General features: G+C 68.3%; 54 protein-coding genes, 2 pseudogenes and 1 riboswitch (2 of these 57 running past the window's edge). Of the genes and pseudogenes, 19 read left to right on the top strand and 37 right to left on the bottom strand.

The genetic code is table 11. The features are described from left to right. The 5 genes from FGL25_RS13315 to FGL25_RS13295 form a co-directional block, all read right to left on the bottom strand. On the bottom strand, positions 1-162 hold the start of the coding sequence (locus tag FGL25_RS13315) for an isopenicillin N synthase family dioxygenase (protein WP_138141958.1). Its footprint begins 861 nt before the window's first position; the window shows 162 of its 1023 coding nt (coding positions 1-162); it begins with the start codon at positions 160-162; its stop codon lies beyond the left edge, outside the window. A gap of 54 nt (positions 163-216) precedes the next feature. After that, positions 217-1050 carry a DUF4908 domain-containing protein gene (locus FGL25_RS13310; protein ID WP_138141957.1) on the bottom strand — a complete coding sequence of 278 codons (834 nt, stop codon included), beginning with the start codon at positions 1048-1050 and terminating at the stop codon, positions 217-219. A 48-nt stretch (positions 1051-1098) separates the two neighbouring features. Beyond that, on the bottom strand, positions 1099-1824 hold the full coding sequence (gene phbB / locus FGL25_RS13305) for an acetoacetyl-CoA reductase (protein WP_003163916.1): 726 nt from the start codon (positions 1822-1824) through the stop codon (positions 1099-1101). Positions 1825-1924: 100 nt separating this feature from the next. Next, positions 1925-2995 carry an NAD(P)-dependent alcohol dehydrogenase gene (locus tag FGL25_RS13300; protein ID WP_138141956.1) on the bottom strand — a complete coding sequence of 357 codons (1071 nt, stop codon included), beginning with the start codon at positions 2993-2995 and terminating at the stop codon, positions 1925-1927. 5 nt (positions 2996-3000) lie between these two features. Further along, on the bottom strand, positions 3001-3753 hold the full coding sequence (locus tag FGL25_RS13295) for a DUF72 domain-containing protein (protein ID WP_138141955.1): 753 nt from the start codon (positions 3751-3753) through the stop codon (positions 3001-3003). Between the two features lie 135 nt (positions 3754-3888). On the opposite strand from FGL25_RS13295, the gene FGL25_RS13290 reads away from it, so the two are divergent. Further along, the gene (locus FGL25_RS13290) at positions 3889-4269 is read left to right on the top strand and encodes a hypothetical protein (RefSeq protein ID WP_128719483.1); all 381 of its coding nucleotides are present in this window, start codon (positions 3889-3891) and stop codon (positions 4267-4269) included. A gap of 92 nt (positions 4270-4361) precedes the next feature. After that, positions 4362-5153, top strand: coding sequence for a TSUP family transporter (locus tag FGL25_RS13285; protein WP_138141954.1), 792 nt, complete (start codon positions 4362-4364; stop codon positions 5151-5153). A gap of 1 nt (position 5154) precedes the next feature. Here the strand turns inward: FGL25_RS13285 and FGL25_RS13280 are convergent, their stop codons facing one another. The 3 genes from FGL25_RS13280 to FGL25_RS13270 all read right to left on the bottom strand — a co-directional run bounded on the left by FGL25_RS13280 (position 5155) and on the right by FGL25_RS13270 (position 9010). Next, a complete protein-coding gene (locus FGL25_RS13280) occupies positions 5155-6765 on the bottom strand; it encodes an ATP-binding protein (RefSeq protein ID WP_138141953.1) in 1611 nt (536 codons plus the stop codon). Positions 6766-6859: 94 nt separating this feature from the next. Beyond that, the gene (locus tag FGL25_RS13275) at positions 6860-8221 is read right to left on the bottom strand and encodes a glutamate--cysteine ligase (RefSeq protein ID WP_138141952.1); all 1362 of its coding nucleotides are present in this window, start codon (positions 8219-8221) and stop codon (positions 6860-6862) included. 69 nt (positions 8222-8290) lie between these two features. Beyond that, positions 8291-9010, bottom strand: a complete 720-nt coding sequence (locus tag FGL25_RS13270; RefSeq protein WP_138141951.1) for a 16S rRNA (uracil(1498)-N(3))-methyltransferase — start codon at positions 9008-9010, stop codon at positions 8291-8293. 49 nt (positions 9011-9059) lie between these two features. On the opposite strand from FGL25_RS13270, the gene FGL25_RS13265 reads away from it, so the two are divergent. Continuing rightward, positions 9060-9497, top strand: coding sequence for a hypothetical protein (locus FGL25_RS13265; RefSeq protein WP_138141950.1), 438 nt, complete (start codon positions 9060-9062; stop codon positions 9495-9497). 50 nt (positions 9498-9547) lie between these two features. After that, complete coding sequence (locus FGL25_RS13260; RefSeq protein ID WP_138141949.1) at positions 9548-11065, top strand: ABC1 kinase family protein; 1518 nt, start codon at positions 9548-9550, stop codon at positions 11063-11065. A gap of 6 nt (positions 11066-11071) precedes the next feature. On the opposite strand, the gene FGL25_RS13255 is transcribed toward FGL25_RS13260, so the two are convergent. The 6 genes from FGL25_RS13255 to FGL25_RS13230 form a co-directional block, all read right to left on the bottom strand. Further along, positions 11072-11260 carry a hypothetical protein gene (locus FGL25_RS13255; protein ID WP_138141948.1) on the bottom strand — a complete coding sequence of 63 codons (189 nt, stop codon included), beginning with the start codon at positions 11258-11260 and terminating at the stop codon, positions 11072-11074. 36 nt (positions 11261-11296) lie between these two features. Continuing rightward, on the bottom strand, positions 11297-12460 hold the full coding sequence (locus FGL25_RS13250; RefSeq protein ID WP_003163903.1) for an acyl-CoA dehydrogenase family protein: 1164 nt from the start codon (positions 12458-12460) through the stop codon (positions 11297-11299). A 101-nt stretch (positions 12461-12561) separates the two neighbouring features. After that, positions 12562-14343, bottom strand: coding sequence for an acyl-CoA dehydrogenase C-terminal domain-containing protein (locus FGL25_RS13245; RefSeq protein WP_138141947.1), 1782 nt, complete (start codon positions 14341-14343; stop codon positions 12562-12564). Between the two features lie 4 nt (positions 14344-14347). After that, on the bottom strand, positions 14348-14836 hold the full coding sequence (locus FGL25_RS13240) for a MerR family transcriptional regulator (RefSeq protein WP_138141946.1): 489 nt from the start codon (positions 14834-14836) through the stop codon (positions 14348-14350). Between the two features lie 201 nt (positions 14837-15037). After that, positions 15038-15451, bottom strand: a complete 414-nt coding sequence (locus tag FGL25_RS13235; RefSeq protein ID WP_138141945.1) for a DoxX family protein — start codon at positions 15449-15451, stop codon at positions 15038-15040. A gap of 262 nt (positions 15452-15713) precedes the next feature. Continuing rightward, a complete protein-coding gene (locus FGL25_RS13230; protein WP_138141944.1) occupies positions 15714-17222 on the bottom strand; it encodes a protein adenylyltransferase SelO family protein in 1509 nt (502 codons plus the stop codon). A gap of 222 nt (positions 17223-17444) precedes the next feature. Between FGL25_RS13230 and nhaA the strand changes: the two genes are divergently transcribed. Together nhaA and FGL25_RS13220 are read left to right on the top strand one after the other, a co-directional pair. Continuing rightward, positions 17445-18656 carry a Na+/H+ antiporter NhaA gene (gene nhaA / locus FGL25_RS13225; protein WP_128719493.1) on the top strand — a complete coding sequence of 404 codons (1212 nt, stop codon included), beginning with the start codon at positions 17445-17447 and terminating at the stop codon, positions 18654-18656. A gap of 231 nt (positions 18657-18887) precedes the next feature. Further along, entirely contained in the window at positions 18888-21482 is a 2595-nt protein-coding gene (locus FGL25_RS13220) for a TonB-dependent receptor (RefSeq protein WP_138141943.1), read from the top strand. Positions 21483-21768: 286 nt separating this feature from the next. On the opposite strand, the pseudogene FGL25_RS13215 reads toward FGL25_RS13220, so the two are convergent. The 9 genes and pseudogenes from FGL25_RS13215 to FGL25_RS13175 all read right to left on the bottom strand — a co-directional run bounded on the left by FGL25_RS13215 (position 21769) and on the right by FGL25_RS13175 (position 33852). Next, positions 21769-24859, bottom strand: a pseudogene (locus FGL25_RS13215) (efflux RND transporter permease subunit). Between the two features lie 9 nt (positions 24860-24868). Next, complete coding sequence (locus FGL25_RS13210) at positions 24869-26029, bottom strand: efflux RND transporter periplasmic adaptor subunit (protein ID WP_252970183.1); 1161 nt, start codon at positions 26027-26029, stop codon at positions 24869-24871. Positions 26030-26188: 159 nt separating this feature from the next. Further along, on the bottom strand, positions 26189-26596 hold the full coding sequence (locus FGL25_RS13205) for a DUF6491 family protein (protein ID WP_138141942.1): 408 nt from the start codon (positions 26594-26596) through the stop codon (positions 26189-26191). Positions 26597-26642: 46 nt separating this feature from the next. Further along, a complete protein-coding gene (gene mnmC / locus FGL25_RS13200; RefSeq protein ID WP_138141941.1) occupies positions 26643-28493 on the bottom strand; it encodes an FAD-dependent 5-carboxymethylaminomethyl-2-thiouridine(34) oxidoreductase MnmC in 1851 nt (616 codons plus the stop codon). 133 nt (positions 28494-28626) lie between these two features. Beyond that, complete coding sequence (locus FGL25_RS13195) at positions 28627-28914, bottom strand: hypothetical protein (RefSeq protein WP_052747950.1); 288 nt, start codon at positions 28912-28914, stop codon at positions 28627-28629. Positions 28915-29053: 139 nt separating this feature from the next. After that, positions 29054-29371, bottom strand: coding sequence for a hypothetical protein (locus FGL25_RS13190; protein WP_003163894.1), 318 nt, complete (start codon positions 29369-29371; stop codon positions 29054-29056). Positions 29372-29462: 91 nt separating this feature from the next. Further along, positions 29463-30332: a flagellar motor stator protein MotA gene (gene motA / locus FGL25_RS13185; protein ID WP_003163893.1), complete on the bottom strand. Its 870-nt coding sequence runs from the start codon at positions 30330-30332 to the stop codon at positions 29463-29465. Between the two features lie 137 nt (positions 30333-30469). Then, the gene (locus FGL25_RS13180) at positions 30470-32269 is read right to left on the bottom strand and encodes a long-chain-acyl-CoA synthetase (protein ID WP_138141940.1); all 1800 of its coding nucleotides are present in this window, start codon (positions 32267-32269) and stop codon (positions 30470-30472) included. 257 nt (positions 32270-32526) lie between these two features. After that, positions 32527-33852 (bottom strand): PQQ-dependent sugar dehydrogenase, encoded by a 1326-nt coding sequence (locus FGL25_RS13175; protein WP_138141939.1) that lies wholly within the window; start codon positions 33850-33852, stop codon positions 32527-32529. A gap of 150 nt (positions 33853-34002) precedes the next feature. Here FGL25_RS13175 and FGL25_RS13170 point away from each other — a divergent pair, with 150 nt between their 5' ends. The 3 genes from FGL25_RS13170 (at position 34003) to FGL25_RS16895 (ending at position 36842) form a co-directional block, all read left to right on the top strand. Then, positions 34003-34938 carry an ABC transporter ATP-binding protein gene (locus tag FGL25_RS13170; protein ID WP_003163886.1) on the top strand — a complete coding sequence of 312 codons (936 nt, stop codon included), beginning with the start codon at positions 34003-34005 and terminating at the stop codon, positions 34936-34938. Further along, on the top strand, positions 34938-35705 hold the full coding sequence (locus FGL25_RS13165; RefSeq protein WP_003163885.1) for an ABC transporter permease: 768 nt from the start codon (positions 34938-34940) through the stop codon (positions 35703-35705). The genes FGL25_RS13170 and FGL25_RS13165 overlap by 1 nt, the downstream gene beginning before the upstream one ends. Before the next feature lie 93 nt (positions 35706-35798). Further along, positions 35799-36842, top strand: coding sequence for a hypothetical protein (locus tag FGL25_RS16895; RefSeq protein WP_167493354.1), 1044 nt, complete (start codon positions 35799-35801; stop codon positions 36840-36842). A gap of 27 nt (positions 36843-36869) precedes the next feature. Here FGL25_RS16895 and FGL25_RS13155 read toward each other — a convergent pair whose 3' ends face one another. Together FGL25_RS13155 and FGL25_RS13150 are read right to left on the bottom strand one after the other, a co-directional pair. Further along, the gene (locus tag FGL25_RS13155) at positions 36870-37247 is read right to left on the bottom strand and encodes a hypothetical protein (protein ID WP_046651837.1); all 378 of its coding nucleotides are present in this window, start codon (positions 37245-37247) and stop codon (positions 36870-36872) included. 47 nt (positions 37248-37294) lie between these two features. Then, complete coding sequence (locus FGL25_RS13150) at positions 37295-38053, bottom strand: ribonuclease T2 family protein (RefSeq protein ID WP_167493353.1); 759 nt, start codon at positions 38051-38053, stop codon at positions 37295-37297. Between the two features lie 93 nt (positions 38054-38146). Here FGL25_RS13150 and FGL25_RS13145 point away from each other — a divergent pair, with 93 nt between their 5' ends. Continuing rightward, a complete protein-coding gene (locus FGL25_RS13145; RefSeq protein WP_252865777.1) occupies positions 38147-38431 on the top strand; it encodes a hypothetical protein in 285 nt (94 codons plus the stop codon). Between the two features lie 55 nt (positions 38432-38486). Here the strand turns inward: FGL25_RS13145 and FGL25_RS13140 are convergent, their stop codons facing one another. From FGL25_RS13140 to FGL25_RS13130, 3 genes are all read right to left on the bottom strand, one after another. Beyond that, complete coding sequence (locus FGL25_RS13140) at positions 38487-39833, bottom strand: Gfo/Idh/MocA family protein (RefSeq protein WP_138141938.1); 1347 nt, start codon at positions 39831-39833, stop codon at positions 38487-38489. 70 nt (positions 39834-39903) lie between these two features. Continuing rightward, positions 39904-40566 (bottom strand): aspartate/glutamate racemase family protein, encoded by a 663-nt coding sequence (locus tag FGL25_RS13135; RefSeq protein ID WP_138141937.1) that lies wholly within the window; start codon positions 40564-40566, stop codon positions 39904-39906. Positions 40567-40790: 224 nt separating this feature from the next. Further along, positions 40791-41243 carry a GNAT family N-acetyltransferase gene (locus tag FGL25_RS13130; protein ID WP_138141936.1) on the bottom strand — a complete coding sequence of 151 codons (453 nt, stop codon included), beginning with the start codon at positions 41241-41243 and terminating at the stop codon, positions 40791-40793. A gap of 56 nt (positions 41244-41299) precedes the next feature. Then, positions 41300-41409: riboswitch (TPP riboswitch) on the top strand. A 69-nt stretch (positions 41410-41478) separates the two neighbouring features. Between FGL25_RS13130 and thiC the strand changes: the two genes are divergently transcribed. Next, positions 41479-43386, top strand: a complete 1908-nt coding sequence (gene thiC / locus FGL25_RS13125) for a phosphomethylpyrimidine synthase ThiC (RefSeq protein ID WP_252970182.1) — start codon at positions 41479-41481, stop codon at positions 43384-43386. Between the two features lie 10 nt (positions 43387-43396). On the opposite strand, the gene FGL25_RS13120 is transcribed toward thiC, so the two are convergent. Next, entirely contained in the window at positions 43397-44269 is an 873-nt protein-coding gene (locus tag FGL25_RS13120; RefSeq protein WP_197733849.1) for a DUF3800 domain-containing protein, read from the bottom strand. A gap of 254 nt (positions 44270-44523) precedes the next feature. Between FGL25_RS13120 and FGL25_RS13115 the strand changes: the two are divergent. From FGL25_RS13115 to FGL25_RS13105, 3 genes and pseudogenes are all read left to right on the top strand, one after another. Further along, positions 44524-44982 (top strand): annotated as a pseudogene (locus tag FGL25_RS13115) (zeta toxin family protein); the annotation flags it as partial. Next, positions 44979-45161, top strand: coding sequence for a hypothetical protein (locus FGL25_RS13110; protein ID WP_138141934.1), 183 nt, complete (start codon positions 44979-44981; stop codon positions 45159-45161). The pseudogene FGL25_RS13115 and the gene FGL25_RS13110, both read left to right, overlap by 4 nt. Positions 45162-45362: 201 nt before the next feature. After that, positions 45363-46190 (top strand): hypothetical protein, encoded by an 828-nt coding sequence (locus FGL25_RS13105; RefSeq protein ID WP_138141933.1) that lies wholly within the window; start codon positions 45363-45365, stop codon positions 46188-46190. Positions 46191-46300: 110 nt separating this feature from the next. Here FGL25_RS13105 and FGL25_RS13100 read toward each other — a convergent pair whose 3' ends face one another. Continuing rightward, a complete protein-coding gene (locus FGL25_RS13100) occupies positions 46301-46972 on the bottom strand; it encodes a DsbA family oxidoreductase (RefSeq protein ID WP_138141932.1) in 672 nt (223 codons plus the stop codon). Positions 46973-47083: 111 nt separating this feature from the next. Between FGL25_RS13100 and FGL25_RS13095 the strand changes: the two genes are divergently transcribed. Further along, on the top strand, positions 47084-48019 hold the full coding sequence (locus tag FGL25_RS13095; RefSeq protein WP_138141931.1) for a nucleoside hydrolase: 936 nt from the start codon (positions 47084-47086) through the stop codon (positions 48017-48019). After that, on the top strand, positions 48016-48861 hold the full coding sequence (locus FGL25_RS13090) for a ribokinase (protein ID WP_138141930.1): 846 nt from the start codon (positions 48016-48018) through the stop codon (positions 48859-48861). The genes FGL25_RS13095 and FGL25_RS13090 overlap by 4 nt, the downstream gene beginning before the upstream one ends. 10 nt (positions 48862-48871) lie before the next feature. Here the strand turns inward: FGL25_RS13090 and ruvB are convergent, their stop codons facing one another. From ruvB to FGL25_RS13055, 7 genes are all read right to left on the bottom strand, one after another. After that, entirely contained in the window at positions 48872-49903 is a 1032-nt protein-coding gene (ruvB, locus tag FGL25_RS13085; protein WP_138141929.1) for a Holliday junction branch migration DNA helicase RuvB, read from the bottom strand. A 169-nt stretch (positions 49904-50072) separates the two neighbouring features. Then, positions 50073-50693, bottom strand: coding sequence for a Holliday junction branch migration protein RuvA (gene ruvA / locus FGL25_RS13080; protein ID WP_138141928.1), 621 nt, complete (start codon positions 50691-50693; stop codon positions 50073-50075). After that, entirely contained in the window at positions 50690-51202 is a 513-nt protein-coding gene (gene ruvC / locus FGL25_RS13075; RefSeq protein WP_003163870.1) for a crossover junction endodeoxyribonuclease RuvC, read from the bottom strand. The genes ruvA and ruvC overlap by 4 nt, the downstream gene beginning before the upstream one ends. Positions 51203-51270: 68 nt before the next feature. Beyond that, positions 51271-51993, bottom strand: a complete 723-nt coding sequence (locus FGL25_RS13070; RefSeq protein ID WP_128719510.1) for an MgtC/SapB family protein — start codon at positions 51991-51993, stop codon at positions 51271-51273. A 59-nt stretch (positions 51994-52052) separates the two neighbouring features. Next, a complete protein-coding gene (locus FGL25_RS13065; protein WP_003163868.1) occupies positions 52053-52754 on the bottom strand; it encodes an MgtC/SapB family protein in 702 nt (233 codons plus the stop codon). Further along, positions 52747-53265: a hemerythrin domain-containing protein gene (locus tag FGL25_RS13060; protein WP_003163867.1), complete on the bottom strand. Its 519-nt coding sequence runs from the start codon at positions 53263-53265 to the stop codon at positions 52747-52749. Before FGL25_RS13060 ends, FGL25_RS13065 begins: the two co-directional genes overlap by 8 nt. Before the next feature lie 122 nt (positions 53266-53387). Continuing rightward, the gene (locus FGL25_RS13055; protein WP_003163866.1) at positions 53388-54161 is read right to left on the bottom strand and encodes a YebC/PmpR family DNA-binding transcriptional regulator; all 774 of its coding nucleotides are present in this window, start codon (positions 54159-54161) and stop codon (positions 53388-53390) included. A 126-nt stretch (positions 54162-54287) separates the two neighbouring features. Between FGL25_RS13055 and FGL25_RS13050 the strand changes: the two genes are divergently transcribed. The 3 genes from FGL25_RS13050 to ybgC form a co-directional block, all read left to right on the top strand. Then, the gene (locus FGL25_RS13050) at positions 54288-54497 is read left to right on the top strand and encodes a hypothetical protein (RefSeq protein WP_003163865.1); all 210 of its coding nucleotides are present in this window, start codon (positions 54288-54290) and stop codon (positions 54495-54497) included. An 84-nt stretch (positions 54498-54581) separates the two neighbouring features. Continuing rightward, entirely contained in the window at positions 54582-54965 is a 384-nt protein-coding gene (locus FGL25_RS13045; protein ID WP_223850955.1) for a hypothetical protein, read from the top strand. A gap of 4 nt (positions 54966-54969) precedes the next feature. Continuing rightward, on the top strand, positions 54970-54989 hold the beginning of the coding sequence (gene ybgC, locus FGL25_RS13040) for a tol-pal system-associated acyl-CoA thioesterase (RefSeq protein ID WP_436835254.1). It continues 544 nt past the right edge of the window; only the first 20 of its 564 coding nucleotides appear in the window; its start codon is at positions 54970-54972; the stop codon falls past the right edge of the window.

Below are 54989 nucleotides of genomic sequence, written 5' to 3'. Positions count from 1 at the left end.
GGCGCCCAAGGCGTCGGCGAAGGCCTGGAAGTCGGCGTCGTAGCCCTTCATCGACACCGGAACGATGGCGCGGGTCTTGGCCTTGTCCTCGGCGGAAACGGCGGTGAGGGAAGAGGTCACTGTGAAATCAGCCTCTCTGATAGTGAATATGGCGGCCCTCATACGCCCAATGGGCGCGAAAGGGCAGATGGCGCGGGTCGGACCTTTGGTCCACCGTCAGTCCTGCGGGATGACGGCCCGGATGACGCGCGCGGACGAAGGGCGGCCGGCGATGCCGCGCCGGGGATCGACCACGACGCGCAGGTCTCCGCTGGAATAGGTCACGCTCGCGCGCGGGCCTTCGACTACGGTGATGCTGCGCAGCCGGTCCAGGAAGGGGCGGGCGCTGGGCGAACGGGCGATGCGGACCACGGCGTCGGTGGTGACGATCAGGGCCTCGATGCACAGGGCCTCGGATTCCTCGCCGAAGACGTTGATGCGGACCAGGCGGCCCATGGCCTCTGACACCAGGCTGCTGCGCCGGGTCATCAGGTTGAACATCTGCACCGGGCCGAGCGAGGGCGGCTCCAGGCTGACGGGCGGCCCGGCCAGGCTGACCGGCGAGCCGCCGGGCGTGCGCGTCGTATAGACGGTGATGCCGCCGCCGGTGGTGACGCGCAGCACCTGATCGCCCGCATCGTTGCGATAGATGGTGTCGCCGCGCGGCGCCGAGGACGGGCGCAGGGCCCAGGTCTCGGTCGAGCGCTCGAACCGCAGCAGGGTCAGCGACCCCGCCCGGTCCAGGATGAAGGTCTGGCCCGCTTCCGAGACATAGCGCCCCGGCGGCGGAGTGGTGCGGATCACCGACTGGTCGCGGATAACGCGGCTCTGTTCGGACTGGACGTTCGAGCGGGTCTGGGCCTCGGCCTCGACCGCGCCCGCCAGACAGGCGAACGCCAGCGCCAGCCCTGTGGCCTGAAGCAGGCGCACGCCCGCGCCCGTCGCTGCACTGGGCGTCGCGACGGCGAAGAAAGGCGGTTTCTCCGCCACGACTTCGACCGCAGTCCTCATGTTTTCAGAGGTGATACGCGCGAACGGCGGATTTTGGGCGAACGCGGCTTATCCAACCAGGTACTGCCCGCCGTTGAGCGAGAGCGTGCAGCCTGTGACATATCCGGCACGCTCGCCCGACAGCCACGACACCATGTCGGCGATCTCCTCGCCCTTGCCCAGGCGGCCGACGGGGATCTGGGCCACGATGGCGTCCAGCACCTTCTGGTCCATGGCGCCGACCATTTCGGTGTCGATATAGCCCGGCGCGATGCAGTTGACGGTCACGCCCTTGCGCGCGTTCTCCAGCGCCAGCGCCTTGGTGAAGCCGATCATCCCGGCCTTGGCGGCCGAATAGTTGGTCTGGCCGATCTGGCCCTTCTGGCCGTTGATCGAGGAGATGTTGACGATGCGGCCGAAGCCCCGGTCGCGCATGCCGTTGATGACCTGGCGCGTCATGTTGAACACGCTGTCCATGTTGACGCGGATCACGTCGGACCACTGGTCCGCGCTCATCTTGTGGAAGAAGCCGTCGCGCGTGATGCCGGCGTTGTTCACCAGGACGTCGATGGGGCCCAGCTGCGCCTCGACCTCCCTGACCGCCCGCTCGCAATCCTCGAACGAGCCGACGTTGCCCTTCACCACCATGACGCCCAGTTCGCGGGCGGTGGCCTCTGCGGCCTCGGTGTTGCCGGAATAACCGGCTGCGACCTGCAGCCCGTCTTCTTTCAGTCGTTGAACGATCGCCTTGCCGATGCCCCGGGTGCCCCCGGTGACGAATGCGGTACGCGTCATGACGTCTCCCTGTCCTGTGCGGCGGCCGTCGTGGTCGCGACGCCGTCCGCCTCCCTTGCCGACAGCCTTAGCGCGGCTGGCGGCGAACGAGAAGACGGGGTTACGCCGTCGCGGCCATACGGCCCATGTCGATGACGAAGCGGTAGCGCACGTCCGACCGCTCCATCCGTTCATAAGCTTGGTTGATCTGATCGGGGGCGATCACCTCAATCTCACACACGATCCCGTGTTCGCCGCAGAAGTCGAGCATCTCCTGCGTCTCGCGAATGCCGCCGATCAGCGAACCGGCGATGCGCCGCCGCCGCCACAGCAGGGGCATGGCGAAGACCGGCAGCCCCTCCGTCGTCAGGCCCAGCATGACCATGGTCCCGTCGCGCGCCAGCAGATTGACGTGGCTGGCGATCTCATGCGTGGCCGAGACGGTGTTGATGATCAGGTCGAACTGCTCGGCCGCCGCCTTCATGGCCTCGGCGTCCGAGTTGATCAGGAAATGCCGGGCGCCCATCCGCTCGGCGTCGGCCTTCTTGCGGTCCGAGGTCGACAGCACCGTCACCTCGGCGCCCAGGGCGGCGGCCAGCTTAACCGCCATATGGCCCAGCCCGCCCAGGCCGATCACCGCCACCTTCGACCCCGGCCCCACGCCCCAGGTCTTCAGCGGCGACCAGGTGGTCACGCCCGCGCACAGCAGCGGCGCCGCCGCATCCAGCGGCAGGCTGTCGGGAATCTTCAGCACGAAGGCCTGGTCGACGGTGATCCTGTCCGAATAACCACCTTGGGTGATGGTCTGGCCGACCGCCTGGCCTTTCGGATCGCGCGAGCCGTAGGTCTGGGTCATGCCCGGCTCGCAATACTGCTCCAGCCCCTCGCGGCAGGCCGAACAGGTCCGGCAACTGTCGACCATGCAGCCGACGCCGACGCGGTCGCCTTGCTTGAAGCGGGCGACGTTCGCGCCGACCGCCGTCACCACCCCGGCGATCTCATGGCCCGGCACGATGGGATAGTGGGTGCCGCCCAGGTCGTTCTTCACCACATGCAGGTCCGAGTGGCAGACGCCGCAGTATTTGATCTCGATCGCCACGTCGTCCGGCCCGGGATCGCGGCGCTCGAAGCTGTGGGGGCGCAGCGGCTGGTCGGCGGCGGTCGCGGCGAAGGCGCGCGTGGCGATGGGCATGGCGGTCAGTCCTTCAGCTTGGCGATCAGCGCCTGGGCCGCCGCCGGGTTCCGCACCTTGGCTCCGGAGATGAAGTAGGCGAAGACGTCGCCGCGCTCGGCCCAGCCGCGCGCCTGTTTCGCCACGGCGTCCAGCTCTTCCGAGGTCATGCCCGTCGGCTCGTCCTCGCGGCTGGACATCAGCCGGGCGTAGGTAAAGTCTGTCGTCGCCTCGTCGATCTGCGGCCAGGTCGGCTCCTCGTCATCGACCGCATAGACGACGGCCGCGCCGTATTTGCGCGCCAGATCATAGAACTGTTCGGTGGCGAAGGTCGGGTTGCGCACTTCCAGCGCGTGCCGCAACCGCACCCCGTCCTTCTCCTTGGGCAACAGCTTCAGGAAGCCTTCAAAGTCCTCGGGATCGAACTTCTTGGTTCCCATGAACTGCCAGTTGATCGGCCCCAGCTTGTCGCCCAGCACCGTCAGCCCCTGCGACAGAAACCGCTCGAAGCTCTCGGCGCCGTCCGACAGCACCTTTCTATTGGTGCAGTAGCGGCTGGCCTTGACCGAAAAGACGAAGCCGTCGGGCGTCTCGTCGCGCCACTTCGCCCAGCTGTCGGGCTTGAAGGTCGAATAATAGGTGCCGTTGATCTCTATCGAGGTCAGCGCCCGGCTGGCGAACTCCAGCTCCCGCTTCTGCACCAGCCCCTCGGGATAGAAAACCCCGCGCCATGGCTCGAAGGTCCAGCCGCCGACGCCGATGTGGATGGATCCTGTCATGGGAAGGCCTCCTGTACGGTGGTCTTGATCGCAGGATTTCGTCGATGGCGCTATGCAAAGCCGCTATGGCGCTCGCAATGGCTTGGCCTCTACGGCGGTCTATGCATAGTGTTGGTCGACAAACGGAGGTCGATCATGTTGTTGGCGGTCCTATTCTACGGCGTCACGGCGCTGGCCGGTCAGGCGGAGGTTCGGCCCGCATTCCAGCAGGCGCCAGCACAGTCCAACCATCAGTTCATCCATCCCAGTCCGGATAAGGCGGACCCTACCATGTGGCGCTTTCAAGACATGGATGATCGCCGCGCTATCGATGACATGCGTCGCGAGCGCGTCCGGTTGAACTACGAGGCCGCGGTGATCAATCAGCGCTGGCAGCTGGCGGATGAGTTGGACAAGCTGATCGCCGCCAATGAGTGCGAGCGGGCGACAGAAATCGCACAGAGAGCCGGGTATCGCGATATTCGCGATGGCGTGGCCAACGCCTGCCGGGTCAGGGCGGCCGCACCCGCGTCCTAAACCGCTACGCCTTGAGCCTCGTTTGCGCGCAAGAGCGTGGCGATCCGTCCCCCACGGGGCTATAGCGCCAGCCTGACCGGAGTGCTGCGCGCGTGTTCGACCTGACGCCTGAGATCATCGCCCTGTTGGGCGTCGCGTCGGTGATCGCCGGCTTCATCGACGCCATCGCCGGGGGCGGGGGGCTGATCTCCTTGCCGGCCCTGTTGTCGGTCGGGCTGAACCCGGTCGCCGCCATCGCCACCAACAAGGTTCAGGGCAGCGTCGGCACCGCCAGCGCCCTGTGGAATTTCTGGCGCAAGGGACGGGTGGACTTTCGGCTGATCCGCTGGCCGATGCTGTTGACGGCGATCGGGGCGGGGCTGGGCGCTTTCGCCGTGACGCTGGTCGACACGCGGTGGCTGATGATCCTGCTGCCCGTGCTGCTGGTCGGCATCGCGCTTTATTTCCTGCTCGGGCCCAAGGCGGCGGACGAGGACGCCCACGCCCGGCTGACGCCGCTGGCCTACGCCTTCGTGGCGGGCGGGATCGGCTTCTACGACGGCTTCTTCGGGCCGGGGACGGGGTCGTTCTTCGCGCTCAGTCTCGTCATGCTGCTGGGCATGGGGCTGACGCGGGCGACGGCCCACACCAAGGCGCTGAACCTGATGAGCAACATCATCGGCATCGTCGTCCTGGCGGTCGGGGGCCATGTGGTCTGGGTTCTGGCCGGGATCATGGCGGTGGGCCAGTTCGTCGGCGGGCGCATGGGCTCGCACGCGGCCATGCGTTTCGGGCCGCGCCTGATCCGCCCCCTGTTGGTGGTCATCTCCCTGGCCATGACGGCGCGGCTGTTGTCCGATCCGGCCAATCCGCTCAGAGCCATGATCGCCGGCTGGCTGGGCTAGGTCAGCCGGGCTGGACCGCGCGGTCGGCCAGCGTCCTGCGGACCGCATCGGTCAGGGCCTCGGCCGTGACGGGCTTGGCCAGGTGCAGGTCGGCGCCGGCATGGGCGGCCTGTTCCTGATGCTCGATCATGGCGTTGGCGCTCAGCATGATGACCGGCGCGCGCGGACGCGCCGGATCGGCGGCCTCGATCTCGCGCAGGGCGCGGGTGGCGCTCAGCCCGTCCATCACCGGCATCTGCATGTCCATCAGCACCAGGTCGAACCGTTCGGCGGCGAAGGCGGCCGCCGCCTGCTCGCCGTTCTCGACCAGGGTCAGCTCGACGCTGTCGCCGAGGATCAACTGCACCACCCGCTGATTGATCGGATGATCCTCGGCCAGCAGGACGCGCGGGCGCGGGCCGGCAGGCGGCGCGTCTGACGCCGCCTCTTCGACGTAGGCCGCGTCGAACTGGGCCAGGGAGGCGATGCGCGTCAGCGGCAGCTCGACCTGGAAGCGGCTGCCTTCGCCCGGGGCCGACTCGGCCTCGATGCGTCCGCCCATCATCTCGGTCAGGGCGTGGCAGATGGACAGGCCCAGCCCGGCCCCGCCGAAACGCCGGGTGATGGAGGCGTCGGCCTGGCTGAACCGCTGGAACAACTGCGCCGCGTGATCGGCGCCGAAGCCGATGCCGGTGTCGCGCACCTCCAGAGTCAGCAGGACGGCGCCGTCGCCCCTGTCCAGCAGATCGACATGGACCGACACCTGACCCTGGGCGGTGAATTTGACGGCGTTGGACAGCAGATTGCCCAGGATCTGGCGAACCCGCACCACGTCGCCGTTGAAGACGCCGCACGCCGCATCGGCGCGCTCAAGGCGGAAGGTCAGCCCCTTCTCCTCGGCCAGGCCGCGCAGGGGGGCGATGGCGGGGATCAGGGCGTCGTTCAGGTCGAAGGGGCGGGTTTCCAGCGTCATGCGCCCGGATTCGATGCGCGACACGTCCAGGATGTCCGTGACCAGCCGCTCCAGGGTCACGCTCGAACTGCGGACCAGTTCGACCATTTCGGCCTGCTGGGGCGACAGCGGCGTGCGCGCCAGGGCGTCGATGACGCCGATGACCCCGTTCAGCGGCGTGCGGATTTCATGGCTCATATTGGCCAGGAAGTCGGACTTGGCGCGGTTGGCGGCCTCGGCCGCCGCCTTGGCCTCGACCAGGGCGCGCTCGGCGGCCACCTTGGCCGTCACGTCGCGGGCGACGGCGTAGATGCGGTCGCCGAACTTCTGCGCCCGCCATTCCAGGGTAACGTAGCGGCCGTCCTTGTGGCGATAGCGGTTGACGTGGCCCAGCACCGGATCGCCGGGGCGGCGCGTTTCGACCTCGGTCACGCTGCCCAGGGTGCCGGGCATGTCGTCGGGGTGGACCAGGGTCAGTATGGGCAGGCCGACCAGCTCTTCGGGTCGATAGCCCAGGATGGAGGCCCAGGAGGCGCTGACCCGCACGATCCGCCCCTCCAGGTCGCGGATCACCAGCAGGTCCAGGGACACGTCGAAGAAGGTCGCCAGATCGACTCCGGCGTCAGGCGGCGGCTGCGGCTGTCCCGTCGAGGAAGGGGCGGCGGCCGGAGTGAGGGGCATGGGCGGTCCTGAGGCGCGGTCCTGAAGGCGGGCTGGACCTCACCCTAGCGCCTGCCGGTTAAGGGCGCCTTGCGGCTCGCGTCTCAGGAGAGCTTCAGTAGGCCATGTCGCGATAGACGCGGCTGACGTCGCCGCTCCATTCGCCGTTGTAGAGCTCCAGCAGGCGGTCGGCTGAGGTCACGCCGCTGTCGGCGATGTCTTCCAGTTCGGTGATGTAGCCGCGCTCGTCCACCATGCCGCCGCTGAAGCGGGCGCGGTTCTTCAGGCCCTGTTTGGCGATGTTGACCATGTCGACGGCGATGTCGCGCACGCTGCGCCCGTTGACCTCGGCCTTCAGGCCCAGCCGCGTCACGTCGCGGCGCAGGCGCTCATGGTCGGCGATGTCCCAGTCCTTGCACAGATCCCAGGCCGCCGCGAGCGACGGCGCGTCATACAGGATTCCGGCCCACAGGGCGGGCAGGGCGCAGATGCGGCTCCACGGCCCGCCGTCGGCGCCGCGCATCTCCAGATACTGTTTCAGCCGCACCTCGGGGAAGAGGGTGGTCAGGTGGTCGGCCCAGTCCTTGGCCGTGGCGCGGTCGCCCGGCAGGGCGTCCAGCTTGCCGTCCATGAAGGCGCGGAACGACTGACCCGACAGGTCGACATAGGTCTCGCCGCGCTTGGCGAAATACATCGGCGCGTCCAGCGCATAGTCGGCGTAGCGTTCGTAGCCGAAGCCGTTCTCGAACACGAAGTCCAGCATCCCCGTGCGGTCCGGGTCGGTGTCGGTCCAGACGTTGGCGCGCGCCGACAGGAAGCCGTTCGGCTTGCCTTCGGTGAAGGGGCTGTTGGCGAACAGGGCCGTGGCGATGGGCTGCAACGCCAGCGAAGTCCGGAACTTCATCACCATGTCGGCTTCGCTATCGAAGTCGAGGTTCGCTTGGATGGTGCAGGTGCGTAGCATCATGTCCAGGCCCAGCTTGCCCTTCTTGGGCATGTAGGCGCGCATGATGTCATAGCGGCCCTTGGGCATGACGGGGATGTCCTCGCGCCGCCACATCGGGTCGAAGCCCAGGCCCAGGAAACCCAGGTTCAACTGGTCCGCGACCTGCTTGACCTCCATCAGGTGCTGGCCGGTCTCGTTGCAGATGTCGTGGATGTCCTTCAGCGGGGCGCCCGAGAGTTCGAACTGACCGCCCGGCTCCAGACTGATCGAGGCGCTGAAGCCCTCGGCGTTCTTGCGTTCCAGGGCGATGACGCGGCCGGCTTCCTCGACCGGCGACCAGCCGAAGCGCTGCAGGCCCGTCAGCATGGCTAGGATGCCGTTCTCGCCCTCATAGGCGGGGCGACGCAGGGTCGACTTGTCGAAGCCGAACTTCTCGTGCTCGGCGCCGATGCGCCACTGGTCGCGGGGCTTCTCGCCCTTCGACATGGCGTGGATCAGCTGGTCTCTGGAAAGGGGCGCCGTGTCGGACATCTGTAACCTCTGCTGTCGCGGCTAGATGGGCCAGCCGACGGCCATGCTCAAGGGGGGCGGCGGAAACTTCTAGCGATCCCAGTCGCCGACCGCCGCCTGCCACAGGGTCATGGCGGCGATGGCGGCGGTGTCGGCCCGCAGAATGCGCGGCCCCAGCGAGACGGCGGTGGTGAAGGGCAGGGACCGCAGCCGCTCGCCCTCCTCGGGCGAGAAGCCGCCTTCGGGCCCGATCAGAATGGCCCACTTGCCGTCGCCCGCCTGCGTCAACGCCGATACGGCGGGCGCGCCGCCCGTCTCGTCGCAGAACATCAGCCGACGCCCCGCCTCCCAGCCGTCCAGCAGGGCGTCCAGCTTCACCGGATCATCCACGACCGGGACGTCCAGGCGTCCGGTCTGCTCGGCGGCCTCCTCGGCGATGGCGTCCAGCCGGTCCAGCCGCAGGCGGTCGGCGTTGGTGCGATGGGTCAGCGCCAACCGCACCCGCTTGGCGCCCAGTTCGGCGGCCTTCTCCACGATGGTCTCGACGCGCGCCTTCTTCACCACGGCGACGAGCAGCTCCAGATCGGGGCCGTAGATCTGCGGCCGCATCTGTTCTTCGGCGCGCAGGACGACGCCCTTCTTCAGCACCTCGGCGACGCTGACGCGCCACTCGCCGTCGCGGCCGTTGAAGACCAGAAGCTCGTCGCCCGCCTTCAACCGCATCACCTGCGTCAGATAGCGCGACTGGTCGAGCGTGGGCGCCACGGCGGCGCCGGGGGCGAGGTCGCCCTGAACATGAAGACGGATCATGCGACAGACTTAGCGAGGGTGGAGACGATCGTCATCCCGCTCTGACACGATGCAGGTGAAATCCGTCTTGCGGATGGCCGCGCCCTCATTCGCCTGTCATGGTTATGCGTTGGAGGCGTTTGAAATGCTGCGAGAACTGGAGCGCCGGGCGGGGCCTTTTGCAGTGGTCGCTATGATAGGAATTGTCGCAGCCGGGACCTATGCGCAGTTCGCCCTACCTTATTATCGCGGCGGAGCGGAACCGGCGGGATGCTATTTTTACGATGCCCTCTTCATCGGCGTCAGATGTGCTCCGGATATGCCGGGCATGTTTGCTGGCGGGTTGACGATCAGCTGGTATCTGACATGGGGCGTGTATTGGCTGGCGTTGTCTGCGGTGATGCCGCCATTCCTTGGCGTGCCGGTGCTGGGCTTGTGGGGCCTTGTGATCCGAAGCGGGGCGCGCTGGATCTGGAGCAAGCGTTCACAGCCTGCCTTGCATCCCTGAGAACGGATGTATGAGGGGAACGCGGCGAGCCTGCCCTGCGTTGGCCTCTCATGTTCACAACCTTGGCCGTAGCGGCGCGCGATCGAAAACGTCTGGCCGAGATTTCCGGCGTCGTCGCCCGCTTCGGGCTTGAGGCCGTGCTGCTGCGCCTCGGCCTCGGCGGCGGCGAGACCCATGCCGACGGGCCGGAGCCTTTGTCGCGTCGCACCCGTCAGGCGCTGGAGGCGCTGGGCCCCACCTTCGTCAAGCTGGGCCAGATCCTGTCCACCCGCTCGGACCTGCTGCCCGCCGACTGGATCGCCGAGTTCGAACAGCTTCAGAGCGCCGGACCCACCCTCGATTTCGAGACGCTGCGGCCCGAGGTCGAGGCTGCGCTGGGCGGGTCGCCGGAACAGGTCTTCGCCCGTTTCGACACGGCGCCCCTGGCCGCCGCCTCCATCGCCCAGGTGCACCGCGCCGTCCTGCACGACGGGACCGAGGTGGTGGTCAAGATCCGCCGTCCCGGCGTGCGACCGCGCGTCGAGGCCGACCTGCGCCTGATCGCCGAACTGGCCCGCCGCGCCGAACAGTCCAGCGCCGAGATCGCCCGCTATCGCCCGCGCGCCCTGATCGCCCAGCTGACCGAGGCCATGCTGGACGAGCTGGATTTCACCACCGAGGGCCGCAACGTCGACCGCTTCGCCGCCGACTTCGCCAGGAACCGCGATGTGGTCATCCCGGCCGTCTATTGGCGGCACACGACCGACAGCGTGCTGGTGCAGGACTATCTCGACGGCGTCCCTCCCGTGGACGCGGCGCGGCTGAGGGCGGCGGGCGTCGATCCGCACCGGCTGGCCCGCGTCGGCGCCGAGGCGGTGCTGGACATGGTGCTGGTCAACGGCCGCTTCCACGCCGATCCGCACCCCGGCAACCTGCGTGGCCTGCCCGGCGACCGGGTGGGACTGATGGACTTCGGCATGGTCGGGACCGTCAGCCCGCGCCGCCGCGCCGAACTGATCAGCTTCGTCCAGTCGCTGGCCGCCGGCGACGGCGCCCGCATGGCCGAGGTGCTGGCCGACTGGACCGAGGGGACGGACGTCTCGCGCACCAGCCTGACCGCCGGGGCCGAACGGCTGATCGCCCGCCACGGCCAGGGCGCGGTCGACCTGCCCGCCATCGTCGCCGATCTGATGGGGCTGATGCGGCAGGAACGGGTGGCCGCCCCGCCCGATCTGGTGCTGATCCTCAAGGCGCTGGTGACGATCGAGGGGGTGCTGTCGCGCGTCGATCCCGACTTCGACCTGGTCAAGACGATGAAGGGCGCCTGGAGCCGCGCCCTCTTCTCCAGCCGCAGCCCCGAGGCCCTGCGCAACCGCCTGATCGGCACCCTGCTGGACCTGTCGGCGGCCAGCGACGACCTGCCCCGCCTGATCCGCGCCGCCTCGCGCCGCCTGACGGCCGACCTGGTCGTCAACGCAGCGTCGGACAAGGAAACCGCCCGGTCGATCGTCTCGGCCGGGCGGTGGATCGCCGCTTCGATTGTGCTCGCCGGCGCTCTGGTCGCGGGCGCCCTGCTGCTGCTGCGATAGGACGCCTCAGCGCGTGGCGTCCAGCCGTTCCTCGATCAGTTCGCGGGCGATTTTCAAGGCGGCGATGCGGCGGACGAGAAGGGTGTGCTGCGCCGCGCCGGGAGCCAGCTTCAGGACCGCCTTCTCGCATTTGGGGATCAGGGATTCGACGGCGCGCAGCGCTTCTGACAGGTCCGTTTCGCTATGGGCGGCCATCCGTCCCTGATCTCCCTTGGGCGCCGCACGGCGCCCTTAAAGCGTCCGCGCGATCAGCAGCTTCATGATCTCGTTCGTGCCGCCGTAGATGCGCTGGACGCGGGCGTCCTTGTACAGCTGGGCGATCGGATATTCGGTCATATAGCCGTAGCCGCCGAAGAGCTGCAGCATCTCGTCGATGGTCTCGCCCTGGATGTCCGTCACCCAGTATTTGGCCATGGAGGCCGTGGCGGCGTCCAGCTGGCCCTTCAGGTGCAGGCCGATGCAGTGATCGACGAAGACCTTGGCGACGGTCAGCTTGGTCTTGATCTCGGCCAGTTTGAACTGGGTGTTCTGGAAGTCGATGACGCGCTTGCCGAAGGCCTTGCGTTCCTTGACGTAGGCCAGCGTCGCCTCCAGCCCGCGCTCGGCGGCGGCCACGCCCTGAACGGCGATGTTCAGCCGCTCCTGCGGCAGTTGCTGCATCAGCTGGACGAAGCCCTGTCCCTCGGTGTCGCCGATGACGTTCTCCAGCGGCACCTTCACATCGTTGAAGAACAGCTCGGAGGTGTCGTTCGCCTCCATGCCGATCTTGTGCAGGTTGCGGCCGCGCTCAAAGCCCTCGGCGCCGTCGGTTTCGAGACAGATCAGGCTGGTGCCCTTGGCGCCCTCGGCCGGGTCGGTCTTGGCGACGACGATGATGAAGTTGGCCAGCTGGCCGTTGGTGATGAAGGTCTTGGAGCCGTTCAGGACATAGTGGTCGCCCTGCTTCACGGCGGTGGTCTTGACCCCCTGCAGGTCGGAACCGGCGCCCGGCTCGGTCATGGCGATGGCGCCGACCAGTTCGCCCGACTGCAGGCGCGGCAGCCAGCGCGCCTTCTGCTCGGCCGTGCCGTAGTGCCAGATGTAGGGCATGACGATGGCGTTGTGCAGGCTGATGCCGAAGTGGTCCGCGCCCTTCCAGCCCAGCTGGCGCATCAGCACGACTTCGTGCCGGTAATCGCCGCCGAAGCCGCCGTCCTCTTCCGGCAGCGACAGGCCCAGCAGGCCCGCTTCGCCCGCCGCGTTCCACAGCCCGCGCGGCACCGAGGAGGCGGCGATCCACTGCTGGAACTTCTCTGGCGGGGCGTGTTCGTCGATCCACTTGGCGACGGAGTCGGAGAAGAGGACGATCTCCTCTTCGCGCATGAAGTCGGGGTCGGGGCTGCCTAGGACGTTCATAGGGTTGTTTCCTGCTGACGCGGGCGGTCTGCGCCGCCCTTCTGCGATAAAGAAAGGGCCTCCCCCGCTGCGGCGAGAGAGGCCCCTGGATCAGAAGCGGATCAGAACGCCTCTGCGGGCATTTGCATCAGCACCTCGGCGCCGGACTTCAGCTTCTTCAGGTGCGCCCCGGCGTCGGGCAGGATGCGCTCAACGAAGTAGCGGCCGGTCATCAGCTTGTTGGCGTAGTAGGGATCGGCGTCCCCGGCCGCGATCTTCTCTTGCGCCGCCTTGGCCATCTGCGCCCACAGGAAGGCGTAGGCCGTCAGGCCGAAGATATGCAGATAGTCGGTCGAGGCGGCCGCCGCATTGTCCGGGTTGGCCATGCCGTTCTGCATCAGCCACATGGTGGCCTCCTGCAGCTTCTTCTTGGCGTCGGCCAGGCCGTCGACGAAGGGCTTGATCGCCTCGTCGTCGCCGTTCTCGCCGACGAAGGCGTCGATGTCGGCGAACCAGCTCATGATGGCGCGGCCGCCGTTGGCGGGCAGCTTGCGGCCGACCAGATCCAGCGCCTGAATGCCGTTGGTGCCCTCATAGATCATGGTGATCCGCGCATCGCGCAGATACTGCGAGGCCGGGAAGTGCTCGGTGTAGCCCGAACCGCCGTGGACCTGCATCGCCAGAGAGGCGACGTGGAAGCCCTTGTCGGTCAGATAGGCCTTCAGCACGGGCGTGATCAGGCCCATGTAGTCCTTGGCCTTGGTGGCGACGGCTTCATCGGCGGCCTTCTGCAGGTCGGCCTGCAGCGCAGTCCACAGGATGAAGGCGCGGCCGCCTTCGACGAAGGCCTTGGCTTCCAGCAGCATGCGGCGCACGTCCGGGTGGACCATGATCGGGTCGGCCGGGCCGTCCGGGTTCTTCGGTCCGGTCAGGCTGCGGCCCTGCAGGCGGTCGTTGGCGAACTCGACGGCGGCCTGATAGGCGGCGTCGCCGATGGCCAGGCCTTGCAGGCCGGTGCCCAGGCGGGCCTCGTTCATGACCACGAACATGTTGTTCATGCCGCGGCCTTCTTCGCCGATCAGCCAGCCCTTGGCGTTCTCATAGGCCATGACGCAGGTGGCGTTGCCGTGGATGCCCATCTTGTGTTCCAGGCCCGCGCAGGACACGCCGTTGCGCTCGCCCAGCGACCCGTCCTCATTCACCAGGAACTTCGGCACCACGAAGAGGGACAGGCCCTTGATGCCCGGAACCGCGCCTTCGACTCGGGCCAGCACCGTGTGGATGATGTTGTCGGCGAAGTCGTGCTCGCCCGCCGAGATCCAGATCTTTTGGCCGGTGATCGAATAGGAGCCGTCGCCGTTCGGAACCGCCTTGGTGCGGACCATGCCCAGATCGGTGCCGCACTGCGGCTCGGTCAGGTTCATGGTGCCGGTCCATTCGCCCGACGCCATCTTCGGCAGGTACTTCTGCTTGATCTCGTCCGAGGCGCTGGCCTCGATGCCGTGGAAGGCGCCGCTGGTCAGGCCCGGGTACATGGAGAAGGCGGCGCTGGCGGCGGCGGTGAACTGGCCCACCGCGCTCGACACGACCGAGGGCATCCCCTGACCGCCGAACTCGGTGCTGAAGCCCAGCGAGGGCCAGCCCGCCTCGACCATCTGGTGATAGGCTTCCTTCCAGCCCTTGGGCGTCGTCACCACGTCGCCCTGGATGTGACAGCCTTCCTGATCGCCGGTGCGGTTGATCGGGGCGATGACCTCTTCGGCGAACTTGCCGCCTTCCTCGACGATCTGGTCGATCAGGTCGCGCGACAGGTCGGCGTCGGGCAGCAGATTGCCGAAATTCTCGACCTGCAGCACGTCGTGCAGGACGAAGGACAGGTCGCGGACAGGCGCCTTGTAGGCCATGGGATCACGCTCTCGCTTTGAAGGTCTGGAAGTGGTCGTCGGGGTCGTTGAGGCGTTCGCTCAGCAGGCTGGCGTAGGCCTCTGCGCCCGGCAGAAGATCGGGACGGTGTTCCGACAGCTTGGACTCCATCCAGGCGCAGGCGGCCTCGGCCGTCTCGATGGCGCCTTCGATGTCCTCGAGCTGCTGCTTCAGCGCCTGGATGCGGGCGCGATGGCGCGGCAGGGCGATGGCCATCTGATGGACGTTGTGGTCCTTCTGGTCATACAGATCCAGCATCTCCTGGATCTCGACCAGGGTGAAGCCGATGCGCCGTCCGCGCATGATCAGCTTCAGCCGGGCGCGGTCGCGCGGGCCGTAGACCCGCGTCTGCCCTTTGCGCGACGGCGTCAGCAGGCCCTTGTCTTCATAGAAGCGCAGCGCGCGCGCGGTCGCGCCGAACTCGCGGCACAGCTGCCGGATGGAATAGGTGCGATGTTCGTCAGCAATCGGCATGACGACTTCATAACTTGACGCGGACGTAAAGGGAAGCTTTTCGCGCGCCGGGCTACGAAGTTGTGAACGAGCGGGCGAGAGGGCGTCGGCGGACAAAAGAAAAGGCCGCGACCGGGGACGGGTCGCGGCCTCTGTATTTGCGGGCCCTCAGGGGGGGGGAGGGAGAAGCGGACCCGCAAAACCTTTAAGCGATGCGGCGGCTCAGCGGCGACGCAGCCACAGCACCGGCGCCGTGATGGCGATGAGGAAGACGTTGGTCAGGCTCAGGCCCAGGTCCAGGCCGAAGGCGTGCACGCCCAGGGCGATGCTCTCCAGGATCAGCAGGCCCGCCGCTGCGGTCAGAAGCAGGGGGCGGCCGAACCGCCACGAGACCAGCGGCGCCAGAACCATGGCGGCCAGGATGATCTCGGCGACGCCCAGACCGCGCACGAAGGCCTCGCCGGCCGCTGCGGGCCACTGCATCAGGACGATCAGATTCTCCATCGGTTCGGACAGCTTGGCGTAGCCGGCGGCGATGAAGAACATGGCGATCCAGCCCTGGAAGGTCCAAAGCGCGATGTTCAGGTAGTCGGCGCGGGCGCGCGCCTGATGATTGGTCAAGGTGGTCGTCGTCATGGCCGTAACCGTTAATTCGCAACAGACACAAGGTCAGTTGCAGGGTTCCGATTTGCAAGCGGCTGAAACAATCTGTGATCACGGTCGGAGAACGACGTGGCGACAGCAGGGCCGAAACCACAATTCCTCGTAACCCAGCCGGGATCATCCGCCTCTACGCCCGGGCGGATTTCGAGTCAACGCTCGATGACATCAATTGATGACTTAAGGGCGCGACTTCACAGTATTCGCTCATTCCCGCCTGCGCGGGGATGGCGAGGCGTCAAAGACGCCAGGCCGCCTTCGCCGTCTCCAGTCGGGCCAGCTTGGCCTGCAGCGGCGCCCAGTCGTCGGCCGCGTCGATGGCGCTCCACAGGGCTTCGACTTCGTCGATCAGCATCTCTTCCGGTTCGGCGGCGGCGAACATCGGATGCTCCAGCCGCTCGGGCCGGTCGGGCTCATGCTCCATCAGGGCGAAGCGGAAGGCGTCGAAGGTCTCGCCCTGATAGGTCTTGCCGCGCACCCCGCCCAGCGCCCGCGCCGCCGAGCTGAACCCGCCGAACCAGTCGAAGAAGATCGGCTCCCAGCGCAGGGCCTCCTTCTTCTCGCGCGCCAACGCCAGGGTCGCATCCAGCAGCCGCTGGTCCGCCGCCTCGCCTAGGCTCTGCACGCCCAGCCGGTTCAGGAAGGCCGTCCGCAGGTGGCGGATGTAGGCCGGGCCGAAGGCGTTCAGCGCCGCCGCCAGCGGTTCGGGTTCGGCGATCAGCTTCAGGCAGCCCGCCAGCTGGGTCAGGTTCCAGAACACCGCCTCGGGCTGGCGCGCGAAGGCGTAGAGGCCGTTCTGGTCGAAATAGGCGGCGGTGAAGCCCGGCTCATAGTGCGGCAGGAAGCGCCACGGGCCGTAGTCGAAGCTCTCGCCCGTGACGTTCAGATTGTCGGTGTTCAGCACCCCGTGGACGAAGCCCGCCGCGATCCACTTGGCCGTCAGCGCCGCCGAGGCCTCGACCACCGCCGCCAGAAAGCCCGCCGCGTCGCCCGGCGCGACCGCCGGATGATACAGGCTGCGGGCGTGCTCCATCAGCGTCTCGATCTGATCCTTGCGCCCATAGTATGCGGCGCGCTGGAACGTCCCGAACCGGATGTGGCTGTGCGACAGCCGCACCATGACGGCCGATCGTGTCGGCGACGGCTCGTCATGCCGCTCAAGGTCTTCGCCCGTCTCGATCAGCGACAGGATGCGGCACGTCGGCACGCCCAGGCTGTCCAGCATGGCCGCCGCCAGCGCCTCGCGCGCGCCGCCCTTCAGCGTCAGCCGCCCGTCCGCATGACGCGACCACGGCGTCTGGCCCGAGCCTTTGGTTCCAAGGTCGAGGAGGCGACCTGGAAGAGCGCTATCGCTCGCGACGCGGTCGCTCGCTGCTTGAGCGCCGCTTCCCTCGCGGAGGGAGGCTGCTTGAGGGAGGCTGACGTCCTTATCGCCTTGAGGGACTTCCCGCATCTGCGCCGCCAGGAAGCCGCGTCCGTCGCCGATGTCAGGGTTGTAAATGCGGAACTGATGGCCGTGATAGCGCATGGCCACGGGGGCGGGCTGGCCGGGCAGGGGCTCGAACCGGCCGAAATGGGCGATCCATTCGGCGTCGCTCAGCGTCTCCAGCCCGACCTGCGCCGCCGCGCGGTCGTTGCGCAGGCGCAGGATCGTCTGCGGGAAATCGGCCGCCTGCACGGGGTCGCCATAGTCGGCGCCCAGGTCGAAGAAGCGGGGTTCGGGGCGATAGGCGGGGGAGACGGGCATGGGCGGCAGATGCGCCTTCGCCGCGCATTTCGCAACTGCGAGCCCGATCTGGCCGATCAGGCTTGAACCTTCGTCGCCGATCCGTATTTTCTCCCGCAGACATCAGGTCTCGCGTGAACCGATCCCGAGGCCAGGCCGGCGCCGCCCTGCGCGCGAATCCGGTCCGGCGTCCGTCGATAACCTGACGCCACGACAGACCATCTCATTGTTTCGGAGACCTTCGTGGCCAGAAAATTCACGCTCGCCTTTCTCAAGACCGAGGCCGGTTCCGGGGCCGTCCTGGGCCTCGCCGCCGTCGCCGCCCTGATCGTCGCCAACTCGCCCCTGTCGGCCGACTATTTCGCCTGGCTCAAGAGCGTCCACACCGTCCAGATCGGCCCGCTGCGGCTCGAAGAGACGGTCTCCGACTGGATCAAGGAAGGTCTGATGGCGATCTTCTTCCTCGTCGTCGGCCTGGAGATCAAATACGAGATCCTCAAGGGCGAACTGAGCAATCCCAAGAAGTTGGCCCTGCCCATCCTGGCCGCCCTGGGCGGCATGGCGATTCCGGGCCTGGTCTACCTGGGCGTGGTCGGGGCGCTGGGCGGGCCGACGCAGGGGTGGCCCATTCCCCTGGCCACCGACATCGCCTTCGCCCTGGCCGTCTTCGCCGTGGTCGGGCGCAATCTGCCGTCCTCCCTGCGCGTCTTCCTCTTGACCCTGGCCATCGTCGACGACCTGGGCGCCATCGCCCTGATCGCCATTCTGTTCAGCCAGGGGGTGCAGTGGGTTCCGCTGCTGGCGGCGCTGGGCGTCATCGCCGTCTTCGCCGTCCTGGGGCGTCGCCGCATGGCGGCCGCCTTCTGGGTGCTGGGCTTCGGCGCCGTCTGGTACCTGACGGTGCAGTCGGGGCTGTCGACCTCCCTGACCGCCGTGGCCTTCGCCCTGATCGTGCCGGTCGACCCGCGTCGCGAGACCTCGCAGAGCCCGCTCAAGGACGCCATGCACGACCTGCACCCCTATGTGGCCTATCTGGTCCTGCCCCTGTTCGCCTTCGCCAAGGCGGGCGTCTCCTTCGCCGGCCTGTCGCTGGAGCAGGCCTTCGCCCCGCTGGTCATCGCCATCGCGCTGGGCCTCTTCATCGGCAAGCAGATCGGCGTCTTCGGCGTCGCCTGGCTGGCGGTGAAGCTGGGCCTGGGCGACAAGCCGTCGGGCGCGGGCTGGATGCAGCTTTACGGCGTCAGCCTGCTGTGCGGCATCGGTTTCACCATGAGCCTGTTCATCGGCGTCCTGGCCTTCCCCGGCGCGGTGGACTCGCCCGAGCAGATCGAGGTCAAGCTGGGCGTCATCGGCGGGTCGCTGCTGTCGGCCGTCATGGCGGCGACGATTCTGGCGCTCGCCGAGGCCGGGCGAAAGAAAAGACGCGATGCGAAATCAGTCGCTTCGGCTACCTGAACGACGATAACATTGACCTAACGTCAGTATATTTGTCTCTTTATCGCCACAGGTGAGGCGGGCTTGAGTGAAATTATCGTTCTCCAAGTGGCCTCTCCTTGTCGGTGACTCGACCATAGACTACCCCTTTTGAATGAGAATTCGCGTCGTTCAATGAGCGCGGGTCATCAGGGACAGGAATCGCGCACGGCCGCGAATGCGGTCGGGCCCATAGAGTCGGGGAGCCGCCTTATGCGTTTGAACCACATCCTCCGCTGCACCGCTTCGGTCGCCGTCGTCGGCGTCGCAGCCTTCGGTCTTGTCGGCGCCGCCGCCGCTCAGGACGGACCGACCACGGTCGACGACATCATCGTTACCGCCCAGAAGCGCGAACAGAGTCTGCAGGACGTGCCGATCGTGGTGACGACCCTGTCGCAGGAGGCGCTGGACGGCGCCGGGGTCCGCGACATCAAGGATCTGCAGATCCTGACGCCGGGCATGACCGTCACCTCGACCCAGTCGGAAACCGCCACCACCGCCCGCATCCGCGGCGTCGGCACCGTCGGCGACAACCCCGGCCTGGAGAGCTCGGTCGGCGTGGTCATCGACGGCGTCTACCGCTCGCGCAACGGCGTCGGCTTCGGCGATCTGGGCGAGCTGAGCCGCATCGAGGTGCTGAAGGGGCCGCAGGGCACCCTGTTCGGCAAGAACACCTCGGCCGGCGTCATCAACATCATCACCGAGGCGCCGTCCTTCACGCCGGGCTTCAGCGCCGAGGCCACCTACGGCAACTTCAACGCCTGGGGCCTGGCCGGGTCGATCACCGGCCCGATCACCGATCAGATCGCCGGCCGCCTCTATGTGGCCAAGCGTCAGCGTGACGGCTTCTACGACGTCGTCACCGGCCCCGGCCCGCGTCAGGAGCAGGACGACCAGAACCAGGACTTCTGGACCGCGCGCGGCCAACTGCTGATCCTGCCTTCGGACGACGTGTCGATCCGCCTGATCGCCGACTACTCCAAGCGCGACGAATACTGCTGCGTCTCGACCCAGGTCCGCACCGGCCCGACCTACGGCATCATCACGGCCATCGGCGGCCAGCAGACGCCGCCCGCGCCGGGCTTCGGCAAGCTGCCTTTCTCGCGCAAGGCCTACGCCAACCGCGGCACCGGGCAGGAAATGGAGGACATGGGCCTCTCCGCCGAGGCCAACATCGACATCCCGTCGTGGAACGCCACCTTCACCTCGCTCAGCTCCTGGCGGAACTGGTCGGGCGTCAACGGCATGGACCTCGACTACACCACCGCCGACCTGCTCTATCGCGTGGACGACGGCGGCTACGGCTTCGAGCTGGAGAACCTGACCCAGGAGTTCCGCCTGGCGGGCGCCACCGACCGCCTGGACTGGCTGGTCGGCGCCTTCCTCACGCGCGAAAGCATCGCCCGTGAAGACAGCTATTGGTACGGCGCGGGCTACACCCCCTATATGTCGCTGCTGCTGGGGTCGCGGCTGAACCTGACCAATCCGGCCGCCGTGAACTGCGTGACCGGGGCTGGCGCCACGCCGATGGGCATCGTCGGTTGCCTGACCGGGGCGACCGCTCCGACCGGGCCGGGCTTCGGCGTCGGACAGGGCGTGAAGGACCACTACAGCCAGCGCACCGAATCCATCGCCTTCTTCACCAACAACACGGTGAAGCTGACCGACAAGTTCGACGTCACCCTGGGTCTGCGTTACTCGAACGACCACAAGCGTTTGATCGGCGTTCAGGACAATGTGGGCACGAACGGCGCGGCTTGCGGCGGCGCCCTGGGCAACGCCGGCGCCATCGGCGGCGCCATCGGCATCGCGAACCCCACGCTGACGCCCGCCCAGATCCAGGCCCTGGCCTCGACCCTGGTCGGCACCATCTGCCTGCCCTGGGCCAACCCCCAGTTCGACAATCGCCGCATTTCGGAATCGAACAACGGCGGCGAGTTCTCGGGTACGATCAAGGGTAGCTATCGCTTCAACGACAGCGTCATGGGCTACGCCTCCTACGCCCACGGCTACAAGTCGTTCGGCTACAACATGGATCGGGTGCAGGCGGGCGTGACGCCGACCTCGTCGCTCTACTTCCCGTCCGAGACGGTCAACAGCTATGAAATCGGGCTGAAGAACACCCTGTTCAACCGCTCGGTGCTGCTGAACCTCACCTACTTCAATCAGAAGTTCGAGGACTTCCAGCTCAACACCTTCCTGGGCACGGCCTTCGTGGTCGAGTCCATCCCCGAGGTCACGACCGAGGGCGTCGACGCCGACTTCGTCTGGTTCACCCCGGTCGAGGGCCTGTCCTTCTCGGGCGGCGTGACCTACGCGGACACCAAATATGGGAACTTCGTCGCTTCGGACCTGACCAACCCGGCCAACTTCCCGCAGCTGTCCCTGCTGCCGGGCGCCCGCGCCTCGTTCGCGCCGGAATGGTCGGCGACGGCCTCCGTGGCCTTCGACCGTTCGATCGGCGCGGGGCTGAAGCTGGGTATGAACCTGTCGGCAAAATACTCGACCGAGTTCAACACCGGCTCCGACCTGCTGCCCTACAAGATGCAGGACGCCATGACCCTGCTGAACGGCCGCATCACCCTGGGCGCGGAAGACGAGAACTGGGCGCTGGATATCTGGGGCCAGAACCTGACGGACGAAGAGTATATGCAGGTGGCCATCAACGCCCCGCTGCAGGGCTCGGCCTTCCAGACCACGGTCCAGCCGAACGGCACCTACTATAACCCGGCCGGCGACACCCAGACCTACAACGCCTTCATGGGCCAGCCGCGCACCTACGGCATGACCCTGCGCGTCCGCTACTGATCCAGCAGGGCGTCTGAGAGTCTGAGGGCGGGGCGGAGCAATCCGGCCCGCCCTTTGCTTTTGGCGGGACCGCGTGGGACGGAGGGCCCAATCCCGCTCACCCCGGCGGACGCCGGGGGCCAGTGTTTTGGCCTCAGAACGTCTCCATAATCAGGCAGGGTCGGCGACGGTCTGACGGGATCCCGGCGTCCGCTGGATGAGCGGCTATCGAACGCGACCCCCATACGAAAAAGCCCCCGGCCGCATGACCGGGGGCTTTTCCTCATTCAACCGCAGGGCGGCCGCCTCACTCCGCCGGGGTGTGGTTTTCCCCCGCCAGTCTCCGCTGCCCGGCGAACATCCGGTTCAGCATGCGCCGCCCGAAGCCGGCGATGTCGTCGATGATGGTGAACACCGCCGGGATGTAGAGCAGCGACAGGAAGGTCGAGGAAATCAACCCCCCGACCACGGCCACGGCCATGGGCGAGCGGAACTCCACGTCGGCGCCCCAGCCGATGGCGATGGGCACCATGCCCGCCCCCATGGCGAAGGTGGTCATCAGGATCGGCCGCGCCCGCTTGTGGGCGGCGTCCATGATGGCGGCGAAACGGCTCAACCCGCTCTTCTCGGCCATGATGATGTAGTCGACCAGCAGGATGGAGTTCTTGGCCGCGATCCCCATCAGCATCAGCACCCCGATCAGGGCCGACATGGAGAAGCTCTTGCCCGCGATCACCAGGGCGATGAAGGCGCCCCCGATGGCCAGGGGCAGGGCCGCCATGATGGTGACCGGGTAGGCGAAGCTTTTGAACAGCAGGGTCAGCACGGCGTACATCAGCAGAATGCCCGACAGGAAGGCGATGCCGAAGCCCACCAGCATCTCCTGGATGAACTCGGCGTCCCCGGCGGGCACCTGACGCACGCCCGTCGGCAGGTTCTTCACCGAGGGCAGCTTGTTGACCGCCTGGCCCGCCGCGCCGGTGGTGATGCCGTCCAGCTCGGCCGAGATGGAGGCGATGCGCGAGCGGTCCTGACGGCTGACCGTGGCCGGACCGGCGCCGAACTCGATGTCGGCCACGGCGCTCAGCGGCACGGCGGCCCCTGAGGCGGTCGGCACGCGCAGCGTCTCCAGCACGTTCAGATCCTCGCGCGCGGCCTCAGTCAGCTGCAGGCGAATGGGGATCTGCCGGTCGCCCAGATTGTACTTCGGCAGGTTCTGGTCGATGTCGCCGATGGTGGCGACGCGCACGGCCTGGGAGATGGCCCCCGCCGAGACGCCCAGCAGCGCCGCCTCATCCGGGCGCGGCGTGACCAGGATTTCCGGCCGGGCGATGGCGGCGGTGTTGACGATATTGGCCAGGCCCGGCACCCCGCGCATCTCTTCCTCGACCTTGCGGGCCGCGGCTTCCAGCACGACGGGATCGTCGCCCAGGATGGAGAAGGTGTAGCTGGTGCCGTCGCCCGGTCCGCCGCCCTGCTGGGCGATGCCGGCGCGGATGCGGGCGCCGGGGATCTGCTTCATCTCATCGACCATGACGCGGGCGAAGGCCTGTTGGCTCAGCTCGCGCTTACCCTTGGGCACCATGTCGGCGTAGACATTGGCCTGGTTCACCGACTGCCCGCCGATGGCGGCGTAGACCGAGGTGACCTCGGGCCGGGCGTTCAGCTTCTGCGTCACCTGCTGCACCACGACATCGGTCTGATGCAGGGTGGAGCCGGGCGGCAGTTCGATCTGGAAGGCCGCACGGCCCTCGTCGGCGGGCGACATGAACTCGAACGACATCTTGGCCGCGATCGACAGGCCGATGGAGCCGAACAGGAAGGCGCCGCCCATGATGAAGACGATCCAGCGGTGGCGCAGGCACCACTTCAGCGAGCGCAGATAGCCCCCCATCCAGAAGGGATCCTTGTCCTCATGGTGGGTGTGCTTGAGCATGTAGGCCGCCATCAGCGGCGTCAGCAGACGCGCCACCACCAGAGAGAAGAAGACGCTGATGCAGGCGGCCAGGGCGAAGGCCTTGAAGAACTGGCCGATGATGCCGGGCATGAAGCCCACGGGCGCGAACACGGCGATGATGGTGCCGGTCGTCGCCACGACGGCCAGGCCGATCTCGTCGGCGGCCTCGAAGGCGGCGTCATAGGGCGGCTTGCCGTCGCGCATGTGGCGGACGATGTTCTCGATCTCCACGATGGCGTCGTCGACCAGGATGCCGATCGTCAGCGACAGGGCCAGCAGCGTCACCACGTTCAGCGACTGGTCCATCGGCCCCAGGATGGCGAAGGTTGGGATCAGCGACATCGGCATGGCCGTCGCCGCGATCAGGGTCGCCCGCCAGTCGCGCAGGAAGATCCACACCACGATGACCGCCAGAACCGCGCCCAGGATCAACGCCTCCAGCGAGGCGAGGTAGGATTCCTCAATGTACTTCACGCTCGAGGTGACCTGTTCGATGGTCAGTTCGGGATGGGCCTCGTCGATCTTCTCGACCTCGGCGCGGACCTTTTCCGAGACCTTGACCTCGCTGGCCTCGCGCGAGCGCAGGAAGTTGAAGGTCACGGCCTCCTGGCCGTTGTAGCGAGCCAGGCGGCGCGGTTCGCTCCACTTGTCGACCACCGCGCCCAGGTCGCCCAGGCGCACGTTCTTGCCGTCGCCGACAGGCACCAGGGTCTCGCGCAACTGCTCGACCGAACCGGCGGCGCCCAGGGTGCGCACGGCGCGTTCGGACCCGGCGATGGTGACGCGCCCGCCCGGCAGGTTGTTGTTGACGTTGGTCAGGGCCTGGCTGACCTGGGCCGCCGTCACGCCGTAGGCGCTGAGCCGCTGCGGATCCAGTTCGACGCGGATCTCGCGGTCCACTCCGCCGGAGCGGTTGACCTCGCCGACGCCGCCCAGCGCCAGCAGGGCGCGGCTCATCTCATTGTCGATGAACCAGCTGATCTGTTCGGGGCGTCATCGTTTCCGAGCGCACGACATAGGTGATCAGGGCGTCGCCGGTGATGTCGATGCGTTGGACCGTCGGCTCCTGCATGTCCTGGGGCAGGCTGGCGCGCACCCCGCTCATGGCGTTGCGGACGTCGTTGGTGGCGCGCTCGGTGTCGGTGCCCAGTTCGAACTCGATGGTGGTCGAGGACACCCCGTCCGAAACGTTGGAATAGATGTGGCGCACGCCGGACAGGCCGGCGATCGAATCCTCGATCACGCGCGTGACCTGCACCTCCATCTCGGTCGGGGCGGCGCCGGGGCGCGCGGCCGTGACCGCGACCAGGGGGAAGTCGATGTCGGGGTTGTTGTTGATCCGCATCCCGGCGAAGCCGGTCACGCCGCCCAGCGTCAGCAGCAGGAACAGCAGGATGATGGGGATGGGGTTCTTGATCGCCCAGGCGGAAAGCTGATTCATGGCCGGGCCTTATTTCTTGGCGGGCGCTTGGGCGGCGGGGGCGGCGGCCGGAGCCGCTGCGGGCGCAGCGGCGCGCGGCGCGGCCACTGTCACCTTGTCGCCGTCGTTCAGGAAGCCGGCGCCGGCCACCACGACGCGGACGCCCGCGTTCAGCCCCTCGACCGAGGTCTGGTCGTCACGCCGCGACAGCACCGTCACCGGCACGAAGCGCACCGAGGAGTCGGCGTTCAGCACGAACACCCCTGACTTGTTGCTGCGGTAAAGGACCGCGTCCGTCGGCACCACGGTCGCCGGTCGGGCGCCCGCCTCGATGGCGGCGCGGGCGAACATGCCGGGTTTCAGCGCGCTGCCGGGCGCCAGGCTGATGCGCGCCAGGCCGAGGCGGGTCTGCGGATCGACTTCGGGCGTCACGATGCGGACCGTGCCGGTGGTCGAACCGGCCTGGCTGGAGGTGACGGCCGCGCTCTGACCGGCCTGGATCAACGGCAATTCGGTCTCCGGCACCTGGGCGTCCAGCTCTAGACGGCCGTCGCGCACCATGCGGAACAGTTCGGTTCCGGCGCTGATGATCTGGCCCTTGGTGACGCTGCGGCTGATGATCAGGCCGCTGACCGGCGCGCGGATGGTGGCCTGGGACAGGCGAGTCTGGGTCTCGGCCAGGGCGGCCTGGGCCGAGGCCAGATTGGCCGCCGAGGCCCGCTGATTGGCCAGGGCCGTGTCCAGCGACGCCTGGCTCAGGAAGCCGCGCGTCTTTAGCTCCTGCGCACGGCCCAGGGCGGCGTCGTCGCGGGCGACGTTGGCCTCGGCCGTCTGCACCGCCGCCTGCTGCTGGCGCACCTGGGCGCGTAGCAGGACGTCGTTCATCTGCACCAGCGGCTGGCCCTGACGGACATAGGAGCCTTCGTCGACATAGAGGGTCGTCGCCGTCAGTCCGCCGGTTTCGGCGCCGACCGGCACCTCTTCCCAGGCCGAGACGGTGCCCGAGGCGACCACGGTGCGAGGCAGGGCGACCGAGGTCGCCGTCGTCGCGCTGACGGTCTGGCGCGAGGCGCCGTCCTTCTTGTCCTTTTCGTCCCCGTGTCCGCCGCAGGCGGCCAGGGTCAGACTTGAAGCCAAGGCGAGAGCCAGGCTGACGTTCAGCCGGGCCGGAAAGCGTCGAGAGATCGCCACGTGCGGATATCCTGGGAGGTTGAGCGTACAGTCAGGCGCGCGCCAACCTTCTGTCCGGCGTCGCGGGCATAGCAACGCTGTTTACCCGTTCGGCGATCCGCGCTCAAACGACTCATCCGCAATTACTGCGATGTAATCTGCAACCGACGCGAGCGTGGTTCAGGGCCGGTCGCGTTCGGGCAGGGCGGCGACCTCAGCGTCGGTCAGGGCGCCGGCCATGCGCACGCTGCACGGCATGGCCGAAGGCGAGCCGCCCGCGACTAGGCGGGTGTAGTCGCCGGTGCAAAGGCTGCTGGTTCCTCCCATCGGCGCGAAGCCGATGGCCAGGGCGTCGCGCAACTCGGGGCAGGATCCCGCCACATCAAGCCGATAGATCGTCTTGTCCAGTTCGCGCACATAGACCTTCCGCCCGTCCGCCGAGACGCGGAAGCTGCGCACATCCCTCTGGAAGAAGCATTTGCGTGCGTTTGCGGCGGCGGTCGTCGTTCCGTCTGCGGGCTTTGACACAGGCGCGCAGGCCGTCAGGGCGAACACAGCGGCTGCGGTATAGGCGAGGCGGACGAACATGGCGTGCTCCATGAAATTTCGAGCCCAGGCGGCGGCTCGCCCTGGCTCAGATAGCGCCTGAAGATGAACCTTTGCGGTCAATGTCCGACGGCGCCGTCGGTTGCGGCTGATGGCGGCGCGGGTTCAGCCGCCGTATCGCCTCGACGGGCAGGGGCGAAGGGCGTCCCATGATCAGCGCCGCCAGATGCTCGCCCAGCAGCGGGGCGACGCAGAAGCCGCGCGAGCCCAGCCCCGTCAGGACATACAGGCCCGTTTCGCCCCAGGCGCCGCACAGCGGCAGGCGGTCGGGCGTCGTGGCCCGCACGGCGACCCGGCGGCCGCGCGCCTCGGCGGGGGTCTGGTCCACGGCCTCGGCGAGGGCGGGCAGGGCGGCGGCCAGGGTCGCCTGGTTGCGGGCGCTGGCCGCATCGGAGGCCTCGGGCGTCTTCACGCCCCGGTCGTGGGTGGCGCCGTACAGCATCCCGTTTCCGGTCGGCGCGGCGTAGCCGCCCCAGGCGACGGGCAGAGGGGGCGGCGTCCCTTCGATCCAGTCCGCCTGTCCCGCCACCGGCGACAACGGCAGGTCGGGCATGAGCCGCGCCGATCCCCAGCCCGCCGCCAGCATCACGGCGTCCGCCTCGACCAGCACGTCGCCGTCCTCGCCCTTCACGCGCCAGCCGTCTGTCGTCGCCTCCAGCGCGGCCGCGCGTCCCGCCGCCCGTTCGGCGCCCGCCAGCCACGGCTCCAGTATGGCGCTGGAGCGCGTCGCCAGGGCCTGGCCCATCATCAGACCGCCGCGCGTCGTGGGTTCGCCCAGGCGCTCGGCGCAGGCGGCGGGGGCCAGCCGCTGCATGGCGCCCTCGGGCCACAGGGGCTGGACCGCGATCTTGTCGAAGCGGGCGGCGTCGCGCGGCGCCTGCTCCAGTTGCAGCACCCCTTCGGCGACGACGGCGCCGGGCAGGGCGCGGTACAGGCTTCCCGCTCGCTCCAGCGCTTGAGCGTGGAACCCGGCGATGAAGGCGTCGCCGGCATCCAGCCTCGGCGTGACCAGCGACGCGGGAAAGCCCGAGGCCCCCGCGCCCGCCCGCTCGGCCTCGACGACCGTGACGCGCGCGCCCTCGGCGATCAGGGCGCGGGCGACGGCGGCCCCGGCGATCCCGGCGCCGATCACGGCGACATGGCGGGGGCGCTCCGTCGGCGCCTCGCCCGCCATGCGCGCCTCCAGCCGTTCGCGCTTCCTGCCGTGGCCGGGCTTCTTCTCGACGGTGAAGCCGTACTCGGCCAGGCCGCGCCGCACGGCTCCGGCGACGGTGAAGGTGGCCAGCCGCGCGCCGGGGCTGGAGCGCGCCGCTACGAGGGCCAGAATCTCGGGCGACCACATGCTGGGGTTCAGCGCGGGCGAGAACCCGTCCAGGAACCAGGCGTCGGCCGCTCCCGACCATTGGTCCAGCGCCCAACGGGCGTCGCCGACGGCCAGGTCGATCGTCGCCCCCCACTGCGGCAGGTCCAGCCGATGAAAGCCGGGCGTCCCGGCGGGCCAGGCGTTCAGCACCCCGGCGGCCGTCTCGGCCAGCTCGGGCCAGGCGGCCAGGGCGCGCGCGGCCTCATCGCGCGTCAGCGGGAAACCTTCGATGGAGAAGACCTTAAGCCGCGCCCCGTCCGCGCGCGTGCGCCGCCACAGGTCCAGCAGGGCGACGATGTTCAGCCCGGTGCCGAAGCCCAGCTCGCCGACGGTGAAGGCGGATCGCCCGGACCAGGCCTCGGGCAGGCCGCAGCCCTGCAGGAAGACCGCTCGGGTCTCGGCCAGGCCGTCGTCCTTGGAGAAATAGACATCGCCGAATCGCCCGGAACGGGGCGAGCCGTCGTCGGCCCACAGCAGTTGGGGCGAGGCGTCGTCGGAGGGCGGTGCGGCGGTCATGGCGGGGGTCTATCGGGCCGCGCCGCCGGACGAAAGCCGCCCTGCCTGGAAAGCGGGCATGAAAAAGGGGCCGTCCGTGAGGACGACCCCTTTCCGCATCGCGATCCGAAGACCGCGATCCAAGACGCAAGTCTTAGTGAGCGGCAGCCGGAGCAGCCGGAGCAGCGGCCGGAGCGGCAGCGGCGTCAGCGGCCGGAGCAGCAGCGGCGTCGGCAGCCTTGGTGGCTTCGCCGGCAGCTTCGCCAGCGGCGGCGGCGGCGTCGGTGGCGGCGGCGTCAGCCGTAGCAGCGGCGTCGGCAGCGGTGTCGGCGGCGGCGGTGGCGTCGGCGGCGGCGTCTTCAGCCTTGTCCGTGGCGGCCGGTTGGCAAGCAGCCAGGGCCAGAGCGGCGGCCGAAGCGGCGATCAGAGCGGTGATGCGCATAGGTTTCTTCCTTCAGAAGGTAAAAGCGAGACCATGAACCTCGCTGAGGAAGTGATAACGGCTTCGTGAGCGGGAGTGCAAGCGATTTCTCACGCGTTCGTGAAGACAACTTGAGGCAGGCCGGATTCAGCCCTGAAATTCAAGGGTTGTCCGGGGGAACGGGACGCGGCGCCGTCGGGTCCATGGGGTCGGGCGGAGTCGGCTCGTTCGGATCGGGCGGCAGGGTCGGGGGCGTGGGGACGGGGATCGCGTCGCCTGGCGGCGGGGTCGCCGTTCCCGTCGAATCGGGCGCAGGCGCGGGACTGACCGGAGGCGCGGCGGCCGCGGGCGCGGGGTCGGCCAGGGGGGCGGGTCGTTCGGGCGCCCGCTCGTTGCAGGCGGCGGTCAGCATCAGAATCGACAGGCCGCCGAGCGCGGCTGCGAAATGAGCGGGACGGCGGGTGAGACGCACAGGCATGGGACAGCTCCAGGCGTAGGGCCGCGCACGCGGCCGTGATCCTGAGAGAACCGTCGTGAACGCTCCGTGTTCCGAAGATCGCCGAAGGGCGTCAGGCGTCCATCGGCGCGGCGGCCAGGGCTTCTTCCATTTCGGTGAAGGACGGCTGCGCGGTCGAGGGGATGTCGCCGCGGCCGATCTCGACCGAGATCTGGGCCGCGTTGCCGTGCAGGTGGGCCACCAGCACCGACTGGATGATCTTGTAGTAGGCGCCTTCCTCTTCGACGATGGCGTTGAGGCGCGAGGCGAACGGCCCGACCAGACCATAGGCCAGGAAGACGCCCAGGAAGGTGCCGACCAGGGCGCCGCCGATCATGCCGCCCAGCACTTCCGGCGGCTCAGTGATCGAACCCATGGTCTTGATGATGCCCAGCACGGCGGCGACGATGCCCAGGGCGGGCAGGCCGTCGGCCAGGGTCTGAAGCGCGTGCGCCGGGGCCAGGGCCTCGTGGTGGTGCTTCTCCAGCTGCTTCTCCATGGCGTCCTCGATCTGGTGCGGATCCTCGAGGTTCATGGTCATCATCCGCAGGGTGTCGCAGATGAAGTCGGTGGCGAAGTGGTCCTTCAGCACCTTGGGATATTTCTGGAAGATGGCGCTTTCGGCCGGCTTTTCGATGTGGCTTTCCAGGGCGATCACGCCCTTGGACTTCATCGTCTTGGTCAGCTGGAACAGCAGGCTGAGCAGATCCTTGTAGTCCTGCTTCTTCCACTTCGGCCCGGCGAAGCACTTGCCCAGGCCGCCCAGGGTGGCCTTGATCACCGGCAGGCTGTTGGAGATCAGGAAGGCCGCGATGCCCGCTCCGAAGATGGCCATGAGCTCATAGGGCAGCGAATAGAGGATCGTCGCCATCTTGCCGCCGTGCAGCAGGAAGCTGCCGAACACCATGGCGAACAGCATGACGATGCCGATGATCTGGAACATGAGGCGAGCAGGCGTCCTGGAGCCGAAGGGTCAGGACGCCGTTATCGGCGTTAATGCTTAAGGCCGCGTTTCGCGAATCCCGGTTCGGGACGAAAACGCACCAAGACCCTCTCCCAACAGGTGAGGGCCGCAAATTCTTACAGCCGCGTCGCGCCGCTCAGGATCGCCTCGCGCGCCTTGGCGGTCAGCTTCTGATAACCAGCCTTGCCGCCGCGCACCCAGACGGGGCCGTCGACCTTGTCCGGGTCGAAGCCGTCGGCGACCAGATCGACCTTGCGGTATTTGAAGGTGCCGGTGGTGTCGGCCGACTTCAGCATCCGCACGAACACCGGCCGGGCGTAGGTCGGCAGTTGCTCGTCGGCCCAGGCGGCGAAGGCGGCGGCGTCGAACTTCTCGTCCAGCACCAGGCCGACCATGCCCGCCTTGCCTTCCTGGCCCGGCACCTCGACGCCATAGGCGATGACTTCCTGCACGCCCGGCGCCTCGGACAGGCGCTGTTCGACCTCGGCGGTCGAGACGTTCTCGCCCTTCCAGCGGAAGGTGTCGCCCAGACGGTCCATGAAATAGAGGTAGCCCTGACGGTCCTGGCGCATCAGGTCGCCGGTGCGGAACCAGCGGTCGCCCTTCTTGAACACGTCGGTCAGGATCTTCTTCTCCGACGCCTTCTTGTCGGCGTAGCCCGAGAAGTCGTGGCGGATGTCGCTGCCGATCTGGCCGATGGCCTCGCCCGTCTCGCCGGTCGGCACCAGGCGGCACAGGCCGTCGGGGCCGCGCACCGGCTCGCCCGTCTCCGGGTCCAGGTCGATCAGGCGGATGTTGATCTGCGACTTCAGGAAGCCCGGCACGCGGCCGATGGCCCCGGCCTTGCCGTCGAAGTTGAACAGGGAGACGTTGCCCTCGGTCGAGCCGTAGAACTCAAGAATGTCCTTGATGCCGAAGCGGCTCTGGAACTCGGGCCAGACGTCGGGGCGCAGGCCGTTGCCGAAGGCCAGTCGCAGCTTGTGGCCCTTCTCGTCCGGGTTTTCGGGGCTGTTGATCAGATAGCGGCACAGTTCGCCGATGTAGACGAACATGGTCGCGCCAGTCGTCTTCACGTCGGGCCAGAAATGCGTGGCCGAGAAACGCCGCCGCGTGATCATCCGCCCGCCGTTCAGCAGCACCGAGCCGACGCCGACCAGCCCCCCGGTCGAGTGATACAGCGGCAGGACGTTGAACAGGGCGTCTTTCGGCGTCGAGGCCGTGGCTCCGGCGAAGGCGCGCATATAGGTCCGCACCCGCGAGTGCGGCATCCGCGCCGCCTTGGGCAGGCCGGTCGTGCCCGAGGTGAAGATGTACAGGGCCGTGTCGCGGTTGGTCATGCCCTGACGCAGCGAACGGTCGGGCCGCACGGACGATGCGCTGCGCACGGCGTTGTCCAGGTCGCGGCGCGCGTTGGTCTCGTTCTCTTCGCCCAGGCCGTGGACCCAGATCATCAGGTTGCGGTCGACCAGGCCGCGCGCGTCCTCGACCGCCTGCCAGCAGTCCTCGTCCGTCACCACGTTGAAGGCGGTCGAGATGGTCAGGCAGTGGGCCAGGGCCGCGCCGGTCAGATTGTTGTTGATCAGGGCGGTGGCCACCCCGACCTTGGAGAAGCCGAACCAGGCGGCCACGTATTCCACGCGGTTGTGCATCACCAGGGCGATGACGTCGCTGCGCTTCAGATTGCGGCTCTTGGCCCAGTTGGCGTAGCGGTTCGCCAGGGCCTCGAACTCGCGATAGGTCAGCTTGCGGCTCTCGTCCTCGACCGCGATGTTGGGGCCGAACCTGTCGACCGCCTCCTCGATGTCGTCACAGGCCAGGACGTCGCTGTCGAGCGTGATGGGCTTGATGCGCTTCAGAAGTCTGAACAGCCCGCCAGCGAACTTGATGTCACGCCGGATGTTTGCCGCCAGTCCCATGGGTGCGCCGCCTCTTCCCGATTGCCTTTGTCATGGTTGATGGACGGCGCGGGGCGGCGGGTCAACCGGCGGTGGAGACGCAGGCGGGGCCATTCGACAAAAAGGCAAGCTTTCGCGTCCTTTTCAATGACGTAGGGTCAAGTCGAAGGCCGACCTTAGGTCAAGCTGATCCGGCGCTGATCCGCGGTTCCACACTGGATCGTCTACAGATGAAATCGGGCCCGCGCCCTCATGACTGATCAGGCGGACGCCGCATCTCATCGCGAGGCGGGCGTCACGCGCCAGACCGCGTCGCCCACGTCGTCGGCGACCAGCAGGGCGCCGCGTCCGTCTACCGCCACCCCGACCGGCCGCCCCATGGCCTCGCCCCTTGCGTTGCGGAAGCCGGTCAGCACGTCCTGCGGCGGCCCGTCCGGGCGCCCGTCGCGGAAGGGCACGAAGATGACCTTGTAGCCCGAGGGCGGGTTGCGGTTCCACGAGCCGTGCTGGCCGATGATCGCCCCGTCGCCCCATTGGGGCAGCAGCGCCCCCGTATAGAAGGTCAGGCCCAGAGAGGCCGTATGCGACCCCAGGGCGTAGTCGGGCTTGATCGCCCTGGCGACCATGTCGGGCCGGGCGGGCTGCACCCGTTCGTCGACGTTCTGGCCGTAATAGCTCCACGGCCAGCCGTAGAATCCGCCGGGCGTGACCGAGGTCATGTAGTCGGGCGCCAGATCGTCGCCCAGGGCGTCGCGCTCATTGACGGAGGTCCACAAACGCCCGTCCTGCGGATTCCAGGCCAGGCCGACCGGGTTGCGCAAGCCCGAGGCGAAGACGCGCCGTGCGCCCGTCGCCGCGTCGATCTCCAGAATGGCGGCGCGGTCGACCTCCTCGTCCAGCCCGTTCTCGCCGATGTTGGAGTTGGAGCCGACCCCGACATACAGCTTGGTCCCGTCCGCCGAGGCGACCAGGCTCTTGGTCCAGTGATGATTGCGTCCGGCGGGCAGGTCCGCGACCTTGACCGGCGTCGCGTCGATGCGCGTCCGGCCCGTCTGATAGGGGACCATGACCACGGCGTGGGCGTTGGCGACGTACAGCCGCTCTCCGACCAGGGCCATGCCGAAGGGCGAGGTCAGGCCGCTCAGGAAGACGGTCTTCGTCTCCGCCGTCCCGTCGCCGTCGGCGTCGCGCAGCAGGCTGATGCGGTCGGCGCTGGGGCGGTCGCCCGATCCCGCGCGCGCCATAACCAGCCCTTCGATCCAGCCGCGCAGGCCCCCCTTCTTCTCCTTCGGCTTGGCGGGCCCCTGGGATTCGGCGACCAGGACGTCGCCGTTGGGCAGGACGTAGAGCCAGCGCGGATGATCCAGCCCCGTCGCAAAGGCGTTCACCGCCAGGCCCGCCGCCGCAACCGGCGTCTGTCCCTGCGGCCAGCCGACGGCGCGGGCGATCTTCACGGTCGGCACGGCTTGGGGCCGGGGCGCCGGCAGGTTGGGCGCGGCGCCGAAACCGTCTGTTTCCGGCAGCACGCTTTCGGTCTCGCAGGCCGCCAGACCGAGCAGGGCGACGAGGGGCAGGGCCAGAAGAAGGGGGCGGCGAGGGGACATGGCGATCGTCCTGTGCGGTTCGGCCTCGACTATAACGCCTTTCAGGGCGGATCGCTCCTGCAACCCCTTCCCGTTGGAAGAGGGCGGGCGTCCCCTTGAGCCGCATCATGCCGCTCCTTATCTGCCTTCCCCGAAGCCGGGAGGGGCTCCATGCCAGTCGTCATTTCCATCGAAGGTCTGACCAAGACCTACAAGTCCGGCCATCAGGCCCTGAAACGCGTCGATCTGGAGATCGAGAAGGGCGAGATCTTCGCCCTGTTGGGTCCGAACGGGGCGGGCAAGACGACGATGATCTCCATCGTCTGCGGCATCGTCACCCCGTCCAGCGGAACCATCACCGCCGACGGCCACGATATTCAGAGCGACTACCGCGCCGCCCGCACCAAGATCGGCCTGGTGCCGCAGGAGTTGACGACCGACGCCTTCGAGACCGTCTGGGCCACCGTGACCTTCAGCCGGGGCCTGTTCGGCAAGGCGCCGAACCCGGCCTATGTCGAGCAGATCCTTCGCGACCTTTCCCTGTGGGACAAGAAGGACGCCAAGATCATGACCCTGTCCGGCGGGATGAAGCGCCGCGTCATGATCGCCAAGGCCCTGAGCCACGAACCGGAAATCCTGTTTCTCGATGAGCCCACGGCGGGCGTCGACGTCGAGCTGCGCCGGGACATGTGGTCTCTGGTGCGCCGCCTGCGCGAGCGCGGCGTGACCATCATCCTGACCACCCACTACATCGAGGAAGCCGAGGAGATGGCCGACCGCGTCGGCGTCATCCTCAAGGGCGAACTGATCCTGGTCGAGAAGACCGCCGACCTGATGCAGAAGCTGGGCAAGAAGACCCTGACCCTTCAGCTTCAGGAGCCGCTGGCGGCCCTGCCGCCCGAACTGGCCGACTGGAACCTCACGCTGCAAGGCGACGGGACCGAACTGGAATACGTCTTTGATTCCAACGCCGAAAAGACCGGCGTCCCCTCCCTGATGCGCCGCCTGTCGGATCTCGGCGTCGGCTTCAAGGATCTCAGCACCCGCCAGAGCTCGCTCGAGGACATCTTCGTCGGCCTGGTCCATCAGGATCGGGAGGCCGCGTGATGAGCTTCAACGGATACGGAGTCTGGGCCATCTATCGCTTCGAGATGGCGCGGGCTTTACGCACCCTGTGGCAGTCGCTGGTGACGCCGGTTATCACCACCTCGCTCTATTTCGTCGTCTTCGGCGGCGCCATCGGCAGCCGCATGACCGAGGTGGACGGCGTGCCCTACGGCGCCTTCATCGTGCCGGGACTGATCATGCTCAGCCTGTTCACCCAGTCGATCTTCAACGCCTCCTTCGGCATCTACTTCCCCAAGTTCACCGGGACGATCTACGAGATCCTGTCCGCGCCCGTGTCGCCGCTGGAGATCGTGCTGGCCTATGTCGGGGCGGCGGCGACCAAGTCGGCGATCCTGGGCCTCATCATTCTGGCCACGGCGGCCTTCTTCGTGCCGCTCGAGATCCTGCACCCCTTCTGGATGCTGGCCTTCCTGATCCTGATCTCGACCACCTTCGCCCTGTTCGGCTTCATCATCGGGGTCTGGGCGCAGAATTTCGAGCAGCTTCAGTTCGTGCCCATGCTGATCGTCACGCCCCTGACCTTCCTGGGCGGCGCCTTCTATTCGATCGAGATGCTGCCCGAGGGCTGGCGCACGGTCGCCCTCTTCAACCCGGTCGTCTATCTGATCTCGGGCTTCCGCTGGGCCTTCTACGGCGTGGGGGACGTCAGCGTCGAAATCAGCCTTGCGGCCACGCTGGGCTTCTTCTTCGCCTGTCTGGCGGTGGTGGGCTGGATCTTCAAGACCGGCTATCGTCTGAAGAACTGAAGGTCACGAAAGCGCCGAACTCGGCGCTCACCGTCCTGCCCCTCTAACGCCTTTTCGACCTGATGCGCGCTCGCCGTGAGCGCCGGAGACCGAATGTCCGACGCCGACGACAAGCCCCAGTCGCCTGAAACGCAGCCCGCCCCGGGCGCCCCCGAGCCCTTCCGCCGGGGCCAGATCACCTGGGGCCGCCCGCCCCAGGCCGCCTTCCACGTCGGCCCCCTGCCGCGCGACGAGGGTCTGGCGCGTCTGGCCGCCATGCCGCCGCACCCGAAACCGGCGCAGCCGAAGCCCGCGCCCGCGCGCCCGCAGGCGGCCCAGCCCGCCGCCACGCGCCCGGCCGCGCCCGCCGCCCGACCCGCCGACGTGTTCGGCGGCTCCATGGTCCCGCGTCGTCGCCCCGCGCCGACCGCCTCGGCTCTGCAACAGACCCCGCCGCAACCGGCCGCCCCGCAGCCTGCGCCGGCTCCGACGCCCGCCGCCTCGCTGACGCCGCGCCCCCTGTCGCAAGCCGCGTCCAGCCCGACGCTCGCCGCGTCGGCTCCGGCCGCGCCGACCGCGGCGCCGGCCCCCGTCGTCCAGCCCGCCGCGCCGCCGGTGGTCGAGACGATCGCCGCGCCCGTGACGTCCGCTGCGCCCAAGCCCCGTTCGCGCTGGCCGCTCTACGCCGGGGCGGCGGCCGCCGCGGTCCTGGTTCCCGTGGCGGTCTGGCTGTGGGCCCGCTCGGGCGCGGAAGACGCCGCGCCGCCGCCCGTCGTCGTGACGGAACCCGCTGTCGAGGCTCCCGCCGTCCCGCTCGAAACGCCGACGCCGCAGCCCGCTCCGGTCGCGGTTGAGGCGCCGCTCGCCGCCGCGCTGGCCGCGCGCGCGTCGTCGCCTTCGACGCGAGCCGCCGCGGCGCCCGCGCCTGCGCGTTCGACCCCTGCGCCGACCCGGCCGGTCCCGTCGCCTGCGGCTCAGGCTCCCGTGACCCAGCCTCCGGCGACGACGCCGCCCCCGCCTGTTGTTGTGGTGGCTCCCCCCGCCGCGTCCCAGCCGGATGCGCCGGCCCAGGCCGAAGGCCCGCCGCCGACCCAGGCGCGCCCGGCCCAGACCGATCCCAACGCCCCGATCGTCACCCGGCCGCAGAAGCTGGACTGATCTCGCGGCGAGACTGACGCCCGGCGTCTATTTCAGCGGCAGGTAACCGCGTTCCACCATCCGGCGCAGCGCGTCATAGGCCTCGGCCAGCTCGTCATAGGCGGTGCGGGCGGCGGTCAGGCGGGCCACCTGGTCGGGGGTGGCCGGGGCGCCGGATTCAGCCAGGCGCACGGCCTCGGCGCCCCAGCGCGCCCGCGCCTGGGCCGTCAGCACGGCCAGCTTCTGAAAGGCGCCGACATCCACCTGGGCGAGGGCGTGGCCGATCAGTTCGCGGTTGGCGACATAGGCCGCGTAGTCGATCTGCTCCAGCAGGCCGCGCAGGCGGCGCTGCTCCTGCGGCTCCATGTCCTCGGGCTGGAAATGGTCGCTGGAACGACGGCGGGACTGGGTCAGCATGGTCGACATGACGGCCTCGGGCGAAACAGCAGCCCTGCAGCCTGTGCCTGCTTTGGTTAACCGGCGGTTTGCACGCCGTCCGGAACCCCTTTCGGGGCCAGCTTCAGCCGCGCGCGATCCGGCGCGCCCAGGCCGCGCGGGCAGCGCATCGGCCGATAGTCCTTGGAGTAGCAGAGCCGCGCCTCGCGGAACCAGCCGTCAGTGGTGGCGATGAACACCCCGTCGCGCGGGAAGCCCGGATTGGCGGCGACGAAGGCGTCGCGGATCGCCCCGGCGGTCAGGCGCTGGACGGGGATGGCCTCCAGATCGGGCTTGTTCAGCCCGTCCCACATCTTCGCCGCCTGCTCGAAATAGGCCTCGGGGCTGTCCCAGCCGCAGGTGCCGTGCGCCGCCCATTCGTGCTGTTGCAGGCTGGGCGAGGGGATCATGCAGAAATGCTCGCGCACCGTCTCGACCGGGATGGCCGGGCCGGGCGCGGCGCAATAGCGCGGGTGTTTGTCAGCGGCGCCGTTGGGCCATAACCCGTGAAGGGTCAGGCCGAACTGATTGGCCGCGCACTGATAGCGTTCGTCGGGATAGTCCTTGCCGCTGCGGCACGCCTGGGGCGACCAACTGACCGCCAGCATGTTGAAGGCGACCGGCACGTCGGCCGCCACCTCGTCCTGCGGAATGCGATAGGGGCGGGCGGGGCGCACATCGTCCGGCACGTCGCAGACGGCGCCCGCGACCTCGGCTCGCTCCGGCGCCGCTTCCGTCGACACGGTGCAGGCGGTCAGCAGGACCATCAGGGCGGCGGAGGCGAAAAGGGTGCGCATGGCGGTCTCGTAAACCCTGCGTGATCGGCGGCCAAGGCGGAACCGGCGCACGGCCCCGCTCATTGAAAGCGTAAGCATAAGAGGATGAGGCCCATGCCCGATCAAGACGCCTTTGAAGCCGCCCTGGAGGAAGCCATCGCCCTGTTCGAGCAGGGCGAGAACATGAACCAGGCCCGTTTCGACGAGCTGATCGCCGAACTGGAGGCCCGTCGTCCCGCCCTTCACGCCGTGCCCGAGGACGACCCGCGCGCCGAACGCGCGCGCGCGCTTGAGCGCCGCGCCGACGAACTGGAGCACCGCGCCGCCCAGGGCCACGGCCAGATGGACGAGGTCAACAGCCTGCTGTCGCCGCTGATGGGCAAGAAGTCGGAGAACTGACCTCTGCTCCGTCACCCTCGGGCTTGTCCCGAGGGTGACGGGGGCGGGAGAGGCCTCAATACACGCCGTCGAAGCCGAAGATCGGCTTGCGCTCGCGCCACGCCCCGCGCGTGAAGTCGGGGAAGTCCACCGTGCGATTGCCCTCGGCGATCGACTGTTCCGACAGGGGGGTGATCGCGCTCCAGCTCACGGCGTCATAGATGTCCAGCGGCATCGCCGCCTTGGCCTTCAGCGCCTCGACGAAGGCGTGGATGACGAAGAAGTCCATGCCGCCGTGGCCCGATCCGGCCGCCGTGTCCGCGTGGGTCTTCCACAGCGGGTGGTCGTATTGCTCGAACCAGGCCGCCTGCGCCTCCCACTGGTGCGCGGGGCTGCGGCCCTCGATGTGGACCGACTGATTCAAATCCATCCAGAGCCCCTTCACCCCCTGCACCCGGAAGCCCAGCGAATAGGGACGAGGCAGATTGGTGTCGTGCTGCAGCAGGATGGTCTCGCCGTTGGCGCAGCCGATCGAGGTCGTCACTACATCGCCCAGCTTGAACTGCACCTGGGCGTTCGGATGGTCGGCCCCGCCGTTGTCCACCACATAGGCGTGCAGCCCACGCGCCTTGGAGGCGTAGGCCGTCAGCGTCGTCATCCGGTTGCCCCGGTTCAGGTCGATCCAGTTGGCGATCGGCCCGATGCCGTGCGACGGGTAAAGCTCCCCGTTGCGGTTGACCGAATGCCAGGTGCGCCAGCGCGCCTCGGACCAGCCCTTCGGCCCGAACTCGACCCCGCCGCCATAGGGCTTCTGCGGGTCGCCGCTGTTGAACTTCACCGCGCGCAGGTCGTGCTGATAGCCGCCCTGAAGATGGACCAGCTCGCCGAACAGCCCGGCGCGCACCATGTTCAGCACCGCCAGCACGTCGCGGCGATAGCAGACGTTTTCCAGCACCATATAGGGGGTGCCGGTCCGCTCGTGCGCCTCCAGCACGTCCCAGTGGTCTTGCAGGCTGACGCCCGCCACCACCTCGCAGCCGACCGGGATCTTGGCCTCCATCGCCGCGATGGCCATGGGGGCGTGCCATTCCCACGGGGTGGCGATGATGACGGCGTCCAGCCCCGGATGGGCCAGCAGGTCGCGATAGGCCCGGTCCGGCGCCCCTTCATAGGCGCGCGGCGCAGGTTTCCCGGCGGCGGCGATCATCCCCTTGGCCCGCGCGATCATCAGCGGTTCGATGTCGCACAGGGCGACGATGTCCACATCGGCCCGCTTCAGCAGGATGGACATCAGGCTCTGCGCCCTCAGCCCCGTGCCGATGATCCCGATCTGCAAGCGGTCGTTCCGCGCCAGGGCCGGCCCGGCCAGGGTCGAGGCGGCGACGGCGGCGGACGAAGCGGCGATGAAGGCGCGGCGATCCATGATGAAGGCTCCTGCTGAAACGGCGTCGCCTTCCGCTTAGGCCAAGCCGGGCGCCTCGCCTAGCGGCCGGTCAGCGGCACGCCGCCACGCAGGCCCGCGCCAGCACCTCGGCCGAGTCGATCAGCGGCGCGTCCACGTCGCCCTGATCCAGCAGCAGCGGAACCTCGGTGCAGCCCCCGATCACCGCCTCGGCCCCCGCCGCGATCAGCGCCTGCGCCAGATCGCGCATGGCCGCGCGCTGGTCAGGTCCGACGTCGCCCGCCTTGACCCCGAACACCACCTGCATGAACCGCTCGCGCTCGGCGGGGGAGGGGGCGACCATCTCCAGCCCTTCGGCGGCCAGAGCCTCGGCGTACAGCAAGGCCGCGCCCGGCGTGGCCAGCACCCCGACCCGCCGCGCCCCGGTCGCGCCCGCCGCCTTCGCGGTTTCGGCGATCATGTCGATGAAGGGCAGGCCCGCCGCGCGGATGGCGCCCGCATGGGCGTGGGCCGTATTGCACGGCATGGCCAGCACCTGCGCCCCCGCCGCCTTCAGCGCCCGCGCCATCTCGCCCAGCGTCCGGCCCGCCGCCTCGGGCTGAGTATGGCGATTGGGCACCTGGGGGTTGATGTCGGCTATGACGCGGATGTGGTCCTCGTCGCCCGTCGCCGGCGTCAGGGCCTGCACCCGCGCCAGAAAGGCTGTTGTCGCGGCGGGCCCCATGCCGCCCAGAACGCCCAGTACGCGCGCCATGTTTACGATCCTGCTGAACCGCCGCGCGCCAAGTAAACCGGGCGCAGCGGGAAAAACGATTATTGTTCGACAAAGAGCGTTAACACGCGAAAATCAGCGGAACCAACATCGCGGCCGGGGATTGTGCAATCGGACACGTCGGACGCCCCCCCAACCCCGACGAAGTCTGCGGCGGCCCGGCCTTAACGCCCCCCCGACTGAGAAGCCGGGCCGCCCCCTCTCCCTCAATCCAGCTTCAGTTCCATGTCCCAGCGATCCATGCCGGGCGCATAGCCGTCAGGCGTGACCTTCACCGTCTTGAAGCCGAAGCGGGCGTAGAAGCTGTGAGTGTGCGGGCCGGTGTCCAGCACCACGCGTCGGACGCCCGGCGTCGCCCGCGCCGCCGCCAGCCGCGCCTCGGTCAGCGCCCGGCCCAGACCCTGGCCGTGCAGGGCGTTCCCCACCATGCCCCAGCACATCGCCACGCTGCTGCCGTCCGGCTGGACGGCATGGCCGCCGCAGGCGACGATCTGATCGTCGCGCTCGATCACCAGATAAGGCCAATGCAGGGCCTGGTCGTCCAGCCAGGCGACAAATCCATCGCGCTCGCTCTCATCAAAGAAGCGCGGCATATTGCCGTCGAACAGGGCCAGGCAGGCCTCACGATCCTCGGCGCGATAGGGGCGGATGGTCAACATGTCCCGATCCCTAGCACGCCCGCGGCTTGACCCGCAGGGGAAAGGGGCTAGGGTCGCGCCGTTCTCCGGGGGGTCGCAATCGAGCGGCTGAGATTGAGGTTTCTCCTCTGACCCGTCGAACCTGATCCGGGTCATGCCGGCGAAGGGACGAGTTCACCGCTTTCGACGCCCGAAGTCCGGCGTAGGGGGCGCTCCTACCGCGCCGGCGGACCTCTTCTCGCAGGAGGCCGCCACAATGAATATCCACGTTTCCAACGAACAGCCGCACGAGCCGCAGGTCGACCTCGCCCTCGCCGACGCCCGCAAGGAAGTCGCCGCCGAGCATGGTCGCATCCCCACCGGCCCCCGGGCGGGCGGTCAGAAGGTCTATGTGGCGGGCGAGCTCTTCCCCGACATCCGCGTCCCCTTCCGCGAGGTCGCCGTCCACCCCAGCGCCAATGAGCCGCCGGTGACGATGTACGACTCGTCGGGCCCCTACACCGACCCGTCCGTGACCATCGACATCAAGAAGGGCCTGCCGCGCGTTAAATCCAGCTGGCAGCTGGACCGCGGCGACATCGCCCCCGTCGCGAACCCGCGCGAGGTCAAGCCCGAGGACAACGGCCACGCCAGCGGCAAGCACCTCGCCCCCCGCTTCGACACCTCTAACCATCAGGTGTTCAGGGGCGTCGACGGCCGCCCCGTCACCCAGTACGAATACGCGAAAGCCGGGATCATCACGCCCGAGATGGAATATGTCGCCATCCGCGAGAACCTGCGCCGCGAACAGACCGCCCCCTGTATCCGCGACGGCGAAGACTTCGGCGCTTCCATCCCCGACTTCGTCACGCCCGAGTTCGTGCGTCAGGAGATCGCCCGCGGCCGCGCCATCATCCCGCACAACATCAACCACCCCGAAGTCGAGCCGATGATCATCGGCCGCAACTTCCTGGTGAAGATCAACGCCAACATCGGCAACTCGGCGGTCCTCTCCTCCGTCGATGACGAGGTGGACAAGCTGGTCTGGGCCACCCGCTGGGGCGCCGACAACGTCATGGACCTGTCGACCGGCCGCAACATCCACAACATCCGCGACTGGATCATCCGCAACTCGTCCGTCCCCATCGGCACCGTCCCCATCTATCAGGCGCTGGAGAAGGTGAACGGCGTCGCCGAGGATCTGACCTGGGAAGTCTTCCGCGACACCCTGATCGAACAGGCGGAACAGGGCGTCGACTACTTCACCATCCACGCGGGCGTGCGCCTGCCCTTCGTGCCGATGACGGCCAAGCGCGTGACGGGCATCGTCAGCAGAGGCGGCTCCATCATGGCCAAGTGGTGCCTGGCCCACCACAAGGAGAGCTTCCTCTATGAGCATTTCGAGGACATCTGCGACATCATGCGCGCCTATGATGTTTCGTTCTCGCTCGGCGACGGCCTGCGCCCCGGCTCCATCGCCGACGCCAACGACGAGGCCCAGTTCGCCGAGCTGCGCACCCTCGGCGAACTGACGAAAATCGCCTGGGCCAAGGGCTGCCAGGTCATGATCGAAGGCCCCGGCCACGTGCCGATGCACAAGATCAAGGCCAACATGGACGAGCAGCTCAAGCACTGCCACGAGGCGCCCTTCTATACGTTGGGGCCGCTGACCACCGACATCGCGCCGGGCTACGACCACATCACCTCGGCCATCGGCGCGGCCATGATCGGCTGGTTCGGCACGGCCATGCTCTGCTACGTCACGCCCAAGGAGCACCTGGGCCTGCCGGATCGTCAGGACGTCAAGGACGGCGTCATCACCTACAAGATCGCCGCCCACGCCGCCGACCTGGCCAAGGGCCACCCTGGCGCCCGCGCCCACGACGACGCCCTCAGCCGCGCCCGCTTCGAGTTCCGCTGGGAGGACCAGTTCAACCTCTCCCTAGACCCCGAGACCGCCCGCAAATTCCACGACGAGACCCTGCCGAAGGAGGCCCACAAGACCGCCCACTTCTGCTCCATGTGCGGCCCCAAGTTCTGCAGCATGAAGATCAGCCAGGACATCCGCGACGCCGCCAAGGCCCAGAACGACGCGGGCGCCAGCCTGACGGACGCCGAGGCGGGCATGGCCGAGATGAGCGCGAAGTTCAGAGCGGGGGGCGGGGAGATTGAGGTGAAGGTGTGAGGGGTTGGCGCTATCTAAAAAGCTCTCCGCCGGAACGCTGGGTTAGACTGTCTGAGACGACTATGCCTCCGCGCCAGCGACCGCTGGCTTCTTGATAGCGGTGTTGCATCTCTTTTACCCGATGCGAGAATTTCTGCTTTATGTCGATGTATCCAGAGCGGACATGTGCATTTTGCACGTGTCCTTCACAATATGTGTGGACAGCCATAGGGGTCAGAATCCCTGAGCACATCATGTCCGCGATCTGTAATCCGGCGTGGTTGTCGCTATGAGAGAAACTTGGAAGCTCTACAATGCGATCCAAGGCATCTCCAGTTCCTTTGAATTTCTGCGTAAAAATTGAATGAGCAACTTGCGTATTAAGGTGTTTCAGTCTCCCATCTAATATCACTACGCCGATATCGTTCTCAGATGCCAAATAGTTCTGAAAATCGTAACATATAGATTGCACTGAGTAGGTGTAAACGGATGTGCCATTTAGCGGCGCACCAATACCTTTCACCCATACGCGACCAGTCAATTTCGAATTTGCTGCCTCAAGCAAATCGACGGTCTTCTCCAGCACGCGAAAAGAATGTCTTTTGGAATTTCTTGAATTTGAACAAGATTCTCTCCTGATATCCGACCCCTTAATCTCGGGCAAAATCCACCCCATATGTGTAGTTTGAATCGGAGTCAAATTCGGGAACAAGGTTTGCTTTAAAGAAAGCCATCCATCCGTAAGGTGATGAATTTGGCTATAGTCAATAATGACGCCAACCATGATCATGGTTGGCTGGATAGGGCATGCCGAAGTTTTCAAAGCGCCGGTGCAGCCAGCCTCATCAACGTAACAAATCTTCATGTTCAGAATGGAACCAAATTTTAGGGCTGGGGTTGACATGCTGCTAGCAGGAGCTAAATGCTCCGCCTGTAGCACATGCTAATCGCCGAACCGGGAGATCGGGCGGCAAGTCCTACGGCCGCTTTTGGGCGGCCGTAGTTGTATCTGGGCTTTGGCTTGCCTCAGTCCAATCATGTTAGGTGCGTTATCGTGGGTCATCATAGGGTTGTCGTAACCTCGTTGTGACGGCGCGTCCAACATTGCCTTCACGCCTCATCGACACCTCTCGCCAAGCCTAACGAGCCGGGAAGACCGTCCTCATCAACGACCTCCTACGCGAGCGGGCCGAGGCGTTTCAGTTCGTCAATCCGGATGAAGTGACGCGGTCCCTGCCGCAAGGCCCCGGTCGTGACCTAGCCGCCGGACGGCTGGTGCTGGAGCGGCTGGAGGAACTCACTAACGCCCGCGCCGACGTGGTGCTGGAGACGACGCTGGCCACGCGCACCCACGCCCGCCGCATCCGCGACTGGAAGGCTGCCGGATACCGCTTCGAACTGGTCTATCTGCGCCTGCCCTCGGTCGAGGCCTCCATCGCCCGCGTCGCGCACCGGGTCGCGCGCGGCGGCCACGGCATTCCCGAAGAGACGCTGAGGCGGCGCTATCCGCTCAGCCTCGACTACCTCGAAACCGTCTACAAGCCGCTGGCCGACAACTGGCAGGTCTACGCTAGTGGCGGCGAGACCCCCGAACTGCTAGATTGGGGGCCGCGATGAACAAGCCGCTGTTTGATCACGAAACCGCCCTGAAGGCTCTGCGCCGCGCCGCCGAGACGGCCAAGCACGGCACCCGCGAGGAGCAGTCCGGCAAGTTCTTGCCCCCGCCCGGCTGGAAGGGCCGTCTGGTCACGGGCGCCCCCGCGCCGAAGGTCGAAACCAAGCGCAAACGGGCCTGATCCTCTTTCCTCCCCATGCAATGGGGAGGGGGACCGCGTAGCGGTGGAGGGGCTTTACGGCAGCGGAACCAAGCGGCCCCTCCGTCTCGGTCGCTGGCGCGCCCGATCCACCTCCCCACTGCGTAGGGAGGAGAAGCGCGCCCCGTCCGATCCTGACGCACCCGTCCTCCATCCTCCGCCTTTCAGGCAGGAGGCGGCGCGATGGACGATCAGGCTTCGGGCGGGCGGGAGAAGGATTGGCCCGAGACACACTGGCATGAGGAGGCGCCGCGCATCATCGCCTCCGGCCGGGGGGAGCAGGACGAGTACGGCGACACCACCTACATCCCCGACCATGTGCGGCCCTCGACCGCCGAGCGGGCCGAGACGGCTGACGCCCCGCGCGGCCATTATTACGAAGACCCGGCGCCGCGGGACGGCTATCGCGTCCGCTCCGAGGCGACCTGGGCGGCGGCGCGGCGCGACTATCTGGCCGGGAATACGGCCGAGGCCGTCTGCGACCGCTATGGGCTGAAGCTGGGGACGCTGCGGTCCCGCGCCGCGCGCGAGGGCTGGCGCCGCTGCGACGCGGGCGACCCGGACCTCTGGCCTGACGACGATGATCCGGTCGAGGATGCGGCGGCGGACGCCCCCGATCTGGCGGCGATGGCGGCTCAGGCCCTGATGCGGCTGAACCGGGCGGTGCGGCGCGGCCGGGCGGCCGAGGCGGCGTCGTGGCTGCGCACCTGGCGGGCGCTGACCGATCCGGCCCTGCTGGCCGCCGCCGAACCGGAAAGCCCGCCGCCTGCGCCTGAATCGGACCCGCTCGACACGCTGGAAGCCGACATGAAGGCGGTCGCCGCCGTCGCCCGCGACGCCGCCCGTCTGGCCCCTGACGACCTGCTGGGCCGCCGCGCGGTCGAGGCCCGCATCGCCGTCCTCAGCGCCCGCCTCGCGCCGGAAGGAGAGGCGGCGATTTCAGACGATTCAGACGAATTGGACTCTGTTTTTCCCGACTCTTCTCCCCCTGCGGGAGAAGGTGGCCCGTAAGGGCCGGATGAGGGGTCTCTCACCGGCCGATACATGGGGCGGACACGGCGTCGCCACCCCTCATCCGTCCGGCTCCGTCGTCCACCTTCTCCTACAAGGGGAGAAGGGCCTTACGCCTTGCCCGCGATCTCGCGCAGGGCGTTGACGAACACCTGCGTCGGCTGGCCGCCGGAGATCAGATATTTGTCCTCCACCACCACGGCGGGGACGGAGGTGATGCCCCGCGCGCGCCACAGGGCCTGCGCCGTGCGGACCTCCTGCATATAGCGGCCGGACGCCAGCACCTCGGCGGCCTCGGCGCGGTCCAGCCCGGCGGCCTCGGCCGCCTCGGTCAGGACGCCCGCGTCCGAGACGTTGCGCCCTTTCGTGAAGTGGGCGCCGAACAGGGCGTGTTTCAGCGCCGCCTGCTTGTCCGGCGCGGTCAGCCCGGCCCAGTGCAGCAGGCGGTGGGCGTCGAAGGTGTTCCACATGCGGCTGTCGTCGCGGAAGTTCATCTCGACCCCGACCTCGGCGGCGCGGGCGGTGATGGCGGCGCGGTTGGCGGCCGACTGTTCGGGGGTGGAGCCGTATTTGCGGGCCAGGTGCTCGCCCATGTTCTCGCCCTCGGGGGCGATGTCGGGGTTCAGCTCGAACGGCTGGAAGGCGATGTCGGCGGCGATCCCTTCGCCCTGGAGCCGCTCCAGCGCCTGCTCCAGCCCGCCCAGCCCCACCGCGCACCACGGGCACATGACGTCGGAGACGAAGTCGATCTTCAGCGGCTTGAGCGGGGCGGCGTCGGTCATGGCGGCGGCTTTCTGGAACAGCGTGTGTGACGAAGCATATGGGCGCGCGGCGGGAGGAGGCAAGGCGCGCCGGGCATTGATTCACGGCCTGCCAAACGGCACACCGGATCGGTGAAACAGAGCCTGATCATTGATTGCGACCCCGGCGTGGATGACGCCACGGGGCTGCTGACCGCCTTCGCCTCTGCTGACCTCGACCTGCTGGCCGTGACCACGGTCGGGGGCAACGTCAGCGCCGAAAAGACCGCGCGCAACGCCCGCATCCTGCGCCAGATCGCCGGGCGCGAGGACGTGCCGGTGTTCGCGGGCGCCGAGCGCCCCCTGCGCCGCGACCCGGCCGGGGCGGGCGAGTTCCACGGGGCTGAGGGGCTGGGCGAGCTGACCCCGTTCGAGCCCGCCGCGCCTGTGGCCGAGGGCACGGCGACTGAGGCCATCGTGCGGCTGGTGATGACGCGGCCTGCGGGTTCCGTGGCGTTGGCCGTCATGGGGCCGATGACCAATCTGGCGCTGGCCATGCGAGCCGAACCGGCGCTGGCGGCGCATCTGGGGCCGGTCGTGGTCATGGGCGGGGCGCGCTCGGAAGGCGGCAACATCACCGCCTCGGCCGAGTTCAACATCTGGGCCGACCCCGAGGCGGCGGCCGAGGTCTTCGCTTCGGGCTGCCGCATGATCGTCATGGGGCTGGACGCCACCCATCAGGTGCGGGCGACGGAAGGTAGGATCGCGGCGATCGAGGCCCTGCCCACGGCCTCGGCCCGCACGGCGGCGGCGATGCTGCGTTTCTCCCAGCGGGTGGAGCGGCGGATCGTCGGCTGGGACGCAGGGCCGCTGCACGACCCCTGCACGGTGGCCTGGCTGTTGCGGCCTGACCTGTTCGAGCTGGCTCCCTGCCGCATCGCGGTGGAGACCGAAAGCGACCTGACCCGAGGCCACACGGCGGTCGAGTTCCGTGTCGAGGCGGCCGGGGCGAACCATTTCTGGGCGACGAAGGCCGACGCGGCCGGGGTCTTCGCCCTGATCACCCAGCGTTTGGGAGAAGGCGCATGAGGATCACCGTCGTCGGCTCGATCAATCTGGATATTGTGGCGGCGGCGCCGTCCCTGCCTGCGCCGGGCGAGACGGTGACGGGGGCGACCCTGTCGCGCCACCCCGGCGGCAAGGGCGCCAATCAGGCTCTGGCCGCGCGTCGGCTGGGCGCCGAAGTCTCGCTGATCGGCCGGGTCGGCGATGATGAAATGTCGGGCGCGGCGGTGGCTCTGATGCTGGCGCACGGCGTCGACCTGTCGGGGGTGGAGACGGACATCGCGGCGCCGACCGGCGTGGCCCTGATCACCGTCGATCCAACCGGCGAGAACCAGATCACCGTGGCCGCCGGCGCCAACCACTTCGTGACGCCGGAGCAACTGCCCGCCCGGATCGAGACGCCGCTGATCGCCCAGCTGGAGCTGCCGATCGAGACGGTGGAGACGGCGGTGGGTCGGGCGACGGACTTCGTCTGCGTGAACCTGGCGCCCGCCGCGCCGGTGTCGGAGGCCCTGTTGCGCCGCGCGGACCTGCTGGTGGTCAATGAGACGGAAGCCGCCTTCTACGGCGACGCCCTGCACGTCGGCGGCGGGCTGGTGGTCGTGACCAAGGGCGCGCGCGGGGCGGTCATGTACCGGCGCGGGGTGGCGATGGCCTGGGCCACGCCGCCGCGCATCACGGCTGTGGACGCGGTGGGGGCGGGCGACGCCTTCGTCGGGGCGATCGCCGTGGCCCTGCTGGAGGGCATGGAGCCGGACGCCGCGCTTCACTTCGCCTGCGCCGCCGGGGCGCTGGCGGCGACCCGGCCGGGCGCACAGCCGTCGCTGGGCGACCGCGCCGAGGTCGAGGCGCTGATGACGGGGTAGGGCGCGCGCTCTACTTCCCGAACAGGTCCGGCGCGGCGGCGGGCGGCGTTTGCGGCGCCTCCAGCCCCAGATGCTCATAGGCGCGCGCGCAGGCCATGCGGCCGCGCGGGGTGCGCTGGATGAAGCCCTGCTGTAGCAGATAGGGCTCGATCACGTCCTCGACCGCGTCGCGCGCCTCGGCGATGGCGGCGGCCAGGGTGTCCATGCCGACCGGCCCGCCGCCGTAGTTCTCGATCAAGGCCTTGAGGAAGCGGCGGTCCAGACTGTCCAGCCCGGCCTCGTCCACCTCCAGCCGCGCTAGCGCCCTCGCCGCCGCCAGCCGGTCGATGGAGCCGCCTTCAGCGTCGGCGAAGTCCCGCACCCGACGCAGCAGCCGCCCGGCGATGCGCGGCGTGCCGCGCGCGCGGCGTGCGATCTCCATGGCCCCGTCCTCGGTGATGGCCGCGCCCATCTTGCGCGCCGCGCCGCGGATCACCGCCGTCAGCTCTTCGGGCGTATAGAATTCCAGCCGCAGCGGAATGCCGAAGCGGTCCCTCAGCGGCGTGGCCAGCAGACCCGCCCGCGTCGTGGCCCCGACCAGGGTGAAGGGCGCCAGGTCGATGCGCACGCTGCGCGCCGACGGCCCCTCGCCGATGATCAGGTCCAGCACATGGTCCTCCATCGCCGGATAGAGGATCTCCTCCACCTGGGGGGCCATGCGGTGGATCTCGTCGATGAACAGGACGTCGCGCGGTTCGAGGTTGGTCAGGATGGCCGCCAGGTCGCCAGCCTTGGCCAGGATGGGGCCGGAGGTAGCGCGGAAGCCCACGCCCAGTTCGCGCGCCACGATCTGCGCCAGGGTCGTCTTGCCCAGCCCCGGAGGCCCGAACAGCAGGACGTGGTCCAGCGCCTCGGCGCGGGCGCGGGCGGCGTCGATGAAGACCTTCAGATTGCCCTTGGCCGCCGACTGGCCGACGAACTCGGACAGGGTCTGGGGTCGCAGGGCGCGGTCGTGCTGCTCGCCGGGCGCAGGGGCAGGCGAGATGATGCGGTCGTCAGTCATTTCGTCCTTCTCCCCTTGTGGGAGAAGGTGGCCGAGCGCGGCGAGGTCGGATGAGGGGTCTCTTTATCGGTGATGTCAGGCAGCGCTGGATGTGGGCGCAACCCCTCATCCGTCAGGCTACGCCTGCCACCTTCTCCCACAAGGGGAGAAGGGATAGTCGCAGCGTCCCTCACCGTCCCAGCTCCTGCAGGGCCGTGCGGATGACGAGCGGCAGCTCCGCCTCCTCGCCCAGCTTGATCAGAGCGTGATCGACGGCGCGGCGGGCGTTGACCTCGGCGATGCCCAGGCCCAGCAGGGCGGCGACCGCCTCGCCCGTGACGCTGGGCGGCGGGGCGACGGCGATCTCGGCGTGGACGCCGGGCGCGGTCGGGGCGAAGACGCCCTCGCTCAGGCTTTTGCCCTTCAGTTCGGTGACGATGCGCAGGGCCAGTTTCGGCCCCACGCCGTTGGCGCGTCCCACGGCGGCCTTGTCCTCGCGCGCGACGGCGGCGGCCAGTTCGGCGGGCGGCAGCACGTCCAGCACCCCCAGCGCAGCCTTCGGCCCCACGCCCTGAATGGTCAGCATCAGGTTGAAGACCTTGCGCTCGTCGCGGCTCAGGAAGCCGTAGAGGCGCGGCCCCTGATCCTGGCTCCACTGGCTCTGGATGAACAGCAGGGTCTCGTCGCCCGGCGCGGGCAGTCGGCCCAGCGTCCGCGCCCCGCAGGCGGCCACATAGCCCACGCCGCCGCAGTCGATCAGGCACTCCGCCTCGCCGACCTCGGCCAGGATTCCGCGCAGACGGCCGATCATGCCGCGCCTCGCACCGGCAAGGCCCGAAATCGACGATGATGCGCATGGGTGACCGCCACGGCCAGGGCGTCGGCGGCGTCGGCCTTGACCTCGCCCGAGGCGGGCAGCAGGCGTTTGATCATGAAGGCGATCTGGCTCTTGTCGGCTTGCCCGGCGCCCACCACCGCCTTCTTGATCAGGGTCGGGGCGTATTCGGCGACGCTGAGACCCGCCCGCGCCGGGGCCAGCATGACCGCCGCCCGCGCATGGCCCAGCTTCAGCGTCGAGGCCGGATTGACGTTGACGAAGACCTCTTCGATCGCCGCCTCGTCGCAGTCATAGGCGGCGCAGACCTCGCCGACCTGCTCCAGCAGGTGCAGCAGCCGCTCGGAGAAGGGCGCCTTGTCGTCGGGGGCGACGACGCCGTGCGCGATCCAGCGCAGGCGGCTGCCCTCGCTTTCGATGACGCCCCAGCCGGTGCGGCGCAGGCCGGGGTCCAGCCCCAGGATCCGAGTCGTTTCGTTCGCCATCCGTTCCTATTGCCCCAAAGAGGGTTAGCGAACAATGACCGGGCGCAGCCTCAGGGCCCGATGTCGGCTCAATCGTCTCTGGGCATGACCGAGAAACCGGCCAGACCCGCCTGATCCGACAGGGCGCGGGACAGGGCGTCGACTTTCAGCGGCATGGGGCCCCGCGCCTTGACGTGGTGTTCGTGGATCTGGCCGTCGGGGCTGACGACATGGCCGATGCGCGTGGGCTTGAGGCCGTTCTCGGCCAGCAGGGCGCGCAGCGCCTTTTCTTGCGGCGCGGCTCCGCGCGTCCAGCGCAGGGTGACGTCCAGCACCCCGACGTGGGGCAGGCGCGCGTCGAGAAAGCGCAGGATGGCCAGCACCAGCAGGGTCGCTCCCGCCGCGATCAGTCCCAGCTTCCACAGGCCGACCCCGAACATCACCCCGGTGGCCGAGGTGGTCCACAGCGAAGCCGCCGTGGTCAGGCCGTGCACCGAGAACCGCTCGCGAAAGATCACACCGGCGCACAGGAAGCCGATGCCGGTCAGTATGCCGTGCGCCATCCGCGTCGGGTCGATCACCAGCCGCTGCTCGGGCAGGGCGACGAAGCCCCAGCTGGCCTGATGCATGGCCGCCAGCATCAGGACGCAGGAGGTCATGCAGACCAGGATGTGGGTGCGGAACCCCGCCGGATGGCCGTGATAGGTCCGCTCGATCCCAATCAGCCCGCCCGCGACCATGGCCGAGGCCACCGGCGCCAGCAGACTCAGTTCCTCGACGCCCCAATGCGTCACGCCCCAGTCGATCGCCATGATCCCAACGCTCCCAACGACCGCGCAGGTTGGACCTCCGCGCAGGCCAGGGCAAGTCGTCAGTCGTCGCGCGGATTCAGCACGTAGCCGCAGACCGAAGGCAGGGCCGACAGCCGCCCCGCCAGGGTCTTGAGCGCCGTCTCGCCCTCGGCGTGGACGCGCCAGCTGCGACGCACCACCGCGCCGTCGTCGATCAGTTCGAAACGGTCGGGCGCGGGCTTCGGATCGATCGCGCGCAGGGCGGCCTCGACCTCGGCCTCGGGCGAGGGGCCGTCACGACGCCAGCGCACCTCCACATCGGTCAGGGTGCGGTCCGGCAGCCGCGCGCTGACCAGCCGCAGCGCGACCAGGATCAGGCCCGTGATCACCGTCCCTGCCGCGCCCAGGGCGAACAGGCCGGCCCCGAACAGCAGGCCGATGGCCGAGGTGATCCACAGCGAGGCCGCCGTCGTCAGGCCGTGGATGGAGAAGCCGGTGCGGAAGATGACCCCGGCGCACAGGAAGCCGATTCCCGTCAGCACCCCGTGGGCCATGCGGGTGGGGTCGGTGACGATGTTCTCGTCCGGCAGGGCGCGGAATGCCCAGTCGGCCTGGGTCATGGCCGCCAGCATCAGCAGGCAGGACGCCAGGCTGACCAGGATGTGGGTGCGGAACCCTGCCGGTCGGCCGCGCCACTCGCGCTCGAAGCCGATCATCCCGCCGGCGATCAGGGCGCCGGCGATGGGCAGGACGACGGTCTCCAGCCAGGCGGCGTCAGCCATGGTTCTCGACGTAGGTTTCGGGGTCTTTGTTGACCGGCTTCACCCCGGCGATGTGGCGGGCCTGGAAGGCGGCGAAGCGCACGCCCAGGTCGTGCCGCGTCTGCAGGTCCGCGTTCAGGCGGAAGTCGGTCAGCCCCTGCCGCTCCTCCTCGCCCATGTGCTTGGAGTTGACGATGTTGGCCGCGCCGACCGCGTCGAACCAGGCGCGACTGCCGACCGCGTGCGCGGCCACCGCCTTCACCGCGTCGCGCAGCTTGTTGTGATCCTCGATGGCGTCCTCGGTCTCGCCCTCGACCGTGCCGTCGTCTGCGTCATTGACGCCCTCGCCCAGTTTCAGCAGGGCGGGATAGAAATGCCGTTCCTCGGCCTCGGCGTGGGCGTCCAGAAAGGCCGACAGCCGCCCCCAGACCGCCTCCAGCGCCTCGACATTGTCCGCGCCGATCTGCTCGATCAGCGAGAACAGCCTGCGCTGTTCGGCGTGGTCGTCCAGGATCAGCTGGGTGATGTCCATGGGGCGGGCTCCTCGCGGCAAGGCTTGAGCCCTAAGAAGCCTCCGAACACAGGTCCGGTTCCTGAGCCCCGACGCCGCTCCCGCATGGGTGCGGCGTCGGGGACAGGATCATCGCGTGCGGATCAGCCCGCGTACTTGGCCGCGTCTTCGTCCGAGATGTTCTCGTTCGAATAGACCTGCTGCACGTCGTCTTCGCCGTCCAGGGCGTCCAGCAGCTTGAACAGGACGCCGACCGAATCGCCCGTCAGGTCGATCTCCGACTGCGGCTTCCAGACGATGGCGGTGGATTTGGGGTCGCCCAGCACCTTGGACATGGCCTCGGCCACTTCGTTCAGGTCTTCGAAGGCGGTCCAGATGGTGTGGCCCGGCGCGTCCTCATAGATGTCGGGCTTGACCAGGTCGCTCTCGACGTCGGCGGCGCCGGCCTCGATGGCGGCCTCCATCACGGCGTCTTCAGATCCCGCCTCGGCCGGATAGTGGATCTTGCCGACCCGATCCCACATGAAGGTGACCGAGCCGCTCTCGCCCAGGGCGCCGCCGTTCTTGGCGAAAGCCGAGCGCACGCCCGAGGCGGCGCGGTTGCGGTTATCGGTCAGGACTTCGACGATGACCTGGACGCCGCCGGGGCCGCGGCCCTCGTAGCGGATCTCCTCCATCGCATCGACTTCGCCGCCCGAGGCCTTCTTGATGGCGCGCTCGATGTTCTCCTTCGGCATCGATTCGGCCTTGGCGTTGTTCACCGCCAGACGCAGCCGGGGGTTCATCGCCGGGTCGGGCATCCCCGACTTGGCCGCCACGGTGATTTCCCGTGACAGGCGCGAAAAGAGCTTTGAACGGACCGCGTCAGCGCGGCCCTTGCGGTGCATGATGTTCTTGAATTTGGAATGGCCGGCCATGGAGTCGCTCGCCAGATGTCGAATATGCTGAGGGGCGCCCTTTACTGGATGGCGCTTCCTCTGTCACGAGAGGGGAACCGCCCGAACGCGCCGGGGATTATGCGCAGGCAAGAATTGGAGACGCCGATGGCCGCCGCCGACGACACCTATCTGGACGAAGCCTATGACGAGGGCATCGATCACGCCCACGCCGGCGAGATCGTTCAGTGGTACGCCAAGCGGCCCGTCACGGTGTCGACGGCGGCGGCCACCAGCTCGCTGGTCGGCGCCTTTGCGCTGGGCGTGCTGACCACCATCGGCGCCTTGGCCGTGATGCGCCTCTACGACCGCGACTGAGCAGACGTCGCGCGAATCTTTCGCAAAAAGACTTCACCTCGGCGGTAAAGCCGGTCATCCTCCCTTTCCCAGAAGGAGGCGGCCTTGGCGCATCCCCGCAGGATGAACCGGATGATCGTCGTGCTCGGCGCGGCTGTCTTGGTGCTGGGCGGTTTCAGCCTCTACGCCCTGACCCAGGGGGCGCGCTTCGGACCCCGCCAGACCACGCCCGCCGAACGCGCGCTTGAGCAGGTGCGCGAACAGATGGGGCCGCAGGCCGAGGTCCGGCATGTCGAGGCCGGGCGCGGCAAGGCCGCCTGCGGCTACGCCGGGCTGAAGGGCAGTCGGGAGGCCGTGGCCTTCGTTTCCCGGCCCAACCGCATCCTGATGAGCCACGACCCGCTGACGGGCGAGTTCGCGACGCTGAAATCGCGCTACTGTCCGGGCTTCGACGCCCCGGCGCCCGCCGCCGTTTCCGGCAAGAGCTGAGACCATGACCGACCAACCCAGCGC

Source organism: Brevundimonas vancanneytii (genome assembly GCF_901421975.1).
In the GTDB taxonomy this organism is placed as follows: domain Bacteria; phylum Pseudomonadota; class Alphaproteobacteria; order Caulobacterales; family Caulobacteraceae; genus Brevundimonas; species Brevundimonas diminuta.
Note: the sequence above shows the minus strand (reverse complement) of the source record. Positions and strands in the feature narration are given on the sequence as shown.

Excerpts from the sequence above, each read along its gene's own strand:
- FGL25_RS13310 (WP_138141957.1), bottom strand. The coding sequence starts at position 1,050 with ATGAGGACTGCGGTCGAAGTCGTGGCGGAGAAACCGCCTTTCTTCGCC.
- phbB (WP_003163916.1), bottom strand. The coding sequence starts at position 1,824 with ATGACGCGTACCGCATTCGTCACCGGGGGCACCCGGGGCATCGGCAAG.
- FGL25_RS13300 (WP_138141956.1), bottom strand. The coding sequence starts at position 2,995 with ATGCCCATCGCCACGCGCGCCTTCGCCGCGACCGCCGCCGACCAGCCG.
- FGL25_RS13295 (WP_138141955.1), bottom strand. The coding sequence starts at position 3,753 with ATGACAGGATCCATCCACATCGGCGTCGGCGGCTGGACCTTCGAGCCA.
- FGL25_RS13290 (WP_128719483.1), top strand. The coding sequence starts at position 3,889 with ATGTTGTTGGCGGTCCTATTCTACGGCGTCACGGCGCTGGCCGGTCAG.
- FGL25_RS13280 (WP_138141953.1), bottom strand. The coding sequence starts at position 6,765 with ATGCCCCTCACTCCGGCCGCCGCCCCTTCCTCGACGGGACAGCCGCAG.
- FGL25_RS13275 (WP_138141952.1), bottom strand. The coding sequence starts at position 8,221 with ATGTCCGACACGGCGCCCCTTTCCAGAGACCAGCTGATCCACGCCATG.
- FGL25_RS13270 (WP_138141951.1), bottom strand. The coding sequence starts at position 9,010 with ATGATCCGTCTTCATGTTCAGGGCGACCTCGCCCCCGGCGCCGCCGTG.
- FGL25_RS13265 (WP_138141950.1), top strand. The coding sequence starts at position 9,060 with ATGCAGGTGAAATCCGTCTTGCGGATGGCCGCGCCCTCATTCGCCTGT.
- FGL25_RS13260 (WP_138141949.1), top strand. The coding sequence starts at position 9,548 with ATGTTCACAACCTTGGCCGTAGCGGCGCGCGATCGAAAACGTCTGGCC.
- FGL25_RS13255 (WP_138141948.1), bottom strand. The coding sequence starts at position 11,260 with ATGGCCGCCCATAGCGAAACGGACCTGTCAGAAGCGCTGCGCGCCGTC.
- FGL25_RS13250 (WP_003163903.1), bottom strand. The coding sequence starts at position 12,460 with ATGAACGTCCTAGGCAGCCCCGACCCCGACTTCATGCGCGAAGAGGAG.
- FGL25_RS13245 (WP_138141947.1), bottom strand. The coding sequence starts at position 14,343 with ATGGCCTACAAGGCGCCTGTCCGCGACCTGTCCTTCGTCCTGCACGAC.
- FGL25_RS13240 (WP_138141946.1), bottom strand. The coding sequence starts at position 14,836 with ATGCCGATTGCTGACGAACATCGCACCTATTCCATCCGGCAGCTGTGC.
- FGL25_RS13235 (WP_138141945.1), bottom strand. The coding sequence starts at position 15,451 with ATGACGACGACCACCTTGACCAATCATCAGGCGCGCGCCCGCGCCGAC.
- FGL25_RS13230 (WP_138141944.1), bottom strand. The coding sequence starts at position 17,222 with ATGCCCGTCTCCCCCGCCTATCGCCCCGAACCCCGCTTCTTCGACCTG.
- FGL25_RS13220 (WP_138141943.1), top strand. The coding sequence starts at position 18,888 with ATGCGTTTGAACCACATCCTCCGCTGCACCGCTTCGGTCGCCGTCGTC.
- FGL25_RS13205 (WP_138141942.1), bottom strand. The coding sequence starts at position 26,596 with ATGTTCGTCCGCCTCGCCTATACCGCAGCCGCTGTGTTCGCCCTGACG.
- mnmC (WP_138141941.1), bottom strand. The coding sequence starts at position 28,493 with ATGACCGCCGCACCGCCCTCCGACGACGCCTCGCCCCAACTGCTGTGG.
- FGL25_RS13195 (WP_052747950.1), bottom strand. The coding sequence starts at position 28,914 with ATGCGCATCACCGCTCTGATCGCCGCTTCGGCCGCCGCTCTGGCCCTG.
- FGL25_RS13190 (WP_003163894.1), bottom strand. The coding sequence starts at position 29,371 with ATGCCTGTGCGTCTCACCCGCCGTCCCGCTCATTTCGCAGCCGCGCTC.
- motA (WP_003163893.1), bottom strand. The coding sequence starts at position 30,332 with ATGTTCCAGATCATCGGCATCGTCATGCTGTTCGCCATGGTGTTCGGC.
- FGL25_RS13180 (WP_138141940.1), bottom strand. The coding sequence starts at position 32,269 with ATGGGACTGGCGGCAAACATCCGGCGTGACATCAAGTTCGCTGGCGGG.
- FGL25_RS13175 (WP_138141939.1), bottom strand. The coding sequence starts at position 33,852 with ATGTCCCCTCGCCGCCCCCTTCTTCTGGCCCTGCCCCTCGTCGCCCTG.
- FGL25_RS13170 (WP_003163886.1), top strand. The coding sequence starts at position 34,003 with ATGCCAGTCGTCATTTCCATCGAAGGTCTGACCAAGACCTACAAGTCC.
- FGL25_RS13165 (WP_003163885.1), top strand. The coding sequence starts at position 34,938 with ATGAGCTTCAACGGATACGGAGTCTGGGCCATCTATCGCTTCGAGATG.
- FGL25_RS16895 (WP_167493354.1), top strand. The coding sequence starts at position 35,799 with ATGTCCGACGCCGACGACAAGCCCCAGTCGCCTGAAACGCAGCCCGCC.
- FGL25_RS13155 (WP_046651837.1), bottom strand. The coding sequence starts at position 37,247 with ATGTCGACCATGCTGACCCAGTCCCGCCGTCGTTCCAGCGACCATTTC.
- FGL25_RS13150 (WP_167493353.1), bottom strand. The coding sequence starts at position 38,053 with ATGCGCACCCTTTTCGCCTCCGCCGCCCTGATGGTCCTGCTGACCGCC.
- FGL25_RS13145 (WP_252865777.1), top strand. The coding sequence starts at position 38,147 with ATGCCCGATCAAGACGCCTTTGAAGCCGCCCTGGAGGAAGCCATCGCC.
- FGL25_RS13140 (WP_138141938.1), bottom strand. The coding sequence starts at position 39,833 with ATGGATCGCCGCGCCTTCATCGCCGCTTCGTCCGCCGCCGTCGCCGCC.
- FGL25_RS13135 (WP_138141937.1), bottom strand. The coding sequence starts at position 40,566 with ATGGCGCGCGTACTGGGCGTTCTGGGCGGCATGGGGCCCGCCGCGACA.
- FGL25_RS13130 (WP_138141936.1), bottom strand. The coding sequence starts at position 41,243 with ATGTTGACCATCCGCCCCTATCGCGCCGAGGATCGTGAGGCCTGCCTG.
- thiC (WP_252970182.1), top strand. The coding sequence starts at position 41,479 with ATGAATATCCACGTTTCCAACGAACAGCCGCACGAGCCGCAGGTCGAC.
- FGL25_RS13120 (WP_197733849.1), bottom strand. The coding sequence starts at position 44,269 with ATGTCAACCCCAGCCCTAAAATTTGGTTCCATTCTGAACATGAAGATT.
- FGL25_RS13110 (WP_138141934.1), top strand. The coding sequence starts at position 44,979 with ATGAACAAGCCGCTGTTTGATCACGAAACCGCCCTGAAGGCTCTGCGC.
- FGL25_RS13105 (WP_138141933.1), top strand. The coding sequence starts at position 45,363 with ATGGACGATCAGGCTTCGGGCGGGCGGGAGAAGGATTGGCCCGAGACA.
- FGL25_RS13100 (WP_138141932.1), bottom strand. The coding sequence starts at position 46,972 with ATGACCGACGCCGCCCCGCTCAAGCCGCTGAAGATCGACTTCGTCTCC.
- FGL25_RS13090 (WP_138141930.1), top strand. The coding sequence starts at position 48,016 with ATGAGGATCACCGTCGTCGGCTCGATCAATCTGGATATTGTGGCGGCG.
- ruvB (WP_138141929.1), bottom strand. The coding sequence starts at position 49,903 with ATGACTGACGACCGCATCATCTCGCCTGCCCCTGCGCCCGGCGAGCAG.
- ruvA (WP_138141928.1), bottom strand. The coding sequence starts at position 50,693 with ATGATCGGCCGTCTGCGCGGAATCCTGGCCGAGGTCGGCGAGGCGGAG.
- ruvC (WP_003163870.1), bottom strand. The coding sequence starts at position 51,202 with ATGGCGAACGAAACGACTCGGATCCTGGGGCTGGACCCCGGCCTGCGC.
- FGL25_RS13070 (WP_128719510.1), bottom strand. The coding sequence starts at position 51,993 with ATGGCGATCGACTGGGGCGTGACGCATTGGGGCGTCGAGGAACTGAGT.
- FGL25_RS13065 (WP_003163868.1), bottom strand. The coding sequence starts at position 52,754 with ATGGCTGACGCCGCCTGGCTGGAGACCGTCGTCCTGCCCATCGCCGGC.
- FGL25_RS13060 (WP_003163867.1), bottom strand. The coding sequence starts at position 53,265 with ATGGACATCACCCAGCTGATCCTGGACGACCACGCCGAACAGCGCAGG.
- FGL25_RS13055 (WP_003163866.1), bottom strand. The coding sequence starts at position 54,161 with ATGGCCGGCCATTCCAAATTCAAGAACATCATGCACCGCAAGGGCCGC.
- FGL25_RS13050 (WP_003163865.1), top strand. The coding sequence starts at position 54,288 with ATGGCCGCCGCCGACGACACCTATCTGGACGAAGCCTATGACGAGGGC.